53 protein-coding genes and 1 tRNA gene (1 of these 54 running past the window's edge) are annotated in these 57,671 nt (G+C 39.9%); 21 read left to right on the top strand and 33 right to left on the bottom strand.

Going from position 1 to position 57,671, the window contains the following annotated elements:
• The first annotated feature begins 417 nt into the window (after window positions 1-417).
• Window positions 418-1,344: an aspartate carbamoyltransferase gene (gene pyrB / locus HZC31_02110; GenBank protein ID MBI5002153.1), complete on the top strand. Its 927-nt coding sequence runs from the start codon at window positions 418-420 to the stop codon at window positions 1,342-1,344.
• Window position 1,345: 1 nt separating this feature from the next.
• Complete coding sequence (locus HZC31_02115; GenBank protein MBI5002154.1) at window positions 1,346-1,801, top strand: aspartate carbamoyltransferase regulatory subunit; 456 nt, start codon at window positions 1,346-1,348, stop codon at window positions 1,799-1,801.
• Between the two features lie 9 nt (window positions 1,802-1,810).
• Here HZC31_02115 and HZC31_02120 read toward each other — a convergent pair whose 3' ends face one another.
• Window positions 1,811-2,821 (bottom strand): hypothetical protein, encoded by a 1,011-nt coding sequence (locus HZC31_02120; GenBank protein MBI5002155.1) that lies wholly within the window; start codon window positions 2,819-2,821, stop codon window positions 1,811-1,813.
• A gap of 35 nt (window positions 2,822-2,856) precedes the next feature.
• Complete coding sequence (gene coaE, locus HZC31_02125) at window positions 2,857-3,426, bottom strand: dephospho-CoA kinase (GenBank protein ID MBI5002156.1); 570 nt, start codon at window positions 3,424-3,426, stop codon at window positions 2,857-2,859.
• A gap of 58 nt (window positions 3,427-3,484) precedes the next feature.
• Between coaE and HZC31_02130 the strand changes: the two genes are divergently transcribed.
• A complete protein-coding gene (locus tag HZC31_02130; protein MBI5002157.1) occupies window positions 3,485-7,204 on the top strand; it encodes a S8 family serine peptidase in 3,720 nt (1,239 codons plus the stop codon).
• Window positions 7,205-7,209: 5 nt separating this feature from the next.
• A complete protein-coding gene (locus tag HZC31_02135) occupies window positions 7,210-7,665 on the top strand; it encodes a metal-dependent hydrolase (protein ID MBI5002158.1) in 456 nt (151 codons plus the stop codon).
• On the opposite strand, the gene HZC31_02140 is transcribed toward HZC31_02135, so the two are convergent.
• The 22 genes from HZC31_02140 to HZC31_02245 form a co-directional block, all read right to left on the bottom strand.
• Window positions 7,649-8,488, bottom strand: coding sequence for a hypothetical protein (locus HZC31_02140; GenBank protein ID MBI5002159.1), 840 nt, complete (start codon window positions 8,486-8,488; stop codon window positions 7,649-7,651). The genes HZC31_02135 and HZC31_02140 overlap by 17 nt on opposite strands.
• Before the next feature lie 44 nt (window positions 8,489-8,532).
• Window positions 8,533-9,093 carry a hypothetical protein gene (locus HZC31_02145; GenBank protein MBI5002160.1) on the bottom strand — a complete coding sequence of 187 codons (561 nt, stop codon included), beginning with the start codon at window positions 9,091-9,093 and terminating at the stop codon, window positions 8,533-8,535.
• 23 nt (window positions 9,094-9,116) lie between these two features.
• On the bottom strand, window positions 9,117-11,585 hold the full coding sequence (locus tag HZC31_02150; protein MBI5002161.1) for a lamin tail domain-containing protein: 2,469 nt from the start codon (window positions 11,583-11,585) through the stop codon (window positions 9,117-9,119).
• A 144-nt stretch (window positions 11,586-11,729) separates the two neighbouring features.
• Window positions 11,730-12,290 carry a C39 family peptidase gene (locus tag HZC31_02155; protein MBI5002162.1) on the bottom strand — a complete coding sequence of 187 codons (561 nt, stop codon included), beginning with the start codon at window positions 12,288-12,290 and terminating at the stop codon, window positions 11,730-11,732.
• A gap of 172 nt (window positions 12,291-12,462) precedes the next feature.
• Complete coding sequence (locus tag HZC31_02160) at window positions 12,463-13,140, bottom strand: hypothetical protein (GenBank protein ID MBI5002163.1); 678 nt, start codon at window positions 13,138-13,140, stop codon at window positions 12,463-12,465.
• A gap of 355 nt (window positions 13,141-13,495) precedes the next feature.
• Window positions 13,496-14,083 (bottom strand): hypothetical protein, encoded by a 588-nt coding sequence (locus HZC31_02165; protein MBI5002164.1) that lies wholly within the window; start codon window positions 14,081-14,083, stop codon window positions 13,496-13,498.
• 46 nt (window positions 14,084-14,129) lie between these two features.
• Window positions 14,130-15,050, bottom strand: coding sequence for a hypothetical protein (locus tag HZC31_02170; protein ID MBI5002165.1), 921 nt, complete (start codon window positions 15,048-15,050; stop codon window positions 14,130-14,132).
• A 42-nt stretch (window positions 15,051-15,092) separates the two neighbouring features.
• Entirely contained in the window at window positions 15,093-16,880 is a 1,788-nt protein-coding gene (locus tag HZC31_02175) for a M23 family metallopeptidase (protein ID MBI5002166.1), read from the bottom strand.
• A 1-nt stretch (window position 16,881) separates the two neighbouring features.
• On the bottom strand, window positions 16,882-17,388 hold the full coding sequence (locus HZC31_02180) for a hypothetical protein (GenBank protein MBI5002167.1): 507 nt from the start codon (window positions 17,386-17,388) through the stop codon (window positions 16,882-16,884).
• A gap of 31 nt (window positions 17,389-17,419) precedes the next feature.
• Window positions 17,420-17,965 carry a hypothetical protein gene (locus HZC31_02185; protein ID MBI5002168.1) on the bottom strand — a complete coding sequence of 182 codons (546 nt, stop codon included), beginning with the start codon at window positions 17,963-17,965 and terminating at the stop codon, window positions 17,420-17,422.
• Complete coding sequence (locus HZC31_02190) at window positions 17,958-18,839, bottom strand: hypothetical protein (GenBank protein ID MBI5002169.1); 882 nt, start codon at window positions 18,837-18,839, stop codon at window positions 17,958-17,960. The genes HZC31_02185 and HZC31_02190 overlap by 8 nt, the downstream gene beginning before the upstream one ends.
• A 56-nt stretch (window positions 18,840-18,895) precedes the next feature.
• Window positions 18,896-20,596 (bottom strand): SGNH/GDSL hydrolase family protein, encoded by a 1,701-nt coding sequence (locus HZC31_02195; protein ID MBI5002170.1) that lies wholly within the window; start codon window positions 20,594-20,596, stop codon window positions 18,896-18,898.
• A gap of 380 nt (window positions 20,597-20,976) precedes the next feature.
• Window positions 20,977-21,225 carry a hypothetical protein gene (locus HZC31_02200; GenBank protein MBI5002171.1) on the bottom strand — a complete coding sequence of 83 codons (249 nt, stop codon included), beginning with the start codon at window positions 21,223-21,225 and terminating at the stop codon, window positions 20,977-20,979.
• Window positions 21,226-21,233: 8 nt separating this feature from the next.
• The gene (locus tag HZC31_02205) at window positions 21,234-21,587 is read right to left on the bottom strand and encodes a hypothetical protein (GenBank protein MBI5002172.1); all 354 of its coding nucleotides are present in this window, start codon (window positions 21,585-21,587) and stop codon (window positions 21,234-21,236) included.
• 2 nt (window positions 21,588-21,589) lie between these two features.
• On the bottom strand, window positions 21,590-22,300 hold the full coding sequence (locus HZC31_02210) for a hypothetical protein (GenBank protein MBI5002173.1): 711 nt from the start codon (window positions 22,298-22,300) through the stop codon (window positions 21,590-21,592).
• On the bottom strand, window positions 22,297-22,458 hold the full coding sequence (locus tag HZC31_02215) for a hypothetical protein (GenBank protein ID MBI5002174.1): 162 nt from the start codon (window positions 22,456-22,458) through the stop codon (window positions 22,297-22,299). Before HZC31_02215 ends, HZC31_02210 begins: the two co-directional genes overlap by 4 nt.
• Window positions 22,459-22,477: 19 nt before the next feature.
• Window positions 22,478-23,329 carry a hypothetical protein gene (locus HZC31_02220; protein MBI5002175.1) on the bottom strand — a complete coding sequence of 284 codons (852 nt, stop codon included), beginning with the start codon at window positions 23,327-23,329 and terminating at the stop codon, window positions 22,478-22,480.
• A 13-nt stretch (window positions 23,330-23,342) separates the two neighbouring features.
• Complete coding sequence (locus HZC31_02225; GenBank protein MBI5002176.1) at window positions 23,343-24,164, bottom strand: hypothetical protein; 822 nt, start codon at window positions 24,162-24,164, stop codon at window positions 23,343-23,345.
• 521 nt (window positions 24,165-24,685) lie between these two features.
• Entirely contained in the window at window positions 24,686-24,958 is a 273-nt protein-coding gene (locus HZC31_02230; protein MBI5002177.1) for a hypothetical protein, read from the bottom strand.
• A 67-nt stretch (window positions 24,959-25,025) separates the two neighbouring features.
• Window positions 25,026-25,562 (bottom strand): hypothetical protein, encoded by a 537-nt coding sequence (locus tag HZC31_02235; protein ID MBI5002178.1) that lies wholly within the window; start codon window positions 25,560-25,562, stop codon window positions 25,026-25,028.
• Window positions 25,559-26,041 carry a hypothetical protein gene (locus tag HZC31_02240; GenBank protein ID MBI5002179.1) on the bottom strand — a complete coding sequence of 161 codons (483 nt, stop codon included), beginning with the start codon at window positions 26,039-26,041 and terminating at the stop codon, window positions 25,559-25,561. Before HZC31_02240 ends, HZC31_02235 begins: the two co-directional genes overlap by 4 nt.
• Window position 26,042: 1 nt before the next feature.
• The gene (locus HZC31_02245; protein MBI5002180.1) at window positions 26,043-27,104 is read right to left on the bottom strand and encodes a hypothetical protein; all 1,062 of its coding nucleotides are present in this window, start codon (window positions 27,102-27,104) and stop codon (window positions 26,043-26,045) included.
• A 433-nt stretch (window positions 27,105-27,537) separates the two neighbouring features.
• Between HZC31_02245 and HZC31_02250 the strand changes: the two genes are divergently transcribed.
• The 6 genes from HZC31_02250 to HZC31_02275 all read left to right on the top strand — a co-directional run bounded on the left by HZC31_02250 (window position 27,538) and on the right by HZC31_02275 (window position 36,142).
• Window positions 27,538-33,606: a hypothetical protein gene (locus tag HZC31_02250; protein ID MBI5002181.1), complete on the top strand. Its 6,069-nt coding sequence runs from the start codon at window positions 27,538-27,540 to the stop codon at window positions 33,604-33,606.
• 3 nt (window positions 33,607-33,609) lie between these two features.
• Window positions 33,610-34,143: a hypothetical protein gene (locus HZC31_02255; GenBank protein ID MBI5002182.1), complete on the top strand. Its 534-nt coding sequence runs from the start codon at window positions 33,610-33,612 to the stop codon at window positions 34,141-34,143.
• Window positions 34,144-34,302: 159 nt separating this feature from the next.
• Window positions 34,303-35,202, top strand: a complete 900-nt coding sequence (locus HZC31_02260; GenBank protein MBI5002183.1) for a hypothetical protein — start codon at window positions 34,303-34,305, stop codon at window positions 35,200-35,202.
• Between the two features lie 14 nt (window positions 35,203-35,216).
• Window positions 35,217-35,444 (top strand): hypothetical protein, encoded by a 228-nt coding sequence (locus tag HZC31_02265; GenBank protein ID MBI5002184.1) that lies wholly within the window; start codon window positions 35,217-35,219, stop codon window positions 35,442-35,444.
• A 30-nt stretch (window positions 35,445-35,474) separates the two neighbouring features.
• Window positions 35,475-35,825 (top strand): hypothetical protein, encoded by a 351-nt coding sequence (locus HZC31_02270; protein MBI5002185.1) that lies wholly within the window; start codon window positions 35,475-35,477, stop codon window positions 35,823-35,825.
• Between the two features lie 233 nt (window positions 35,826-36,058).
• Window positions 36,059-36,142, top strand: a tRNA-Leu gene (locus HZC31_02275).
• A gap of 21 nt (window positions 36,143-36,163) precedes the next feature.
• On the opposite strand, the gene HZC31_02280 is transcribed toward HZC31_02275, so the two are convergent.
• Window positions 36,164-36,898 (bottom strand): hypothetical protein, encoded by a 735-nt coding sequence (locus HZC31_02280; protein ID MBI5002186.1) that lies wholly within the window; start codon window positions 36,896-36,898, stop codon window positions 36,164-36,166.
• A gap of 88 nt (window positions 36,899-36,986) precedes the next feature.
• Between HZC31_02280 and HZC31_02285 the strand changes: the two genes are divergently transcribed.
• The 8 genes from HZC31_02285 to HZC31_02320 all read left to right on the top strand — a co-directional run bounded on the left by HZC31_02285 (window position 36,987) and on the right by HZC31_02320 (window position 44,731).
• A complete protein-coding gene (locus HZC31_02285) occupies window positions 36,987-38,297 on the top strand; it encodes an MBL fold metallo-hydrolase (protein ID MBI5002187.1) in 1,311 nt (436 codons plus the stop codon).
• A 73-nt stretch (window positions 38,298-38,370) separates the two neighbouring features.
• Window positions 38,371-39,114, top strand: a complete 744-nt coding sequence (pcn, locus tag HZC31_02290) for a proliferating cell nuclear antigen (pcna) (protein MBI5002188.1) — start codon at window positions 38,371-38,373, stop codon at window positions 39,112-39,114.
• Window positions 39,107-40,312 (top strand): hypothetical protein, encoded by a 1,206-nt coding sequence (locus HZC31_02295; GenBank protein ID MBI5002189.1) that lies wholly within the window; start codon window positions 39,107-39,109, stop codon window positions 40,310-40,312. The genes pcn and HZC31_02295 overlap by 8 nt, the downstream gene beginning before the upstream one ends.
• 70 nt (window positions 40,313-40,382) lie before the next feature.
• Window positions 40,383-42,257 (top strand): hypothetical protein, encoded by a 1,875-nt coding sequence (locus tag HZC31_02300; protein ID MBI5002190.1) that lies wholly within the window; start codon window positions 40,383-40,385, stop codon window positions 42,255-42,257.
• Window positions 42,258-42,281: 24 nt separating this feature from the next.
• Window positions 42,282-43,403: a hypothetical protein gene (locus HZC31_02305; GenBank protein ID MBI5002191.1), complete on the top strand. Its 1,122-nt coding sequence runs from the start codon at window positions 42,282-42,284 to the stop codon at window positions 43,401-43,403.
• 12 nt (window positions 43,404-43,415) lie between these two features.
• Window positions 43,416-43,577, top strand: a complete 162-nt coding sequence (locus HZC31_02310; GenBank protein MBI5002192.1) for a hypothetical protein — start codon at window positions 43,416-43,418, stop codon at window positions 43,575-43,577.
• Between the two features lies 1 nt (window position 43,578).
• Window positions 43,579-44,445: a YegS/Rv2252/BmrU family lipid kinase gene (locus HZC31_02315; protein MBI5002193.1), complete on the top strand. Its 867-nt coding sequence runs from the start codon at window positions 43,579-43,581 to the stop codon at window positions 44,443-44,445.
• A 13-nt stretch (window positions 44,446-44,458) separates the two neighbouring features.
• Window positions 44,459-44,731 (top strand): hypothetical protein, encoded by a 273-nt coding sequence (locus tag HZC31_02320; protein ID MBI5002194.1) that lies wholly within the window; start codon window positions 44,459-44,461, stop codon window positions 44,729-44,731.
• On the opposite strand, the gene gyrA is transcribed toward HZC31_02320, so the two are convergent.
• Window positions 44,728-47,262, bottom strand: coding sequence for a DNA gyrase subunit A (gene gyrA, locus HZC31_02325; protein ID MBI5002195.1), 2,535 nt, complete (start codon window positions 47,260-47,262; stop codon window positions 44,728-44,730). The two genes, HZC31_02320 and gyrA, sit on opposite strands and share 4 nt — an antisense overlap.
• 201 nt (window positions 47,263-47,463) lie before the next feature.
• Here gyrA and HZC31_02330 point away from each other — a divergent pair, with 201 nt between their 5' ends.
• Window positions 47,464-47,850, top strand: coding sequence for a hypothetical protein (locus HZC31_02330; protein ID MBI5002196.1), 387 nt, complete (start codon window positions 47,464-47,466; stop codon window positions 47,848-47,850).
• On the opposite strand, the gene HZC31_02335 is transcribed toward HZC31_02330, so the two are convergent.
• Window positions 47,839-48,951 carry an acetate kinase gene (locus HZC31_02335; protein ID MBI5002197.1) on the bottom strand — a complete coding sequence of 371 codons (1,113 nt, stop codon included), beginning with the start codon at window positions 48,949-48,951 and terminating at the stop codon, window positions 47,839-47,841. The two genes, HZC31_02330 and HZC31_02335, sit on opposite strands and share 12 nt — an antisense overlap.
• Before the next feature lie 117 nt (window positions 48,952-49,068).
• On the opposite strand from HZC31_02335, the gene HZC31_02340 reads away from it, so the two are divergent.
• The gene (locus tag HZC31_02340) at window positions 49,069-51,150 is read left to right on the top strand and encodes a V-type H(+)-translocating pyrophosphatase (GenBank protein MBI5002198.1); all 2,082 of its coding nucleotides are present in this window, start codon (window positions 49,069-49,071) and stop codon (window positions 51,148-51,150) included.
• Between the two features lie 14 nt (window positions 51,151-51,164).
• Here the strand turns inward: HZC31_02340 and HZC31_02345 are convergent, their stop codons facing one another.
• From HZC31_02345 to HZC31_02370, 6 genes are all read right to left on the bottom strand, one after another.
• A complete protein-coding gene (locus tag HZC31_02345) occupies window positions 51,165-52,016 on the bottom strand; it encodes a Bro-N domain-containing protein (protein MBI5002199.1) in 852 nt (283 codons plus the stop codon).
• A 214-nt stretch (window positions 52,017-52,230) separates the two neighbouring features.
• Entirely contained in the window at window positions 52,231-52,797 is a 567-nt protein-coding gene (locus HZC31_02350) for an MFS transporter (GenBank protein MBI5002200.1), read from the bottom strand.
• A 78-nt stretch (window positions 52,798-52,875) separates the two neighbouring features.
• Window positions 52,876-53,868, bottom strand: coding sequence for a phosphate acetyltransferase (gene pta / locus HZC31_02355; protein ID MBI5002201.1), 993 nt, complete (start codon window positions 53,866-53,868; stop codon window positions 52,876-52,878).
• Between the two features lie 40 nt (window positions 53,869-53,908).
• A complete protein-coding gene (locus tag HZC31_02360; protein MBI5002202.1) occupies window positions 53,909-54,958 on the bottom strand; it encodes a hypothetical protein in 1,050 nt (349 codons plus the stop codon).
• Between the two features lie 42 nt (window positions 54,959-55,000).
• Window positions 55,001-55,705 (bottom strand): hypothetical protein, encoded by a 705-nt coding sequence (locus HZC31_02365; GenBank protein ID MBI5002203.1) that lies wholly within the window; start codon window positions 55,703-55,705, stop codon window positions 55,001-55,003.
• Window positions 55,706-55,727: 22 nt separating this feature from the next.
• Window positions 55,728-56,717, bottom strand: coding sequence for an Lrp/AsnC family transcriptional regulator (locus HZC31_02370; protein ID MBI5002204.1), 990 nt, complete (start codon window positions 56,715-56,717; stop codon window positions 55,728-55,730).
• Between the two features lie 515 nt (window positions 56,718-57,232).
• Between HZC31_02370 and HZC31_02375 the strand changes: the two genes are divergently transcribed.
• On the top strand, window positions 57,233-57,671 hold the 5' portion of the coding sequence (locus HZC31_02375; protein ID MBI5002205.1) for a hypothetical protein. It continues 77 nt past the right edge of the window; the window shows 439 of its 516 coding nt (coding positions 1-439); the start codon lies at window positions 57,233-57,235; its stop codon lies beyond the right edge, outside the window.

Consider the following 57,671-nt stretch of genomic DNA (forward strand, 5'->3'; position numbering starts at 1 on the left):
GTTCATCCGGAATTCTCCAACCATCATCTCTAACAACTAATCCCATCGGGTCACCTCTTCTCATTCTCACGTGACCCATTCCCTAATATCTATTCAATGAGAAAGCTACTATTTATTCCTTTCGGGATAGGCTCTTAATACTCAATAAATGATTGCGTAGACATATAAGGACTTGCTGAGCGACAATTCTTTCGCCAATTGGAAGCGAGATCAGGTACAACACTCACTGCGTTCGGTTGTACGCTCAATAACCGCCTTGTAGTGCTTTTGAATCCCCAGGTATTTTTGAGTTATTAATGTAATAAAAGAGACTGTCTACTAAAGCAATCGAGAGGTAAGAAAATAAAAAACCCAATCTTCATCCCAAAACAGTAATGAACAAACTATAAAAGGGATGAAACAAACTCTATTTTTTTAATGAAGCAATGGAAAGGAAGACCAATTATTTCTATCAACGACTTTTCTCGAGATGAAATTATTCATGTGCTGGAAACAGCAAAAAAATTAGAAAAAATCCAGAGAGAAGAGCGAGCAGCGCTTCTAAAAAATAATGTGGTCGCAACATTATTCTTTGAACCATCAACAAGAACGCGATTAAGTTTTGAAAGCGCGGCAGCCCAACTAGGCGCAAAAGTAATTGGCTTTGCGGATGCAAAAAGCAGCTCTACAATAAAAGGAGAAACACTGCATGACACCATAAAAATGGTCGAGCAGTATGCGGATATTATTGTCATGCGTCATCCGCAGGAGGGTGCTGCCCGTCTTGCAGCAGACATCACAAAAAAAATAGTGATTAATGCAGGGGATGGTGCAAATCAGCATCCTACACAAACATTTCTTGATCTCTATACAATAAAAAAAACACAAGGGAAGCTTACTGGATTAACAGTCGCCTTGGTTGGTGACCTTAAGTATGGAAGAACAGTGCATTCACTCGCGATTGCCCTTGCGCACTTTGGCTGTATATTATATTTCATTTCACCAGAAACACTGCGCATGCCTGCGTCAATTTGTGAACAGCTGCAGAAAAAAAATATACAATATGCGCACTATGAGAGAATAGAAGAAGTACTTCCAAATGTCGACATTCTCTACATGACAAGAATTCAAAAAGAGCGATTTGGTGATCCAATGGAGTATTTGCGAGTGAAAGACGCGTACATTTTACAACCCCACACACTCAGTAATGCAAAAAAGAATCTAAAAATTCTTCATCCGTTGCCGAGAGTAAACGAGGTTGCGCAAGAAATTGACGCATTGCCATATGCAGGCTATTTTGAGCAGGCAGGGAATGGAGTGCTTGTTCGTCAGGCGCTACTTGCGCTTGTGACAGGAAGGATATAATATGAAAGCAAAAAAAGTGTTGGAAGTTGCGGCAATTGAAAATGGCACGGTCTTAGATCATCTTCCCAGTGAAAAAGTGCTGAAGATTGTGGAAATTCTCGCGTTGCATCAAGAAAGTAGAATCACGTTAGGGATGAATCTCGAGAGTAAAAAGCAAGGGAAAAAAGGAATCATCAAGATAGAAGGTCGTGATTTAACAGAAGAAGAAATGAACAAGATTGCGATCCTTGCGCCAGAAGTGACAGTAAATCAAATAAAAAACTATGGGGTCATAAAAAAGAAAAAAATTGTCTTGCGTGAGATTGAGCCAAACACGCTTCGTTGCAATAATCCCAACTGTATTACAAACGCGGAGTCAGTAGCAACAAAATTTCATATTCTTGACAAAAAACCATTAAAGATGCGCTGTTATTTCTGCGAACGTTCCATTGAAAAAGAAGAAATGATTTTTCTGTAAAAGAAGAGTTTAAACCTGCGCTTTCTCTAATTCCTGCTGCAATCGAGAAATTTCTTCTTCAGGATTAATGTTAGTCTCCACTTTGTTTGCGATAAATTCAAGACGAGCAAACATCAGGTTTTTGGTTACTCGTCCTGTAGTTTTGAGCATTTCTCCAAGAAGATCTGTTTTCAATTTCTCAAATGTTTCAGGAGCAGTTCGGTAAACTTGAATGTCTTCGTCTGTTTTCTTGAGCAGCTGCTGAAGTTGTGTTCCAAAGAGGACAACACGAATATTGCCGCTACCATCGTCAAGATAGACATTCATTACATAAGAAAATTCTGGTTTTACAACACCGTGATCAGGACATTGAAAGCCAACACCTTGCTCTTTGATTCGTTTCTTGCATGCAGGGCAGCGTTCAAAGAATTTCATGTCATAGACTTGGACGATCGTGCCAAGAAGTTCAACATTATTTTGATTCTCTTCAAGAGCTTTTATTTGTTTGCGAAGGGCAGCTGCAGTGGGTTGTGCTGCAACCACAGCAACAGTTTTTCCTTCAGGGTTTCGAACCAACTTCGTTCTTTCATTCAAATGAATTTCAAGCGCCCCTCTATTTTCCCGAACAGTACCATCAATAACAGCAACAATATCATTTTCAACAATGGGTTCCATTTCTTTCGTTTGATCATTCCAGCAGGTGATGCGAACAGAGCCTGTTTCATCGGCAAGAATAAAGGAGCCCACTTTACCACTTCGCTCTCCAGATTGAAATGCACGAATGTCAAATTTACGAGTCATTCGTCCAAGAACTTCCCCTGTGCGAAGTCCTGCGTAAAGATCGCGGATTTTAAGTTTCACATCTGTTTGTGCAAGTTTAATGCCGAGTTCGTTTGCGAGAATATGCGCGGCGCCTTCTTTGGAAATGAGGCCAGAAAGTTGTTCCATCTTAATCTTTATTTGTTCGTCAATCTGTTCAGCAGTAAGATTCTTCTCTGTTTTTATTTTTTCAATAAGCTGTTCATAGGGGATTTTGATCATAAAAAAAGAGAAGGACTAAAGATATAAAAAGGTGATCATTGTCGTCGAGCATGTTCCAGATGAGTGACAATTTTCATAACTGCTTTTTTAAGATCATTTTTCGATGCTGTATTTGCAATCATAAAATCCGGGTTCTGAAAAGCTTTCTGTACTTGTATCCGCTCAGTAATCTCTTTTCTACTCCATCGCTTTGCGCGTGTTGCGCAGACGAGAGGAGGTGCAGTAATGAGAATAGTGCAATCAATAAAAGTGCCTAAACCAAGTTCTTGAACTAAGGCGCAGTCAAGGACAGCATTTCTCCTCTCTTTTTTCATTTTTTTTATTTCCTGAAGAATCTTTTTCCGTAATGGAGGATGCATGATGACATTGAGCTTTTTCAATGTCTTCTTATTGAAAAATGCACGTTTTGCAAGCAAAGCCCGATCTATCTTCCCATGAGTAATAATCGCATTTCCAAACGCAGCAGTAAGGCGTTTGACAATGCTAGGATCTTCCAAAAGCGCGTGTCCAAGACTATCAACAGAAATCCGTTTCCAAGAGTGCGGAAAGAAGCTCGCCGCAGTAGTTTTTCCAGAACCCATAAACCCAGTAATTGCAATAATCATAATGTCATTATATTTAGAAAAGTATATAAATCTTCTTTCTGAAAAAAGAAGCAGTGCAATGAAGCGACAAAAAAAGAAGCTGCACAGTGTTTTCTTGAGTCTTTTGCTAGTTCTCCTGCTCATAATAATGCTTCTTCCAACAAGCAGCGCAGCAGAGATTGATCCGGAAGTTGCTGCGGCAATAGAAAGCCAAGGCTCTGCAGAGGTTATTGTGTTTGTCGATGCGCCACTCAGCGAAGAAACACAAGTACTTTTGAATCAGCAAGAATATATTTCTGGACAAGATATGCAGGTACTCAAAAAAGCGCTTAAAGAGAAAAAGAAGAACATCCAAAAGCAGCAGCAGAATGTCTTGCGGCAGATGAATGTGGTAGAGTCGACAAGTACTGAAGTAAGTCCTACTACACTGGAATCTGAAGATATAGATCTAGTTCTCGAAGAGAAATATTCCTACATCAATGCATTCTCGGGGACACTCACAAGAGAAGGATATGAAAAATTGGTGCGTGATGAACAGGTAACAGGCATCTACAAAAATGAAGAAGTCAAATTGTTGTTGGATACAGCAACAGGGTTTGTCACTGCGCCATTTGCACAAACAATTTCCCTCAATGGATCAACGATTAATGGATCAGGAATAGGGATATGTGTCATTGATACAGGTGTTGATACCACGCATCCGAGTTTGCAAGGAACAATTGTTGATCAATATTGTTATTGTTCACAAGGTACAGGCTGTTGTCCTAACGGAAAAACAGAAGATACAAGTGCAGCAGATGATAACGGCCATGGCACTGCGGTGATTGGAACAATCGCGTCGCAAGATCCGAGTTATCCTGGCGTTGCCCCAGGAGCACAAGTAATGGTCGTAAAAGCGTTTAGCAGTACAGGAAGCGCGACAACAGGAGATGTCCTTTCGGGAATTGTAAAATGTTTGGAAAAAGCGTCCACACATAACATAAAAGTGTTCAGCTTCAGTTTTGGCGGCACAACGTATTCCTCCACATGTGATGTGGATCCACTTGCTTCTGTCGCGAATGAGTTAGTTGATCTTGGTTTCTTTGTGAGCGCTGCATCTGGAAATAGTGGGGAGAGCGCAAAAATAAGTAGCCCTGCATGTGGAACAAATGTGACTGCAGTGGGCGCAGTGTATGACAATGGCAGTACAGTTCCAGATACTGTTCCGAGTTTTAGTAATGCGAATGGTGCGTTAGACTTGCTTGCGCCAGGAGTAGGAATTTGTACAACATCAATAAATGGAAAAAGTTCATCGTCCTGTGCAAGTAAGAAGAGTGGTGTTTCAGAAGAAACAGCAGGAAAGAATTTTGGGCAATATTCAGGAACAAGTTTCTCTGCGCCGATGGTTGCGGGTGCGGCAGCGCTTGTTGCGCAGTACAAACAAGAAGAAGCAAATACAGTTCTGAGTCCTTTAACAATTAACGATGTGTTGACACAGTATGGAACAAGCGTTTTAGACAGCAGAAATGGAAAATATTTTCCACGTCTGAATATAGAGAATACATTGCGCAATATTGACGCAGCAGCGCCAGAAATTATCTTTGCAGCAGAAACTCCTGTGGATGGCGCAACAATAGAGAAAGGAGCAACAGTAAATATTTCAATAAACGCATCTGATGCAGTAAACAATGTGAGCAACTGCATTATTAATTATAATGGTTCAAACACATCAATGGCTATGGTTTCTTCAGGAAGAACTGCGCAATGTAGTGCGCAGATCATTGCAGCAGCATCAAGCGACTATACCATCTATGCAGAAGATGCGAATGGAAACAGCGAAACAGTAACGCGATCATTTGTCGTCTCCAGCAATCCGCCAGTTATTGACAGCTACAACCCAGAAAGTACCGCGCTTGCACTTATTATTCCAGAAACGCAACTATTCATGATCACCGCAACAGATAGTGATAATGATGCACTAACATATACGTGGAAAGTTGATGGCACAGAAGTAGGAACAAGCACAGAATACGAGTTCGATTCAGAAGAATATGAGGTCGGAACACACACAATCATCGCGCAAGTACACGATGATGTTTCTACAACAGAACAGATATGGAATGTTTCTGTAACAGAACGACATGCACCAACAGTAACAAACGTAACGATCACTCCACAAGAAGCGTATAGGAACGCATCATTAGTATGTGCATACGAATACAGTGATGCAGATAATGATCCAGAAAATGGAACAAGTGTTGTGTGGTACAAAAATAATGAGCTCCAGAACATTTCCAATACTACCATTCCCGTAGAACTTCTTGTTGTTGATGATTTCTGGAATTGTAGCGTCACTCCTTCTGATGGAGTCTTAGAAGGAGAAGTAGCAATATCTTCTGCAAGAGTAATTCAAAATGGAGTTCCTGCACTGAGTATTACAGGGACAACAACTGTATATGAAACAGAGAACATCGTGCTCACAATAGAAGCAGAAGACAGTGATGGAGACTCTATTACAGTTGCATTGAACGATTCTCAGTTCACGCAAAATGGAACAAATTATACTCTGCAAACAACGCTGAGTTCTGCGGGAATATATACGCTTTCAGTGACAGCAGCAGATGCGTATGATACAACAACAGAACAATTCTCCTACACAGTCACTAACGCAGAAGATACTGATGGGGATGGGATTCCTGATTTCAAAGATGACGATGATGACAATGATGGTATTCTTGACACTGAGGATAAGATCCAAGGAACTCCAACGCTGATGAATTATGCAAACTTCACCATTGAAATAAATGGATCAATAAACACAACAGGCAATTTCACAGAGGTTCTTCCAGTTTCTTTACTCTTAGACGAAACAACAAACATGACGTTCTTCCATAATTTTTCAGAAAGCAATCTCATTCTCAGCGCAGTAGTCTTTGAAAATGCAAATACAAGCGAAGGAAATATTCTGATTCACAATTTGACTACAGTAAATAAAACAATAATCATTCCTGATAGAAATGCAAGTACAACGGCGGTTTGTGTGTATGATGTAGTAGATCCAACAATGCAGGCAATAACAAGTGCGTGTAATGGAACTGCGCAGTATCTTGTACCATGCAATGGAACAATAACAAATGGATATAGCTGTACAGACAGCGGCACTACGTATATTATTACAGGGCTTCAGCATTCAGGTGTTCTAGAAATGTGTGTGGATAATGACAGCGATGGCTACGGAACAGGCTGTGTGTTAGGAACTGATTGTAATGATAATAATGCAGCAGTTTCTCCTGCGGCAACAGAGATTGCGGATAACGGGATAGATGATAACTGTGATGGAACTGCATATGCAACGCCAGTGCAGCAGCCAGTAGAAGAAGAAGAGCCTGCAGCAGCAGGCGGTGGTGGAGGAGGCGGAGGTCCTGGTCCAACAACAAGTGACGAAGGAACAGAGGCAGCAGGAGAAGCAACAAGTGCAGTAACAGCAGAAACGCAAGCAGAAAATGCAGAAACAAAACAAGAAACAACTGCTGAAGAAACAGCTTCTTTAGATGCACAAGCAGCAGAACAAACAAATGAAGCAGGAGGAACAGAACAAGCAAATTCTGTCTTTGCATTAACCGGTGCTGTAGTGACAGATATACTGAATGGTAATGTTTCGTATGGATTTGTAGGAAGTATAATGATCGGTATTTTTGTATTCGGCGGTCTTATCTTTGGTGCGTCACGAATGTTCAGAAAGAAAAAAACAAAAGCAACTACTGCAGTAAAAGAACAGCTCACTGATATCTATGAAGGAATAAAAGATTTGTTTAGGTAAAGACAATGCGCGCGCCAACGCATCTCCTTTTTGCAGTTGTTTGTTTTCTGATATACAGCAGTTATTATGACATAACATATCCTCTCTTGTTCATCAGCATTGTTCTTTTTATGACCTTGTTTGTAGACATTGATGAACCGGACTCAAAAATAGGAAAGCTCTTTTGGCCTGTTGCGCAGAGTATCAAGTGGGTGCTTGGACATCGAGGACTGCTTCATAGTCTTATTCCTCCATTGTTATTATTTTTGATTTATAGGTTTATGGGGTGGAATGAAATCGCAATTGCGGCATTTATTGGCTATAATGCGCACCTTGTCGCGGATATGCTCACGCCGCATGGTATTTATCCACTATACCCAATTCCATGGAGAATTCGAGGACCAATTCGTGTAGGCTCGTTAGGAGAATATATGTTTGCAGGAATGCTTCTTGTAGTGATTGCAATCAAGCTGCTTCTTTGAACACATCAGCAGGTTCTGCAGGAGATTCTTGCTGCACTTGATACACAAGAGAAGAAACGCTGTGAAGAATTTGGTTTGCGTCTGTATCTGCCTGTTTCCAGTCTGTTTCTAATTCTTCTAATGCGCGTTGAATTGCAGTACTAACAGCAGCAATGTCTTGTTGATGAATCTTGCCAGTGCCAAGCTGGACTTCTTTTTGAAGCGTCGTCATAACGTGTTGTTGTGCGCGGCTGAGTTTGGTTTGGATAATTTGTTTAACTTCCGCGGCAAGCCCTTCACGTATGCCTGCGCCAAGAGCAAAGAGTTGTTGATACGAGCAGGAGTTGTAAAGACTATCAATTTCTTGAAGCTCTTTCTTAATCCCTTCAGTGCTGGAGGTTTGTTCTTGTTTCAAATAATCCGCGTATTCTTTAATAGAATTGTAAACTTGGTTTGCCTGATGTTGTTTAATGAGGACAACAAACGTTGCGAGAGGGATCATATTGAAAAAAAATTCAAATCCTTCGCCAATCCCTGGAATCAAAGAAAGTCCAAAGTTTGCAGCTTCTGCGAGAAACAAAAGCGCCCATCCTGTACCAACTTGTTGTCTATATTTGAGGAACATAAGAACGCCACCAACCCAATCTCCAACATCAAGACCTGTAATACCAATGCCAAGAAGTTCATCCCAAAAAGAGAGGCCAGCGTCAATACCATAATCAAAAAACAAAGAAGTGCCTAATGCTCGAATGTATGAACGCAAGGAATACACAAGTGCGAGAACAAAGAATGCGCAAATCAGCCAGAAGACAGGGTTGCTGATAATATCTCCTAGTGTTGCCATGAGAATATTTCTGTAAAACCACTATATTAATGTTGCTTAAAATACTACAATAAATACTTCCCTTCTTTTTCCTTAATTTTCCCTTCTTTCACGAGAATGTTGACAAACTTCTTAATGTGTTCCTCAGGCATCCCAGCGCGTTTGCTGATTTCAAGCAATGTTTTTGGTCCAGACTCAAGAGTGGCTATAACCACGTTGCGTGCAAGGGTCAATCCATTCTGTTTAACGACCTTGTTCTCTGCAGAAAGATTTTTGATAAGCATATCGAATTTGTGTAATCGTGCTTGAAGATCATTCAAGTAATCAGTAAAATCATTTGCGCTGTATACTAATTCTGTTGGCTCATACACTTCGATCGAGCTTGGCATGTAATCAAAGCAGAAATACGTCATCGTAGGAAGATCATGAAACCCAAGATCCAATTCTGCAAAAACACTAAAGAGGGTATTCACTTCTTTTGGTTCTTCATATTCCACGTTGTATACAGTAATCTTTTTCTCTTCTTTCTTGAGTTTTTCAATGTAGAGACGCAAGGTCTCTTGAATGTGTTCTTTTGGAGCGCCGAGCATTTCAATAACAACTCGTGCTTTGATAATTTCTTTCATGACAAGAAGAAAATAGTGTTGTTTTATATAGGTTGCGATTGATTCTGGAGCGTATTTTTAATCATATCTCGATTCTTTATGATCACATAAAGAATGAGGGAAAAAAGCACACCAAGCAATACTGCGTTGAGGAGCGCAATGGTTTTGTAGAAAGTTGTTTCAAAAGGAGCGGCGTGTTGGTAGACCGCATACCCTGTAATCGAAGCAAGAGAAGATGGGGTCTTCGTTTCTTTATTTTCTCTGTTCTCGATCGCTTCTACATTTTTTGTTGGAGAAATAGTGTCACCAGAAACAGAAAATGAGAGCGCGGCAGTATCAACAAGTGTTGTGTTGTGATAGAGTTGTGCAACAAACACATTCTTCCCTTTCAAAGGAGTAATATTGAGAAAAACAAATCCCTTTTCGTGGAGAGAAATAGGAATATTTTTTTGTTCAAGAGCACTTTCCAGAGAAAGAGTATAATTTCCATTTCCATCCACCTGAACAAACAAAGGAATTTGCTCATCAGAAAAACTGCCGAGCACGCGGAATGCCGTAATTTGCGCATCTTCTAAAACATGCTCTTCAACATGAACTTCATTGCCAACAACAGTGAGTTCTCCGCGAAATTCTTTCAATGTCTTTTGTTGATCTTTTTGAATTTGTATTTTGGCAGAGTATGCTCCGGCTTCCACACCAAGAAGTGTATTTTGAAGCGTCACCGTATATTCTTCGCCAGGATTCAGAGAAAGAGTATTCTGATTTGCGAAATGATCGCCGCTATAGGTCTTTGCTCGCCTATAGATCTTGCTGGAAACAGCATAGGTATGCGGTGCATCATCAGTATTAATAATAATGACTGTGTGCGTTACATTTTCTCCACTAAAACCAAGCGATGCAAGTTCATACGACAGATACTCAGAAGATGCGCTTCCGCACCGTTCTTTGTTGACTCCTTTCACTGGAAATTTCTGTTTTGCAGTATTGCCTGCGCCTTCCACAACTAACGTGTACGTTTCCTCTGTTGTCGGAAATGATGTGCAAGAGTAATCAAGTAGAAAGGGAAGCGTCAGTTCATTTTCCTGAAAGCTTTCGCTTGGAGTAATTTGGGCAATAGGAGAAACAACTGTTCCAATTTCATTTTTGACGTACAGATGAATTGCCTTTTCATCAGAAGAGATGCGGGAGAGATTTCCTGTATAAAAATGAACCTTCGCACGAAGCGTGTCTCCAGTTTTTGCGATGCTGTCAGAACCAAGATAAAGATGTTCAATGGCAACAAATGGTTCTTCATCAAAACGATTGAAGACAAAAAATGTTGCAGTCGCAGTGTTATCTTGCAATGAAACATCAGCACAGTATGGATCAAGAAGCGTTGCGTGAATTCTATAAACACCATATTCTTTTTTTATTTTTGGTGTCCAGTGTTTTATGCTTGTGGTGGTTGTATTTGTTGATTTCTTCACAATCTCTCCAGTAATCTCTTCAATAAAAGTGGATGCGATAAACGGAAACGCGGGGTTTTTTGTTCCGTCAATAAGCAGAGAAAAGTCAATAGGTTTTCCAGAGCGGTAATCTGTCTGATTCATTATAATAGTAATTGTCCTATTACAAGCAATCTCTTCAAGGGAGACAACAGAAAGATTCTGGCAAATACTGTTGTCATCAAAAAGACCATCGTGGGGCAGACTTTCCACGTTCCCGCAAAGGGTATATTCTCCGGGTTCAGGAAAAGTAAAAGAGAGAGTGTCTTTTGTTTTGTATTTACTAATGTTGAAAAAATACTTTGTATTATTAAGAAGAAGAGTATCATTAAAGGAAACTGTATACGTAAGAATTGCATCAATTTTCTCATCGTGATTATTACCTATGCGAAAGCCAGAGGAGAGTGATTGGTTTACATAAAGAAGAGAAGGTAATGAAAAAGAAAGAGAAACAATGTTCGTTGTGTTTGTGGAATCTGCGCTTTCTTCTGAATGCTCTTCTTGTTTCTTTTTTTCCTCATTTTCAGAACTATTTGTTTCATTATCTGTCATTTCTGAAAAAAAAGAAAAACCAGGAGTCCCATTCTGTAAAGTACTCAACCCCCATATTCCATCCCTTTTTTCAAAACTATATCCTTCAACTGCAGCAGTGTACTGTGTACTATCAAGCAATATTTTTTCATGAGTATAAAGAAAAATACTGTCTTGCGTATTCCCTAAATTATTTCCGATTGTTGCTCCTGCATTATAAATCGATGCAGAGTTATTAAGCGATTGCCATGCGAATCCTTCTTCAACAACAAGCGCATATGTTCCATTGCCATAGAAAAGACCAACAAGCGTATCATTATTCGCTTCATCACCAAGAACATATCCACTCAAATTTACACCAGTTGGATTATAAATCTCAATAAACTCTTTGTTGTTATCATCTCCAATCGGGTTAGGAAAGACTTCTGTAATCTCGAGCGCGAGAGTTATTTCTGTAAAAAACAGCAGTGCGAAGGCCATGAACACTAATTTTTTCATGAAGCACAATGGTCGTTGATCCTTTTTAAAACCAGCAGAAAAGATGTTTACAAAATGTATAGTTTTTAGCGATGAGATGAAGTTTTTATGAAAAAAGTTTGTTTAATGGGTGTTTTGTTCAATTCAAAACCCTGTTTTTGAATGTCATTTCTTCATTACAGGCATGTACAAAAAACTCTTAGTTCTAAAATAGAATGTTCCTTTCCAATCTCTTAAAACTTGCTTATAAGTTCTCTTTACATTACCAACGAGAATTTTATCATAACTTTTCTTATCAACATATGAATCATAAATAAAGAATATTTTTTCTTTGTCATTGTATCCCCAAACACTTATCCAGTGACTTATACAATTCATTCTTAATGCAGAGTACTTTCCTGTTGAAGAATAACCATTGCCAATCAATAATATCACTGGTCTATTTTTATCTAATTCTTTCTTTATTGATTGTATCTTTCTATCATCTGATAATTTATTCGCTCTCTTTATTGGAGCATCAAATCCATATTTTTTGAGAGTTTCTTGGATTAGTTTTGGCGTAGTAAATCCTAAACTCTTGACTTTTGGTAGTAAATACTTTTTTGGATGTCTCCCATCATCAAGATTGTAAGCACTAAGTATTGCTTTTATAGTATAGCCACCACAATGCCTCATTCCTTGTTGTAGATATTCCTTTGGTTTGTGATTTACTACTTTCTTAATCATGTAATATAAAATAAATCATATCTTCTTTAATGTTTCGGCAGGCTTTGTTTTGGGATGCCTCAATTTTGTGAGCAATCAAAAATCACTTCTTTTTATTATACATTAATTCCAATCAAGAAAAAGTGAAAGTTGAGAATAAATAAGAAAAAAAATCAAAAAAGAAATAAAAAATTTAAAGTTTCTTTTTCCACTGTTTAACAATCTGTGCTGCTTCTTCTTTTGCGCCAAGACCAAAGCCAATGCCGATTGCTAAGGATAATGCGAGTACAACGCCGTATAGGATGGCTAAATAAGTCTGTTCTGCAAGAGGCAAGTAAACTCCTATTTGTTGCAATGCAATAACTGCGACAAACACAATAATGATGATACGAGTCACATTGTTCAAATGTTTAATTGCAACGCCTTTTGCTTTGCTCATTTTGTCTGCGACAAAGTCAGCAAGGATTAAACCAAACATCATGATTGCAATGCCAACAATGAGGTGTGGTAACCAAAATACAATCATTGATAACATATTGCTGAGTATTCCAAGTTTCAAAAAACCAAGTGCTTGAACGACGAATAAGAGGAAGATATACCATTTCAATAAAGTAGCACCAAGTTCAGAAACGCTTGCATAGCCAATAGATTTATCCAAATGATTTTTCTGAAGCCATTTGTCTAGTTTTGAACGATCCAATGCCCACTTAGTAACCCAGTGGATACCCCATGAAATTAAATACCCAACACCAATAATAATTGCTGCAAGGATAAGGTTAACGAGAATATAAATAAGAGTATTCCCCAAATAACTTATCGGTGTATATAGTTGCTCTTGCCCAAACTGTATAACATTTTCAAATCCGTACATCGTAAACCACCCCTCGAGTATCACAGTTTCTATGACTCGAAACAATAATGCGTCATTTAGAATAAAAGCAGTATATAAATCTTTTGGAAATTTCGTCTAAAAGCAGTGACGAAAAGGAGGTTGTCTCAGGAGTGTCACAAATAGTTCACATGAAATTATCATGCTTCTTAAGAAAATACAATAAAATAGATTAGGGATTCAAAAGCAGTAAGGCGATTACCAAGGAGCAGCTATTTTAGAAAATATTCGCTCAGCAAAGTCCTACAACACAATTCATCCTTTATTAAAATGTAAATCATAATAATCAATGAAAAATATCAAGAAGAAAGTAAAAAATAATAATAAAAGAAGAAAACTACTCAGTCACATTTTCTGCAACAGTTTCATTCGCTTCTTCATAACCTTGAATCTTCAATTCAATAATCTTACCGTGCGTTTTCAAAAACTCTTTGAGTTGTTCAGGAGCTTCTTCAGTCTCACTACACGTAATTGCATTGCCAGATTCCGTCACGCCAATATCATATTCAAGCATTCTGTTGACATAATATGATGCGCCTTTGTTGATTGCGCGAACATACGTCCAGCCATCGCCGTCTGCTTGTAAATTAAACATGCCGTAAAGCACTGCGATGTATGGTCGTCCGCGGTCATCTTCATAATACAACATGTTGTCCATAATGTAATGATCCTGTCCATTAAAAGAACAGACGTTGTACGAGCAAACCCCAGTGTGTGCAACCCCTACATCTCGTAAGCTTGAAAAGCAGCTGTTCTGATAGGTGAGTCCATCATCCCCGCAAATAGGAATGTAATCAAGACTGCATCCTGTTTCAGTATCAGTCGTTGTGGTATTTTGTTCAGTGTCAGTTTCGTCATCAGTTCCACATCCTGCAAGAAAAAGGAAAAGAAGAGATACTATTGCTATAAAAAGGAGTTTTTTCATGGATTTCAGAAGTATTCGGCGCTTTAAAAAACTTATGGAAGTGAAATCATTCTAGGGGAAAATCAACAGCAAACAAATACACCGCGGGCTGTTGAATGGTCTTCTTTTCATCTCTGTCATAAACAGGAATTGCGGTAGAAGATTGTTTGCAGAATTTGTAGGTTGGCTCTTCAGAAATAGTGCATGCGTCCCGTGTTCCTTCATACAAAGTAAATGTGCTTTCACTTTCGACAGAAAGTGTCGTTCCTTGTTTATACAAATAAATAGTGGAAGAAGGTTCTAATGCAGAAAAGCTTCCTGAAACAGTGTCAGAAATAGCAAGAGTCATTGTATCTGCTACAAGCGGCGTTCCCTCGATAGCGAGAGAAGTAGAAGGAAGAACAACAGTCATGTCATCAAGAGAAAAGTGTGTTCCATCATCTTCTTGGCTGACAAGAATAGCATATTCTCCTTCAGTATACAATCCAGACAACTGTCCAACGCAAGTGCAATCAGTATCTCCGCTTGCGCCACACGCTCTAAACACTTCGGTGACATCATAAAACAATGTTTCTTCAGGAGTTTCGCAATCTTCTCCAAGAAGCCACGATGAATACAAATCATCTTCAAGTGTTTCCTGAATGCAACTCTCTAATTTCTCTCGTTCATCACTTCCAGAAACACACGTTTGAATAGCATCGTAAAACTGGCGAATATCTTTTTGCAGCGCGTCATATTCTCCAACAATATTATAGTCTTCAAGAACGGAAAATGAAGGAGTAACTTTGTAGATACCAATTTGGGCTCCAGAACTATCAACAGCAATTTCTTCATCAGCAGTTGCTGCGCCAGTAATACTCGTTTCAGATTCGCGGTTATTATCAAATGCAACATAGCTTCCAAAAGTAAAAAGACCGAGTGTAACAAGAACAAGAAAAGTAGCTGCAAGATGCAAAGATTCTCGTTGTTGTGCTCGTGGTGCTTCCATTGCTTTTTTCCTCATATTTGTTTTTATAAGTTTTACTATCTGCTATTTTGTTTTTCCTTCTTCTAATGACGCATACGCGTAATAATAACTCAGAACGCGGTTTGCGTAAGCGCGAACTTCTTTGACTTTTTTGTTTCTTTTTTCTGTTGTGCCGAAACTTTCTTCATACACGCTGGATGAAAATGCGTCGCTGTACACTTCTGCGATAAGATCTTCAGTAATCTGTGCAGAAACCTCATCCCAGGATGGGTCGCTTTTTCCTGTTGCGGCAATTGCTTTTTTGACAAGTCCAGCGCCGCCGTTATATGCGGCGAGGGAAAATGCAACTTGATCTTTATAGCCATTAAAGCTCTTCATGTTATCCTGAAGTAGCTGAACTCCTGCGGGAATTGCGCGCGAAGCGTCTGTTCGATAGTCAGTGCCAGTACATTTCTTATTGCTGCAAAGATCATACTGATATGCAGTGCCTTTACAAAATTGCATAAGACCAGTACATCCAGTCGAAGACGCAGCGTTCGTATTGCCGCCAGATTCTGTCATGATAAGCGCGATCACTAACGCTTTTGGAACAGAAGTTCCAGAAACAGAAGTTTCTATTACCTTTCCATAATTCGCGTCAATCTGTCGTAGCTTCTCTTTTGTCGATGCAGAAGGAGTGTAACTAATCCCACTAGTAGTCATAGTTGGACTAACTCCTGTTTGCGTTCTATAAAGGTTACAGAACTTGTAGATTCCTCCTTGCGATCGACACGCGAGATTATTATTGTAATCATAACTGACAGAAGACGCAAAATAGCAAAGCGGGTTCACGCTTTTTTTTGTCCAGCTGCTGGAGAGTGTTGCTTTTTCTCCTTGCGCATTAGTAAGATCAGAAGGAACAGACGTGTCAATGATTTCAAAATGTAAGTGTGGATCATAAGCAGATGCGCTGTTTTTTCCACGACCTCCAGTGGTCCCAAGAACTTCTCCTTGCGCAACAATATCACCGACAGAAACAGAAATAGTGTCCATGTGCAAGTAAAGAGTATAAAGTCCATTGCCGTGATCAAGGACAACTCTCCCCCAGCGAACAGGCGAAGTGTCAACAACAGTGCCCGCGGCGGCAGCGAGAACAGGTGTTCCTAATGGTCCGCGAATATCAATTCCTGCGTGATATGTTGTTCCTTTGCTTGTTCCACTCACAACATCTCCTCCACGATACCCAAAGCAAGAATTCACGCGATGTTCATCGTACGCGACAGGCCATTGAGTGAATTGCCCACCAGAAAATGTTCCTGTTGCAGTTCCTTCGTGCGCAGGAACGCTGGTAATGCTCATTATAGGAATTTCAAGAGGTGCAGGAGAAATTCCAGTCAATCTATTCTCATCAAAAGTGAGGAGATACTCAGAGGGAAGAGGAAGAATGTCTTCATATGCTTCAAGATACGGAATAAGGGCGTGATCAAACGAATCGCTGAGTGCATCTCCAAGTTCCTTCTCCAACTCATCGCCATAGAGCATGCAATCGCCACTGCCATAGACAACAGGAACGCCACGGTAAAAAGAGCAGGAAGAAGAATCCAGATAATTCGTTTTTGCAGTTTCCAAAACAGCAGCGCCATATGCTTGTTGTGCGCTCAGATCTAAATACAGCAACGCTTTCTCTCCTTCCGCAGCAGCATTCAAAACAGCAAGTTGTTTCTCTCCAATCTTATTACTCTCTCCTTCTTTGCTTTCAAATTGTTCTGTTTTCGCGGCAAGATCAAAATAGAGCAGAGTAAAGAGAACTAAGACAAAGAATGCAAAGAGAGGCATAAAGTATTGCGCTTTTTTATTTTTCAGTATTCTCATGTTATGAACCTATTTTTGTTTGCACTTGGATGAGTGCGTAATTATCAGGATCATGAAGCGGAATGCGGACAGAGGAAGGGATGCTGTATGCATCGCCTGCGCCGCTTATTGCGACAAGCAGCCATCCTGGACCAGCATACATATCAAAAAATCCATAACTCGGTTCAATAAGAACAGCTGCTTCTTCCTCTCCATCAGTATTTCTAATCACGACAATCGTCACAAGTGCTTCTTCTTGAAGTGCTTCAAAATAATTTTCAGTTAAATCAACATATTCTTCCTGCAATCCATCATCTTCTGCTGCAGCAACAAGAAATTGTCCAAACGTCATTGTGCCCAAAGAAGTTTCTATAGGGGTTTGTGCATATAACAATGCAATTCTGTTCGCGTCAAGACCAAGTTCTTCTCCAGTAATTGTGTTCTCGACTTTCGCAGTCTTATAATGCAGAATAAAGAAGAACACAATGACAAGTAAGATAATCGCGATGGTCGCGTAAAAATCAACCATCGTTGTTGCAAATCCCTTTTTTCCAAAGCGCTTAACTATTCGGCATCACCACATGGAATTGTAATACTCCTTGAGAGAGTGCGTCATCTTCTTTGATAAGCACAGTCTTATTGATCAAGTAATCAGTAGTCGAACCTCTTCCTTTCCAGAATGTTTGTGCAAGAACAATCCAGCGTTCATACCATTCACTATTGTACACCACTGTGCCAATCTTATTGTTTTCCGCATCAAAAAGAGTTAATTCAGCTGCGATAATATCATATTCTCCATAATCCATTTGTTCATTGAGTCGTGTTTCAAGTGCAGAGGGATTTTCAAAATCACTTCGAAGAACAATGCCAGGATATGCGCGATGCAGTGTTTCATCATAGTAAGAAACACCTTGTTTCATGTTGAGCATATTGGCCACAAAAAGATCTACTTGTGTTTGCTGCACGTCAATTTCAGTGACAATATACATTTTCACAAGAATGACCATAGCAATCGCAACAAGGCAGACAATCACAAAGCGGTAAAAAAGGAAAATCCATCCTTCGTCAATCTGCGCTTTTTTGTGAAAAGAGAAATACTTAATCATTGTAGTATTCCTCCAATCCATTGGTAATTGCGCTAGTGAGCGCGCTACTCTCAGTAAGTAGATCAGTGCCAATAACAAGATGGACTGCAAGACCAGCAGTATTCTTGTTAAGGTTTTCTTCTGATGAAGCAAGCGGTCCAGTAAGAGAAGCATCCGCAAATTGGGAAAGAATGTTATTCTCAAACAAACAGCCCAGTTTCTCGCTTTGTTCGTCAGCAGTTTGCGAAATGTATGCCGCAACATCACTCCCTTCTTGTGTTGATAAAATAAGAACAAGATTTGTTTGGCTTGTGATTGCAACCTCTTCTTTATGTGTTTTCGCGAATCCTAGCTTTGGATTATTGAGAAGATCGTTTTGTACTTTAGAAAAGACAGTTTCATCACTCAAAACAACAAAACTCAGTTGCGTAGTTTTTGTTGAAGCAACAGAAGGGCAGCGAAGTTCTTTTTTTTCTTCGAGAGTAACGCTCCCGTGTTCTTCCACAGTAAAAGTTCCTTTTTCTTTGTTAATGTAAAACGCGCCAGGATGTTCAAAAACACCAAGTGTTTGGTAAAGACGTGCGTCTAAAAAGAAAGGATACGTGATTGCAGTCACAGAAGAGGTTTGATACACGCGAAGAAGGTTATCACTCAAATCATACGAGTATGCGCCAACGTCAAACGAAGGCTGGCTGTAAAATAAAGTGACGTCTCCTGGGACGCTCTGGCTTGTTTCAAGAAGCAGCGCAATATCTCGCGCGGCGTAGGATTGTTCATATAAAGTATTTTTTTGAACAGTGGTGTGAAAATAAAAGAACACGCCAACAATAAGAACAAGAAGAATAATCTCTATAATCACTTGATTTCCTAAGTTGAGTTGCCCTCTCTTTTGCATGTTGCGTTTTCGAGAGAAATTGGTTTATATACTTTTGCTGGATTCCATCTCACTTCTCAGCTCACAGAAAGGGAAGAAGCAAATTCGCTATACACTCCTTCAGCCCATGTTTCCGCAGCAGCTTTTCCAGCAGTGCCATGATTGTCAAAATGAACATCAGCGTCACAGCCAAAAGATCCTCCGTCAGGACAAAAAGCAAAGTCCGTATATTCTTCCGAATCAATAAATATACAACCAGAATTTTCTACACTTTCTTTTATCGCATCTCTAAATTGTTGATAGGTTTCAATGTCAGGATAATGAGGACCTTGAGGTGGGCCTGCCCAATAACAAGTAGCTCCTTGATTGGTTATTTCTTCTGCAACACTGTTGACGCTGTTCTGTATTGTTTCTTCAGAAGAACCATACCATTCATAGCCATTGCTTGCAAAAGTGACAAACACGAGAGAAGGGGTATGTTTTTCAATAAGATTGCTGAGAAGCGGAGTATTTCCAGAATCAACTTTTTTGCTGGAACCATCATCATACGTGTATTCTGCGTTACAAGCAGAACTAATAATGGATATCCCTTCTGTAAAGTATGATGGCGTTGATCCGCACACTGCATATTTATTTGTGGTGTAACCATCTGTTTTGAATGATGCGTAAAGCGTGTCGCCATACGTTCCCATAGTTTGAGAATCTCCAATAATCAAAACGTTTTGTTCAGAAGTTTCAGCTAATACAGAAGCAGTTGAAGTATCAGAAGAGTCTTCTGTTGAACTCGTATCCGAAAGCTCTTGAAGAAGCGCGAGAAACTCTTCAGGAGTATATACTCCGTATTGTTCACTAGTATATCCCTCTGCTTGAACATAAACAACAGCATAAACAAAGGTATCATCATTGGCTGCTTGTAGTTTTGTTGCTTCAGATCCAGAAAGTTGTTTCTTGATATACGCAACAGCGTCTGAAAGTGTGGTATATGTTGTTATTTCATTCTCGGGTTCACGATATTTCCAAATTGTGCTTTCTTTGAGGGTATATTTTTTTGAAGAGCTATCGTAGGTGAGTTGTTGTGTATAGGAGTTAATACTCATAGCAGGTGTTTTATAATCAAGTGTTATTATTCCTCCAGAAGAAAGAAGAGACACAAGATCGTTACTATCAGTGGTCTCCACCTGTACGTCACATTCTTTCGCACAAATCCGAACAGTGTTTTCAGTTTTTTTGAGGTACACACTTTGGACACTTTCCGCGCCAAGGACAAGCGCGAACGAACAACTTCCTCCCTCAGTATATGTTCCACCAGTAAAAGAATAATCCTTACCAAACGTCTCTACAGTTGCGCATTGTTCAACGTCATCATTTTCTTTACATACTGTTGCAAAATCACTCGTCTTCTTGCAAAGACAGAGGCATCCTTCTGTACCTATCCCACACTGTTCAGGTTTGGTATTAGAATATGGAGAAGTAATAGCATATGCAGTGCATGTTCCTCCAATAGAAGAAACCCCGCTCTGATACCCCACAATCGCATAATCTTCATCAACAAAAAGAGGATAGCTGCTGAACGAAGCACCCTCCTCCATGTTTGTAATGCTTGCGACAAGTTGTTCAAAATTCCGTTTTGTTGCTTCTTCTGTATCAGGTACAAAGACATCCCATATTTTGAAGATGAAAATAGTGAGAAGAAGAATTGCTCCAACGCTGAGGACAACACGAATAACAGTGTCACTGGAAAGATCAAGTCCTCCTTGCGCTTTTTTACCTTTTATCATAGTTTTCACATTTCAGTGAGAAGAGTTATATAAATTTTCGCAAAGAGGGTGCCATCCGATCTTTCGAGTGATGCAATACTTTTTTTCTCCCATATGAAATGAAGGTAAACCCTTTTTCTAAAAAATAACCCCATTCACCGAATTTCTCTTGCAATTTTTTTCTATTTCGTTTGATACTTCGGTTCATGGGTCCCCCTGACAGTACAAGGTCTGCTGGTGCGTGTATTTTCTTTGCTGCTGAGAAAATATTCGCTTTGCTCCTCCATGAATCGCCTTATTACCTTTTAGAATCCCTAAGTAATTTTATTTATTGAGATATGAAAAAACCAAATTCTGAAAATGTCGCAGACAATACGGCTATTTTTTAGAAAAAGCTTTACCTATTCCTTTGTGTCTGAAGAAGTGGTACTTTCAGAAGTGCTTTCTTTGTCGCTATCAGTAATCCCTTCAAAAATATCTTTAACATCTCCCTGTTTCTTTACTTCTTCTTGAACGCCGCCAGTGGTCTCTCCCCATTTTTGAAAGACGCTATTCATGACAAAGAAAACAATGACCATGAAGATGAGTGCGATAACGAGGGTCACAAGCCAAAAGTTCATATCTCCTTTTTTTCTTTTGAGTATTTCCATAATCTCACCTATTTACAGCAGACTTCTGAAGATTCTTCGCATGCAGCAAAATAAAGTTGTTCCCCTATGCATTTTGTTGCACAACTACCGCCTTTCCCTATACAGGTATTAAGTCTGCATTCTTGATTTTCAGGACAAGTAAAGTCTGCTTTTGTTCCATAAGAGGAAGAAGTTCCCTGATCAACGCACTCTCCTCCTTTATTTTCGCAGGCACCAAGTTCCCCACTAAATAATGCAAATTTTCCGCCCATAATATAGACAACGACAATAAAAAAAATCAGTGCAAGTGCTGCTAACACAACAACTTGAATAGTCATGTCTGCTTTCTTTTCAGTAATAACCAGTTCTATTTTTCTCATCATGCTTATTCCTCAGTTGCTTGAGTATATAAATCTGCAAGTATTATTTTTGAAAGGTCTTCAATAGTAATGCATTCTCCATCATATTCTTTGTTATTGTTTGCATCTGTTAAAGGTTCTCCTTGATCCCAGCAGCCATTGTTGTTGGTGTCAGTAAAATCTTCTCCATCATATATTTCGTCATTATCAGTATCTTTAAACCATTGGTAGTCATGCTGTTGTGGAATATGAATATAGTTCTTTCCATCAATAATTATTTTTCCACGTAATCCTTGTTCTCCTCGCAATTCTTGCAGAGTAAGGATCTCAGTTAAGTTTTTATTTGATGCATAAGGTGCATATGATTCTTTTATAGCAGCGCATTCTTCATCAGACTGCCACCATCCGCATAACTTTTTATTTTCTTCAGAAAACGTTTCATGAAAAGCAGATTCAAGATTCCATCCTTCTCCGTATGCTTGTTTAATAATGACAAGATAGCCACTTTTACCATCTTGCGCTACTTTTTCTATTGGAATATCTTTATCTGCGTCAATCCTCTCCTCATCAATGACTTGATCAGGAACAGTCTGTTCTTGAAATTCAAATCCAAGTCCTTCAAAAAATTCTTTTGCGTTGTCGATAGTGTTTGGGACGAAAACAAATGCAGCGAAAACAAGAAAGAATCCTGCAAGAATAAATAAAATAAGTTGGAAATTCAGTTCTGCTTTTTTCATCCTAACCAGTCCAGGAATTCAAAGAGTTTTCCTCCTTGAAGTTTGATAATAAAAAGGATGACAACAAGTCCAATCAAAAGCCAGATCAGCATGACAAGCCACGTCGGCATATCTCCTTTTTTGTTGAATTGACGCATAGTCATTGTTCTTGATCTCATTCTTTATTAATAATTCGTTTTAAGAAGCTCTATCTTGTTTCACAGGCAACACTTCGCAGTTCAATTGGTTCAGCGCATCTGTGGTATATGGATAAAGCAAAATCCCGCTGTCCCAGTCCGCGGTTTTCTCAGCGCCAAGCGCATAGCCACCAGCAGTTCCTGCGACAGTGCTTCCAGCGATCAATAAACCAGCAGGCAATCCAACGCCGCTGAACACAAGCACAGCGCCAGTTGCTAATCCAACGCCAGCGCCAGTTCCTGTGCTCCATATTTTATTCATGTATCCTTTTTTTCCATACAAAAACAACACTGCGTAATCATCTTTTGTAGTAACAGAATCTTCGGTCTCTTTATCATAAAGTAATTGCAGCGCGTCATCAGATTGAAATCCTTGGAGATAATCAGTGTAAGACATCGGTTCGTGCGTATACAACAACGGTGCAGGATTATCGTCGAGATAATCTAAAACTCCAGAAATTTCTTGTGGTGTGCTGTCAAATTCCAAAACACTGCAGAGCACGCAGTATTGAGTAGAGCCAAATTGTGTTTCAAACACTTCATATTGTCCTTCACCCATTTTATACCAGCAGCGGGCAAGCGCGTCAGCAGCTTCTTCTTTAATCTTCTCAGGATCAACACTTTCCACAGAAACATATTCTATGGGGCATTGCACTTCGTCATAGAGTTCCATGCCGCCAATGTTGCCGATTGCGTTAATCTCAATGCTTTTTCTGCAGGTGTCAGGAATGTTCTGCGCAGTTCCCACTGCTGCGGTTTTCTGATAAAAGATCAGCAGCACCACGAGAACAAGACCTAAGATAATGAGTCCTAACAAAAATTCCATTTGCATTGCTTTTTTGTTGGTTTTCATGGTTCGGGATATGTTAGGAATAAATATAATCGCAAGTTTCCGTGCCAGTAAGTGTTTCAGTAGAGTAAACTGCAATTGCATGGCTTGGATCTTTCCAAAAATCTTTGTTAGGGGGAATAAAACTGACAAAAAAGATAGTATAATCTTTTGATGTTGTTAGTGGTTTAGTGTTGAGGTCATCTCCCACCTGAATCCACACATTTGTTGTTACTGGCGTGCCTGACGAAATACCGAAAAACCGAAGTATTTCATTTTGATCAGTAAATGCATATTTCATCTCTTTGTAAAAATAATCATAATAAGTTATTGGTTCTTGTGTCTGTAGAGAGAGAGGTATTTTCGTCTCCTGAAGATAATCATATAGATTCCCAACATCTTTTTTTGGTGAATTTTCAAAATGGATCTGGCTGCAAACCACACAAACACTATCAAAGGTGAAGGATGAAGAAGCGAAAGGATCAACCTCTCCTTCGCCCATTTTATACCAGCATTCGCGCATCTCCTCAGCAAAAACCTGTTTCACGTTGGCAGAATAATCTTCTTCATTCTCAGAAGCATAATCTCTCTCACTGTCATCAACAGTGTAGGATTCAGCAGAAAGAACAATATTTTTTCGAGGGCATTCAAGATCAAGAGTACTAATGCCCAAGCTAACATCCGAAATTTTGCCAGAAGCAACAACACTAAGTCTGCAGCTTTCGACATCTCCTTTGCTTGTTGTCCAGTCAAAAACACGAGCAGAAAAAAACGCAAGAACTAAAACAATGACAACAAGAATAAGAAGACCCATAGTCACTTTCTGCGCTTCCACTTCTCCTTTTTTTCCTTGTATCATAATTATTCACATCACAATCCAAAGATCATACTCAATTTATCTTTTACACCAACAACGAGAATAATAAGAAGGACAATAAACAGAATAAGGACAATCATTTGTGTTTCCGTCATTGCTTTTTTATCAACCATACATATTTTCTGTGAAGAGACGTATATAAATTTTCGTATATAGTTGAGGACGCATTTATTCAAATCTTATTAATGTCCTCAACTATTCAGCCAAAGACTTTTTTGTTCGATTATTTATGTCTTTGGCTATAAAGAGCTCCACAATTGTGTTGCAGACATTTTCTCTCATTTTAACAAATAACACTTCAAAAAAGATTGGGGATTCAAAAGCACTGCAAGGCGATTCAAGCAACAGTAAAGCGAATAGTTGCCAAACAACAAGCAAATACACGCACCAGCAAAAGTAAAAAATGTCAGGGGGACCCATTGCGTGAGCAATGGGGTATTATTGAACTATAAAACCAAGCAGAAAATAAGAATATAAAAATGAAAAGAAAATAAAAAAATCAATCAACCAATAACAGGAATGCAACAAACTTGACTGCTATCAACTTCGCCATCATCGTCTAAGCAACTTCGAGAATTATCTTGCACGTAACCAGACGAGCAGCTGTAATCGCAGACATTGCCGCTAATGGATTCGCAGTTCGCAGTAGTAGTCGCAAATTGTCCGATCTTTCCAGTGAAGATAAACGCCAACACAACAAGCACTAATAATGCAAGTACTGCAATAATAATAACGTTGATAGACATGCCTTGTCCTTTTTTCATAAATTGTTTCATAAAAACACCTCTTTTCTTATCTCATGCAGTTCAGGATATTTAAATCTTATTGACAAACATAACATTTTCAGCTAAACCCGCATCCTCCAATACAAAGATACACGTTCAAATCCTGTTGGCTTGGATACAATCGTAATGCAAAAGGTTCTGTTGTTCCGCCCATGGACGCGGACAAATTGCCACTGGAATAATAAATAATTTGTTGGTTGGGGGGTGCAATCGCAACAAATTCATATCCTGTATCCGCGTATCCCCATTGATCAAGAGTCTGCGACAAAATTGTTGCGATCGTCGCATTTGCGTAAGGACAAGAATTTTGCCCATCCCCGCAAGTAATACTCCCTCCAGAAAATGGATTCTTCGCGCAATCGATAAGGAGATCTTGAATGGTGGTGTCATCAGTGCATCCAGAGGACGTTTGAAACAATGTATTGACAAAAGACTCCACGAGTTTGCTCGTTTCATAACTCTGCGTCGTATCAGTCTTCTCTGAAGTAAACACCACTTTCACCACAAAAAGCAATGCAAGAGAAAGAATAACGACAATAATCATAAGCCCCATCATTTCAATTTGTCCTCTCCTCAATAAGCTATTCCGAGTCATGAATACACCTCAATAGTAATGTAGCCAAAACTATAACTGTCGGTTACTGGATCATAGAGCGTGACAGGTGTCCGAAACGGTTGAGCGCCACTGCTTTCTGCAGCGTAAGGATATTCATAGAGTACAACTTCTTCAGAAGTAGGATAGACAGAAGTCACCACAACACCAGAGTTTTTGAAAACAATGGAACTATAATACAATGAATTGTCTGCAATAGTTTCTTGCAGTGCTTCAATTTTCGAAAGATCATAACAATCGAAGACGACAGTTGCGTCGACAGTGCAGGGAATTTCCGCAAGATGCCGGACTCGTTGTTCGACAGCGATTGCGTCAAGCTCTTGCGCTTCCTGTAAATCTTGTTTGCCAGTAAACAGCTGAATCTTCGCGTAAAAAACCATTCCTCCTGCGAGAAGAATAAAGAAAATGATGAGCACAATAATGGTCTCTCCAGTTTTTAGTTGTGCTTTTTTCTGCGTCATCTCAATACACCCGTGGGCATCCTTTGATTTGCGCGTATTTATTATTGTCTTCAAGAGTCGTCACCGCGTCCCGAACTGCGATAATATCTGTGTTCTCAGGATCAAGCGCTTCAGGAATTGCTTCTATTGCGTCTTGAATAGACTCTTCAAAATAATACGTGCAGTATGAAAGTTCAGGATCAGCTTCAAATGCAGAATAAAGCTGTGCAGTTCGTGCGCTATACACTGCGCCAACAAATTCCGCTTGATACAACGCTTTCTGGACATTGCAGGTGTAGAAATCTTTGTTCGCGGAAAAAAGTGCGCCAACAAGCAAAGGTAATCCCACATATTCAGTAGTACCATCATAAAAAGTAATCTCTCCAGAGTCTTCGTCTCCATCAACATACACAATGTCCCATGTTCCATCGCTTTGTGCGCCGAGTGTATCTTCTATTGTGGAAGTAGACAACGAATTTGCATCGAGAAATGCAATAATACGCACATAAGCATCATTTTTGTTGGTAATACTAAACGCAGATGCGCTATCGACTTTCACTGTCTCTTTAGTGATATAACTATTTTCTGCGAGGAGTGTATTCACAGTATACGCAACACTGCTGTGGCTATCATCATACACAATAACATAACGCGCAGCGTCAGTAGTCAAGTAAAGAAAGTTTGCGATTTTGTAGGGCAGCGCCCACTCAAGCGACCATGTAATTAAGTTTGTTCCTTCAAGTTCTCCGAGCGAAAAGAGCACTTGTGTTTCTGTGGATCGTGCGATGCCGCCGCCAGAAAACTCTGAAGGACAGCCAAACGTGCTGCAATCATATGGTGAACAAGTAAAAGAAAGGGTGATGTCAGGGATTGTGGTGGTCATTGCAGTTTTTGGGCTTTCTTGCGCGGTTTTCATAAGGGACTCAAGTTGCAATACTATTTCGCCAGTAATTTTTTGTTCTTGTGTTCCTTTGTACCACATTGCGACGCCGACAAAGAAGCTGAGAATGAGTGCGCCGATAAGAAGAACAAAGATCCAGTTGAATTGCACATCAATTTGTCCGCGTTTGTTTTTTCTGAGCATTGTATTTTATGATGAGTATTTCTTTAAATCTATTCTTATAATTATGTCTTATTATTACTTGTGTTTTGGATAACATAAATCATGTTTTTTAAGGAATGAAATTCAAAAGACGCTCGACTAACGCTCGCGTCTGAGCACACAGGCTCTCGCAGGAACGCTCGAGCCTGTGTGCCAGAGAATGTCAAACAAAAACAACAACATGGCCAGACGGAACAAAATTTGTTTCACAAATTTTGTGGAGTAGGACAAGCTTTTTGGCGTAACGATGGAGAAGAAAGCCAAAAAGTTGGCCGTCTGTGCCATCGTTGTTGTTGTTTTTGTTTAATAAAGAAACATAATCATAAAGAAAAAAACAGAGAATAAACAATCTGCTCCCTTAAAAAAGAAACATATAAATACTCTCAATACAAAAAACAGTCTAAAAAAGGGGTCAATGCCAGTGCGAAAAAGAGTACTCTATACTTTTATATCTATATTTATTCTTTTCATCCTCTCTTCTCTCTCTGTTTTTGCGGGATATTGCGCAAACCCAGGAGAATCCACATATTGTAGTGGCACAGTAGACAGTGAAGACTGCTGTCCCTCAAGCGCAGACTATTATGGAGAGTATGGCGCGCCAGAAGATCAAAGCGATTGCGAAGATAATTTCTATTCCAGCACGAGTAGTAGTGTTGGTGGATTCTGTAGTGATGCGGGTTGTTGTTATATCGACAGTGAACAAACATGTAGTGATTCATCTCTTCAAGGAACTTGTGAATATGATGGTGGTTCGTGGGTTACTGACGGCTGTAGCGCAATCACGCAATGTACAGAAGGATGCTGTATCTATAACGATGGTGCGACATTCACCTCAGTAATCAGTTCATCAGGTTTCTGTAGTATAAGCGTCGAAGGAACATTTGACAGTAGCATCACCTCAGACAGCGAATGTTCAGACCTCGCAGCAACATACACAGAAGCAGATATCGAATGCGCGGATGGCGTAGACAATGATGGCGATGGACTTGAAGATTATCCATTGGACACAGGATGTAGCAGCGCGACAGACAGCAGTGAAAAAACAACACTCTACGCATGTGATGATGATGAAGATAATGATGGAGATGGCGATACAGATTATCCTGATGATGCAGGTTGTTACGCTGCAGACACCGCAAGCGAAGAACTTGGTGATCTTGACGCATGTAGCGAGGGAGAAGTCAGCACTGCGTGTAATTGTTATGTCACGAGCGAAGAAGACGGAACATATTGTGAAGAAGGAAATTACTGCATAGATGGCGTTTGTCAAAGCAGCAGTGATGCAGTCTGTACAGAAGGAGAACGCGAATATTGTGGTGTAGAATCAGGCACAGGGTGTTTGATGTATGAAACATGCGAAAGCGGAGCATGGAGTTCATGCGATGTCACCAGCTCTTGTGGTCTCGAACCAGAAGTATGTGATGATTCCACAGATCAAGATGGCGATGGATTAAATAATTGCGATGATTTGGATTGTTATGAAACCGCGTGTGGTTCTTCGCGAGAAGACAGCAGTTGCTTAAGTGAAGATGGCGCAAGTAAAGGATTCTCTTATGGCGGCACGTATGTTTGTTGTAGCACGACTAATGTAAATGACTGCGAAGGAGATGGGACGTATGAAACCTGCGGTAGTTGTGCGTGTGAAACAACACCTATTGATCCAGAAATTGATGCGATCGAATATACATTAGGAGAAGCACAATTAACAATCAGTTGGTCGCTTTCCTGTTCTGTAGAATTTAATCTCAGGCGTTGCACAGGAGAAAGTTGCACAACAGATATCACGGATTTAACAGATGCGGAAATTGAAACAGCATATCCAGATATTGTTGGCGCAAACATTGAAGATGCGTGGGAATATACAGACACGACAGTTGGAGTAAATCAATATTATTGTTATGTCGTCGAAGCAGTCTATCCTGATGGTACAAGCACATATTCAGAACCTTCTTGCATAGAAGACAGTGGCGATGCGTGGTGTCAGCAGATGACCACCAGCGAGTTTTGCATTGACGCGTATGATGGCATGAGTGAAGAATTGATTTATCGTGTGGGTTGTACATCAGAAAATAAAGTAAGTTATATTGAAAATTGTCACGTGGAATATGGTTCTGATTATATGTGCATTGGTCCGTATAGTGATGGCACGACAAGTTGTGAATATCAGAGTGATTGTGCAACTTGCGGTGATCCATTAGGAATCTATGCAATTCTTGATACAACATATCTCTATAACGATGACGATGCGTATGATGGCTATCTCTGCAGCGCAATTCCAATGTGTTATTATGATTATACATTAACAACAACGGATTCATTCCAAGAATGCGCAGATGTCAGCAGTTGTTATGATTATGGAAGTCAAAGCGCGTGCGCAGAACAATATAATGCAGAAGGCTACAATAACAAATGCCTCCAAAGAGATTGCGATTGGATTGAGTTCAGCAGTGGCGATGGAATTTCCAACGGCATTTGCAAAGAAAAAACAGCAGACTATGCGCGCTGTGATGCGTGCAATGACGCGGTGAAGAATGGCATCTTTGACGCGTGCACAGCAACACGATGTGAAGAGTTTGGCGTCGAAGATGCGACGTGTTATCTCAGTGGCTTAACAAATCAGTGTACAGATATTGGAGATTTTACCTGTACTGCGTACGAAGATTCCGCAAGTTGTAGTGGAGATTATAATGTAGAGATTGATGAAGACACCAATGAAATTATTGTTGAAAGTCAAGACACGTTAGGGCTCGGTCTCTGCTACTGGAATGGCGAAGAATGTTACAAAGACGCAAATGGCGATGGTGCACAAGATGATGGACAAGAAGACATGACTCCTCCATCAACAATCGTTCTCACTGCGGACAAAATGAGCGCAATCAATATCACACTTCTTGCCACAGATTATGATGATGATGGCACAGCAGGATCTGGGGTCAAAGCATTGTATTATTGCCTCAGCGATGATGGAAGTTCATGTTATCCAGATACGGCAGCAGAACTATCCAGCGAAGGACTTGCAAGTATAGAACTTGGCGATGGCAGTGGGACATACGCGTTGTATTATTATGCAGAAGATTATTCAGAGAACCTTGAAGTCGTCCAAGAGTATTCATTTGAAGTGGACAAGCAGGCGCCAACAATCATCATTGATTATTATGTTTCTGTGGACACAAGCGAGCCATACGACGAATCTGCATTAACATTCGATGTCAGTGTGGATGAAGAAGCGTATTGTACAGACTCTTTTGAAACAGGAGAAAGCGGATTTGAAGAAGAATATAATGATCACTTTGTGTCAAAATTCGAAGACCTCAGCGATGGATATTATTTGTACACAGTCACGTGCACAGATAGTTTAGGAAATACAGGCGATGCGTTTGTCCTCGCGAGAGTAGATGCAGACACCTCAATCTTTGATAGCAGCCCAGAATATTACGTCGATGATGCGACAGTAACATTGGAAGTCAAAACATTGCAAAGCGCAGATTGTGGCTTTAGTGAAAATGTCGAAGAAGAATCTTTTGAAGACATGGAAGAAGGATTTGAAGCAGAAAGTGCAGACGGGTATTACCTGCACACAAGAGACTGGACATTGACAGATAATGGATTATATTTCTTTGATGTAAAATGTGAGTTAGATGATGGCACAGAAGCAGATGATGAAATTTCGTTTGTCTATGATGACACTGCGCCAACAACAACAGTAGTAGACAGCTTTGGAAATGAGTTTGACTTTGCAGCATTTTACACAGGAGAAGAACTCGACATGTACCTTTCCTGCGCAGATGATCCGGAATATGGATTTGGTTGTGAAGAAACATATTATTGCCTCGACACTGAAGAATGTGATCCAACAGACGAATATGATCCAACAGATTCCATTGAGTACAACCTCAGTGATGTGAGCAGATTAAATCTCTGCTATTACAGCACAGAAGCAACCTATTTAGAGATGGGTGGTCTTGAAGAAGATGTTTCCTGCACAGAAATAAAAGTGGATAGTTATGACCCAGAACTTATCATCTCTAGTCCAAGCGATGGAGAAAGTGTGTTTGTGCCCTATGTCACAGTCACTGGAACAGTCGAAGACAGTGATGCAACAGAAGGCACTGCGATAAACACAGTGACAATAACAGTGAAACAAACAGATGGAACAGAAGTCACCTACACAGACGACGCGAGCGACGGATTTAGCACAACAGTGGATCTTTCCTTAGAAGCAAACGAAAGCACATACAATTATATCACGGTGTATGGAACAGATCGCTCAGGGGCGACAACAGATGAAGAAACAGTTCGTGTAAGATACACCACAGAATTAGGCGAAGCGGCAATCTGGATTGAAGAGCCGGCGAATGGTGTTTCTGAGGAAACAGACTTTGACTTTGTCATTGGAACCTATCTTGAAGCAGAAATATGTGGCTACAGTAAAAATAATGCAAGTCTGAACAAATCGATTGCACTCAATCAAGTCGCAAGCGACACAAGTGGAGAATATCTCTACAGCGCGCCATATTCTATTGATGAATCAAAAGACGGCATTGAAGAATATGTGTATGTGAAATGTCTTTTAGTAAACGGCGTCGAATATGCGGAACGATTAATCCTGGAATACGACAGTACAAAACCAGTAATTAAAGATATTGAAATCATTAATAGCGATGGCAAAGATCCACCGAGTGTTGTGGAGTCTCCATTAAATGTGCAACTCCTCGTCACGACAGATGATCGCACAAAATGCAAATATAGTTTCGACAGCGGCGACGGATTTAGTACAGGAATGGATAAATTTACAGGCTATGATGACGCAGCGTACGCAACAGAAAATAGTGATACCATTGAAGATGTGGATGATCTCACGTCATACACATTGTATGTCGCGTGCCAGAATGGCGCGTATATGACGTCAGAAACAGAAAGTCTTGCGTTCAGCATTGACAGCAGTGCAGCGTCAGGCATCTATCTCATTTCGCCAGAAGCAAGCGGCAATAGAACATTTACGATAAACATTGGCACCACACGAAGCGCAAGCAGTTGTACGTATGGAACAAGCGAAGATGCAACAACGAGTGCAATGACTGCAGTAAGCGAAAAACAATACAAAACAGGAAGCATAACAGTCAGTGCGGATGGTAATTACACATATTATTTCACGTGCTGGTTTGTCGATGGAGAAAAAACAGATTACTTTACGTTCCCAGTGGATACAACAGCGCCAGTGATTGATTTCATTGAAGATGGTGATGTCAGTTATTCTAATACATCACTTTCAGCAACGTGGAGCGCAAGCGACAGCTTAACAGAAATTGTAGAATATGTCTATTCCATTGGCACGAAAGCAACGTACAATGATACAGTGACGTGGACGTATACAGATAATGAAACCGCGCTTGTCGATGCGTTAGATCTCAAGAATCAATCCACGTATTATTGGAATGTCAAAGCGCAAAATGAAGTAGGATTATGGAGCAGCACAAGCTCTAGCGATGGGGTCTTTATTGACGCGAGTGGTTCTGGCACAGATGATGATCTCAACGCGTCAACAGTGGGAGAAATTGATTATCATGCGTGCGCGAATGGCGTGCAAGATGATGATGAGACAGACGTCGATTGTGGTGGCAGTTGTGATGCGTGTAAAGCAGGAAGTATGTGTGAAGTAAGCACAGACTGTGTCAGCGTCAATTGTGAAAATGGCATTTGCGCAGAAGCAACATGCACAGACAGCATTATCAACCAAGGAGAAAGTGATATCGATTGTGGTGGCAATTACTGTGAAGCGTGCAGTGAAGGAATGAGTTGTGTCTATCACAGAGATTGCGCGTCAGGATATTGTACCTCCAAGATTTGTACTGCTTCGAGTTGTGATGATGGCGTGAAGAATGGAGACGAAACAGGCACAGATTGTGGCGGAAGCTGTGATACATGTGAAGATGTAACCTTGCAAACCAGTCCTGCAGCATCGAAAGAAAGCGCAGATGAAGAAGGATGGAGTATCTGGACATGGGTCCTAATTATTCTTTTAATTATCGGCACAGGTGCTGGCGGATATTATGGATATATTTACTATATGAAGAAAAAAGGAAAATTACCTCCTTCATTTAACGCGTTTGGCAGTCTTGGAAAAGGATTACCTTCGCTAAGTACCTTGAAAAAATTACCACAACGAATACAAATGCCGTCAGTGCAAAAACCATCGCTGCAAAAAATATTGCAGCAGAAGCAACAAACACGCGATAAAATCTTTGGCGCGTTTGAAGAAAAACCAAAAGGAGCTCTTGGTGAAAAACTCCAAGAGAAAAAACCTGCTGAAAAAGCAGCGCCTGCAAAAGCTGTTGCAGAAAAAGAAACAAAGGAAAAAGCGACAAAAAAAAAAGAAGCGCCAAAGAAATTGGGTGAAGGACTTGTAATCAAAAAGCCAGCGAAAAAAGAGCCTTCAAAATCATTTACTGCATTAGAGAGATTAATCAAGGAAAGAAAGAAATAAAACATGGGCAAGAACAAAAAAGCGCAAACTTCAGAAATCTTTTTCTTTATTCTTGCGATAGTTATTATTGGTCTACTCCTTTTGTTTGGCGTTAAATATATTATGGAACTGGGGAGTAAAGTCAACCAGATCGAGCTTGTCCAGTTTAAGACAGATCTTGAAAATAGTGCAGATGAATATAGACCTGTGTATGGAAAATGGAAGAAGTTAACCTTCTCTGTTCCAGTAGGAATACTAAAAGTCTGTTTTGTGCAGCATGAAACATTTACTGCCGCATCAATCTATTATCAAGAAGAAGGACTTTGTAAAAATGATCATGAAGATTATAATCTATTCATGTGCAATGCCTGGCAAGATGACACAAGCAGAAATGTTTATACAGATCCGTTCGATGAGCTTGAAGTAGGCATTGATCTTGGTGCAATAGAAGTGGGAACAGCAGATCAAAATTATTTGTGTATAGACACAACAGATCATATTTTACAAGTGAAGATGACAGGAAAAGGAGACCGCGCGCTGATTGAAGAATGGAGCTAAGTACTCCTTTCCAATAGTGCAAAAGCTTTTAATATAGTAAACAACAAAGTTCGACATAAGAAGAAAATGTTGTTTACTATTCCAGTAACGGACATAAAAATAGTCATTCCGTTACTCATACTGCAGGAGTTGTAAAAAGAGCACGAAAGGGGTGTTTTTGTGGGATTATTTGATGCGTTTAAGAAGAAGAAAGCAGCAAAACCAGTCCAAGACTTAGAAACACCGCCGATGCCAGAGGCAGTGCAAGGTCCAATGCAGCCAGCGCCAGGATTTGAAGAGTATACTCCTGCACCACAACAATCGCAAGGATCTTCTCCACAATATCCGCAATTCCCTCCTGCACAACAATTTTCTCAACAACCAATGAATTTTCCAATGTCTCAGCAGCGCGCAGTGCCACAGTTTCAGCCAAGTGCGCCGTCCTTTGCGCCAGGGGCACAAATTCCTCCAATCGGAATGCCTCCTGGAGCAGACATGAATGCGCAATACGGAGAAGTGCCTGAAGAAATGCCGATGCCAACGCCGCCAGAAGAGATGGCAACACCGCAAGGGCAAGGACAACAGCAAAGTGTTTCAGAAATGCCTCAAGTAACGCTCTTTGGTGGCGCACAAGAACCACAACAACCACAATTCAAATTTTATTATGGTCCTGAAAGAGCAGGGCAAAGCAGCGAGAGCACAGAGCATGGAGAAATTCCTTTTGACGTGACACAGGAATTATTACATCTGCCCCAGATGCATCAAGAAGAGCATCCAGAACTTCATCCAGAAGAAGAAGAAGAAAAGCCATACCAATTTATGTCGCAAGAGCGTGCAATTCCTCAGCTAAAAAAAGAAAGTTCGCATATTTCCAAGCAATTCATTACTGTCGCTACGTTGTATGAAGTAGGCGAGCAGCTCGTGAATATGGGTGAAGATCTTGCGTTGGCGAAAGATACTGCGTTCCGTTTGACAGATCTGAATGAGCAGGAAATCGAGCAAATGGTCAAGTGGCAGGCGTTTCAGCAATCAATGGAAATGCGCATTGCGGAAATTGATAAATTATTATTCAAAGCATAATCAGGTGAAAATCTATGGCACAAAAACCAGTGTATGTAAAACTTGAAGAGTACAAGAATATCCTTGCGTTAGTGGATACGTTAAAAGCGCAATTAATGAGCGCGAAAGACACGTTGAATGAAATTAGAAAATTAAAGCAGGAAGAAGATGTAGAGTTAGAAATCTGGCAAACAGTAGTCGCAGAAATAGAAAATAGAATTCATTTTATTGATAATACAATAACAGAACCAGAAGAGATGTAATGTAGAAACATAAATCCTCGAGAGAAAACCATGGCAAAAAAACAAGCAATGAGTGAAGAATTATTTTTCATCAATGTTCCTGAGCCAAAGGACGTGCGAAAGAATTTGTTAGAGGCGTCGCAGCAGATTTTGGAAGGAATGAAGAGTTATGAAAAATACAAGAAGCTCAAAGCAGAAAAGTTGCGCAAAATTGAGCAGTTAAAAACAACGACTGTTCAGATTCGCGAGTTGGCAGGAAAGCTTCGTGCATGTTTGCCGACAGTGAAAGGCATTCCAGAAAGAGCAAAAGCATCTCCTTTGGCGCATGTGACGCAGATTGAGTTAGAACAATTAAATTCTGAAATTAAAAAGTTGGAAGAAGAATTACGCGTGTTGAAGTAGGTTTTGAGGATTAAATTTTAATCGTTTTCTTTTATAGTGTAATCTTCTTCTCTTAATCGCCCTACTGCTTTTTTGAATCCTCATGTCTTTTTTTATATAAATAAAAAATGGATGGATTCTGATGGAAGTCTTTGCTGAGCGAATATTTTTCTGCGGTTTGTGGAGTAATCTATTCAAAGAAAATGAGAGAATACTTTTATAAATTAGTAATTTGTTCTCAATGATTAGATATTGCGGATGTGCCGGAGTGGTCAAACGGGACAGTCTCAAGAACTGTTAGCTTAGTGCTTACGCAGGTTCGAGTCCTGTCATCCGCATTTTATATTTTTTTCAAGAAATTATCTTCTAATTTTAGTATCCTCAAACGCAACAAACAATGCTCCTTGGTCACCAGTCACGTATGCGTGCCAGGGATAATGAATAACTCCTTTTTCAACAGTAGAAAAAAGTGGATGTGCATGACCAATCTTCATTGGAATCCTTTCGTATTCGGTTCCTTCATTTTGTGAATGATATTTCACCATCCAGCCATTGCCGCGAAGTTGCGTGTGCCACTCAACAAATTGTACGTTTGAATCTCCAATATTATGTCCTTGATTTTCAGCATGATTGTGAATACCTCCATTTTTGTTTGGTACAAGATACCATAAATTAATGCGAATCCCGTCAACTTCAATCTTTGGATCTGTTCGATGACAGCCAGGTGCTGGTTCGATCCATTTCATCTCAAGGCCAGAAAGAGGCTCATACACTTCGCCAGAACTACGTTCATAACAGAGAAATGCAAGACTCTCTTCTTCTGCATGAAGAGCAGTGGAAGAATGGTACTGCGCAATATCATATCTTTTTTCAGGAACAGCAGCAAGCATTTGCGCACCAATAGAAATGCTTCCGCGAAGCATGTTGACAATCACAGAAAATCCTTTCTCTGTATGATATGTTTTCCCTCGAGCAAGAGCAAGAATCCGCATGTCATAACCAGAAGTAATAAAGCCAGGTTTCGAAAACAAAACCCCTGCTTCAGGTGTTTTCCAGTGCATATTATTTGATCCAGTAAGTGGAGGTATTTTCATAAAGGGAGTAGAGCTTTTCCCTTTTAAAATTTTAACACCCAAATCCCCCACAACCCTTAAAAACCAACCTGCGTTTTACTCTCTAAATATGATCAAGATACATACGATTGGCGGTTATGAAGAAGTAGGCAGAAACATGACTGCGATAGAAGCGGAAGATGAGATTATTATTCTCGATATGGGTCTTCATTTAGAGCCCTACATCAAGCTGCAGGACAAAGAAGGAAAAAACCCCTTGAGTAAAGAAATGCTCATGCAAGTCGGCGCAGTCCCTGATGACAGCAAGTTAGATAAAAGTAAAGTAGTGGCGATCATCCCATCACACGCGCATCTCGATCATATGGGTGCAATTCCTTATTTAGAAAATAAATACAACGCCACAATTCTTTGCACCCCTTTCGCAAAAGAAGTGCTGCAAAAAATTACACAGGATCACTACATGAAGATCCAGAACAAAATAAAAACATTGGAAACAGGAAAAATCCACAAAACAAAAAATTTTGAAATAGAACTCATCCCCGTTACCCATTCTGTCATTCAGACAGTGATCGTCGCAATCACCACAAAACAAGGAACTATCCTCTACGCAAATGATTTTAAAATTGACAAAACTCCCACCTTTGGAGAAAAAACAGATATAGTAAAGCTCCAAAAATATAAACCAATTGCGTTAATTTGTGATTGCATTAAAGCAGATCAGGAAGAACCAACACCATCAGAAGCAAAAGCAAAAGAAATGCTGGAAACAGTGTTTGAAGAAAACGATTTTGAAAATAAAGTAGTAGTCATCTCTACATTCTCTTCACACATTGCACGTTTACAAACAATCCTCGCGTGCGCAAAAAAAATTAATAGAAAAACAGTCTTCATAGGTCGTTCGTTGGCAAAATATGTGGAAGCCGCTGCGATTGCAGAAGGCATGACTGATTTTCAAGACGTTGAAATTATAAAGTACGGAGATCAAATCAAAAAAGGATTGAACAAAATTATGGAAAATAAGTATAACTATCTTATCGTCGCGACAGGACATCAGGGCGAGCCGAACGCGGTATTAACAAAGCTTGCCATGAATCAACTGCCACTGAGGCTGCTGCCTAACGATGTGGTTATTTTCTCATCAACTGTTATTCCAAATGAAGAAAATATTAAGAATAGGTATGTTCTTGAGGAAGAGTTAGAAAGAAAAAAAGTCACTGTTTTCAGAGACATTCACGTCTCTGGTCATGCAACAAGAAACGATCTCAAAGAATTTATTGGCGCGCTCCATCCAAAGCATCTTATTCCTGCGCATGGACCTTTCGAAATGCAAAAAAATTTGCTCAGCATCGGAAAAGAACTCAGCTATAGTGATGAATTCCTCCATTATTCGAAAAATGGGACGATGCATGAAATTTCTTAAACAAAAATCTTTATAAAGTACCAGAGATTCACTTTTTCAGTAGTACTGAGAATAATATAGAAGAGGGACGACCATGAAATTAACATTAGCAGAACCAAAATATCTCAAGGAAAGTATTTCTATTATCAGCGAATTAGTCACAGAAGCGCGTTTCAAAATCACAAAAACAGGAATTGAACTTGTCGCGATGGATCCCGCGAATGTTGCGATGGTCATCTTTAGGCTTCTCGCAAGTAGCTTCGTGGAATATGAAGTAGAAAAAGATGTTCGTCTTTCTTTGAATCTCAATAATCTCAAACAAGTGCTCAGGCGTGCGAAACCTAATGATATGATTACATTGGAAGTTGTGGACAACAAGCTTGATGTCACACTGAAGAGCAAAACAAAGAGAACGTTTTCTCTTCCTATTATTGATGCAGATGAGCGCGAACAAAAAATCCCTGATTTAAATTTCCCATTAACAATTACCACAAATGCAGAGCAGCTTGTGGAAGCGATTGAAGACGTGGACATTGTTGGTGAAAGCGTTTCCTTTATTGGAGAAAGCGAGAAGTTTACTGTTTCTGCAGAAGGAGATATGTCTAAAGCGCATATAGAAATTCCTGCAGATGAAACAACGGTAATTCAGACAACAAAAGCAGAAAGAGTCAAGGCGAAATATTCTGTTGAATATTTGAAGAAAATGATTGCGGCAGGAAAGCTTGTGCCAAGTGTCTCCATTCAATTCAACAAAGATTACCCTTTGAAGTTGGAGTACAAATTAGTGGATAAACTGATGCTCAGTTTTATTCTTGCGCCTCGTGTAGAAAATGAATAAAGATATTGTACAACATTTTTTTTCAGTGATTGTGGTTCTTGTTTTAGTAGTTGTAGCGCTGACGTTTGTTTCTGCGCAGGAGAATCAATCCAGTAATGAAACAACGAGCGAAACAGAGTATAATTTTACTATTTCTGAAAATGAAACAAACACAACAGAAGGAAATCAATCCGATATTTTTGAAGAACCTAATCTGGCTGAAGAGAGTACAAATACAACAGAAAGCACAAACACAACAATAGAAGAGAGTATCGAAACAAACACAACTGAAATAAATCAAACTCAAGAAAACGCAACAACTGTTCTTGTTTGTTCAGCGCTCCAGTGTGATGTGGGCTGTACAATCTGTAGTGATGGAAGTTGCTATGCGCCTGAAGAAGAATGTACGACAACACTTGTTGTGGAAAAAGTAACGCCAAGTACAATAAAGACAGGAGAACAGCAGCTTAACATCCTTGTAAAAAATACAGGAACAGTTGCACTCTTTAATGTGGAAGCAGAAGTCAGCGGATATGGTATAACTACTTTGGAAACATTATCGATAGAAGCATTACCTTCTGGAGAAAAGGATTATACATTTACGAAAGTGCTTGCGGGAAATGCAGGGGTCAATGACATTATTGTAAAAGTATACGCAAATAAAACGCTTGTAACACAAGAAATAGTTTCAATAACAGTAACAGAAGAAGAACAAGAGGAAGAAGAAATTGTTTTGTTTAATCAGACTGCCGCGCTTGCTGCGTTGAACGAAACAAGGGTAAGGTATAATGCGCTTGAGCTGTTGTATTATGAAAAAGAAAAACAAGAGTATCTTGTCTTCGGCATTGACAAAGATTTGCTAGAAATAAAAGAGTATTTACGACAGGCGCAGGTTGCGGTCATTGAGCAGGATGAAAAAGAATTTCAGAAAAACCTTGCTGCGGCGCAGGCAACGATAGAAAATGTTGCGGCAGAGCTCGAAAGTGCGCAAAAAGAAGATAAAACATTCATCGAAATTCTATCGGAAAATCTTGCGTTAATTGGTTCTTTATTTGGCGTTTTGATTAGTGGAGTGACGGTGTGGTCCCTGACAAAAGTGCATTTGAAACGGGCGAAAATAGTGAACATTATCAAAGGAAAACAAATAGTTAATGTAGATAGAAATACAGATGTGGAAAATATTGTAGAATCCGACGAAGACAAAACAAAAGATTTATAAAGTAATTTTTCTAGAATTTAAATAATCTCTACCATCAACTAATAGTTGGAGAAAGAGGAAGGGGCGTTATATGAAAAAGAGGTCTGCACTCATAATTCTCGCTCTATTGGTAGTGCTGTCTTCTTTGGTAGTTCGCGCAGCAGAAGAGCATTTATTGCCGCTGCAGGGAACTGCGCGAATTAATGGTGGACTTCTTTCTGTGGGAAATTTAGATATTTTGATTTATGATGCGGCGAGTGGAGGAAACCTTGTCTACAATTCCTCAACTGATTTTCATGGAGTTATTAGAAATGGTCGGTATGATATTCTGATTGGGAATGGATCGCAGCCACTTTCTCTTCGCTTTGGTACAAAATATTATATGGATATAACAATGAATAGTACAGATCTTGATTTTAATGGAAGTGAGCGTCAAGTCTTTATGAGTACAGTGGGAAATATCTCGTTAACAACACCACTCTCTACATCAAGTAATGATACCGATGACGCCTTAAACATAAGTAATGGTGGTTCTTTCTTTGGCGGAAATATTTCAATTAATGGAACGGTGAATATAACTGCTGCAACAGGAGATATAAGAACTGCGGGAAGGATAACGAGTCTCAATACAGATACAGATGACGCGGTGAATTTGACAGCTGGTGGTTTGGTCGCGAAAGGGCAGATCAGTGTGGAAAATTATACTTCTGCTCCAGCATTCACGGTGAATAATGGTTTCAACATCAGTGGAGCTACGAGCAATCTTGAGACAAATGGATCAGTAATAATTAAGGGTCTCGCACCTTTTGTATTTAACATAAACAACGGCTTTAACGTCAGTGGCTCCAATGAAGCGTTAACAACAAATGGAAGTATCAGTATCCAGAATCCTTCTCTTAGTCCTGCGTTTACTCTTAACAATGGTTTCAATATAAGCGGAACAGATGAATCTTTGCGGACAAATGGAACGATCCGTGTAGAACATACAAGCACTAATGCCGCAATCAACGTGACAGGAGGCATGGCGGTTATTGGTACTGGTCAGATCTCGTCACAATTTAGTGTAGGAAATAGGGGGTTTACAATAAGTGATTCAGGAACAATAGTAACGCAAGCAGTCATTAATGCAGGAGGAGAAATAATTATGAGGAGTAGCGAATCTGTTGCATTCGGTATAAATAGTGGTTTTAACATCAGCGGTACGAATAGCGCATTACGAACAAATGGAACAATGACTATTCTGAATGCCGATACAGATGACGCGTTGAATATATCTGGTGGTTTAATTATGGGGCAAGGCAGTCCAGGATCTCAGTTTAAGATTGCTAATTTGGTGATTAGTGATCTTAACATTATTACCACACAGCCCACTATTACGCAAAATGGTCACATCATAATAAACAGTCTTAATGGACCAGCATTGTCTGTTAATTCAGGATTCAACGTGAGTGGAACAACAGGAAATCTCAAAACAAATGGAACAATGACTATCTTAAATACTGATGTTGATGATGCATTAAATATTTCAGGTGGTTATTCTGCAAACGTTGGTCAAAACGATTTCATGCAGTTTATCCCCGGAGATGCTAATGCCATCTTTACAGTAAAGAAAGTTTTCAACATTACTCCTGTTGGAGATATGCGAATAGGTAGTGGTGCTTCTGGAACACTCACTGTTTTAAGCACAGACACAGACGACGCATTAAACGTTTCAAGTGGGAAGGGTTTCTTTGGAGCAAACGTGACTATTGGAGCAACAGGGAATGCAGATCAACACCATTTAGATATTAATGCGCCTGCAGGAGCTGCAGCAGCAAATCGATGTGCGTACATCGCCTTAGGAAATGAGACAGGGCAGTTGAATTATTTGTTTATTACAAATACATCATTGAGGATAGCAAGTCTCCCTCCAATAAATTGTGATAATTCAGAAGGCATATTAGTGGGCTCACAGACAGGAACATAAAATCGGCTTAGTCAAAAATGAAACATGAAAAAAACATCTTTATTAGGAATCATTTTTCTTTTTCTTCTAGCTTTTTCTCCAAATGTTTTTGCAATAATTTTTAATGGAACCACCAACACTGATGAGAGGCATGTTTTCAGTAGTGACAGTGCGTTTGGAAACATTGTGGAAAGGGAAGTGAATTATACTCCTGTAGGAGATGAACCAAGCTGGAGTGCCGTTCTTTTTAGTTGGGGTGGTCCGCTTGCAAATGCAACAGGGGTGATAGATGTTGCGACAGCAGGATTTGGAGTGAGTGCGGTGGGTGATATTCTTGTTCTGACAATGGGGCCAGAGTTAGAAGATGAAGAACCAACAGTAGAAGAAGAAGAAGAAGAGGTTGAAGAAGAAGGAGGAGGTGTTCCTTCATCAGGTGGTGGAGGTGGAGGTTCTTCATCGAGAGATACATATGCGCTGATTGTAGGAGACAAACTTACGGTCATCATCAATGGAGAGCCGCACACAATCGAGATTACAGAGGTAAGTGATACATCTGCGGTGCTCACAATAGAGTCAACAACAATAGTAGTAGAAATAGAAGAAGGAGAAACAGAAGAGATAGATCTTGATGGAGATGGAGTTGCCGATATGGCAATTACCCTTGACAATGTTTCAGAGTTAAGAAAAATAACAATTACTGTAGAAGATCTTACATTACGAGAAGAAGAAACAAGAGAAGAAGCTGAAGAAGAAGAATCCTTCCTTGCAGAACCACTGGAGAGAATTACGGGCGCAGTCACAGGAATAAATATTGATGCGGAAAAAATAAAAGAAATAAAACAAGAAGTCGAGCAGACAACAAATACATTCATAAAATATATCCTTCTCATAAATCTTGTAGTTGGTGCGATTCTTGGCACAGTTATCGCGGCACGGGAAATGCATAGACGAAGAATCTACAAGTTTTTCCACCAAAAATCAAAAGAAGACATTGTGCGGGATCAGCTTAAAGAGTTAGAAACATATGTGTACAAGGCATACCAGGAAGGACTTTCATTTGATGAAATCAAAGAAGCACTTTTGGAAGCAGGGTGGTTAGAGTACGAGATTGATGAAGTCGTGACCAATGTCATGTTTAAGAAAGAGAGCAGTCTTGTAATAAAATAAAAGGTAAGTATTATGGATGATCTATTCAAAAAATTACGAAAAAAAATTAGGGAAGAGTATGAAAATATTTTTGAAGTAGATGAGAAATCAGATCTTCCAATCCATGAGCGGTATACGAAAGAAGAAGATATCCAGCAAATGCGTTCGGAGAAAAAGAAAAAGAGAATGAAATAACATGCAGGCAAAGACACTGCTTATTATCAATCCTGCTTCAGGAAAAGCAGCAGCGAGTGTAGTGCATCTTATTGAAAGAACGCTTGCAGTATTTCCAGCAATTAGTGTGATGAAGACAGCGAAGAAAGGAGATGCCGCGTTGTTTGCGAAAAAAACAGGTGCAGAGAGAATTCTTATTGCGGGGGGCGATGGCACAATTAACGAAGTCCTTAATGGACTGATGAAGAATCCACGGCAGAAGAAGCAAACAATAGGAATAATTCCATTGGGAACCTCAAATATGGTTGGCCGATCCTTTGGCATTCCTGGAGATATAGACAAGGCGCTTAACATCATAAAGAAGGGGAAAAGACAGCATATTGATGTAGGAAAAGCAAATCACAGGTATTTCCTTATTGGTGCAGGTGTTGGGGTAGATGCAGCAATGTATAGGAATGTTGAACCGCTTCTGAAAAAAATATTTGGAGAGATTGCATACCCTGTTGCCTTGGTAAAAACAATTTTGACGCATGATCCGCAGGAGCTCACATTGCATTTTTCAGGAAAAAAAGTTTCTTGTTATTATGCGCTAGTCTGTAATATAGGCAAATTCTCGGGAATCTTAGAAATAGTGCCAAACTCTCGGCCAGATGATGGAAGTCTTGATGTCATTGTTTTCCAAAACAAAGACGTTATGAATCAATTTAAATATTGTCTTGGTCTTGCAACAAAGAAACATGCATCATTCTCCGATGTTAAGATATTTAAAGTTAAGAAAGTAAAGATTACAGGAAAAGATGCGATGGTGCATTGCGATGCAGAGCTGATAGGAAAAACACCAGTAAAAATAACGTGTGTTCCTCGAGCAATAGCAATTTTTGTTCCATAAAGAAGGTGAGAAAATGTTACGCGCAACAATTCAGTTGTTAGAAGAGTTTGAAGAAGAGATGGGTTCTGATAAAATTGGAAACACAGATGAGCTTCGTGCGAGTGCGGAAAGAATTAAAAAACGCGTAGACTCCATTGCAAAGCTGCTCGATGTTCTTGAAAAGCATGGCTGGACATGGACAACAGGAGCAAGAGATATTATTCTCTTGAAAAACACTACAAAAGAAGAGGCGAAAAAAGAATGGAAAACATTAAAAATCCCAGAAGGAATTATATCATTTGATTAAGGACTTCCTTGTGTGGTATTGTTGTTATTCGTTTGTATTTCAACAACGCCTTCTTCTCGCGCGATTTTAGCACAGGCAACAACATTGTCTCCTCCTTCAAGTTTCATGAGTCGAACTCCTTGCGTGTTCCTTCCAATAACAGAAACTGTTTTAGTGGGCATTCTAATAGTGATGCCGGATTTTGAAATAAGGACAATATCATCTTCTTCTGTAATAGATGCGACCGCAACAACAGGACCATTTCGCTCGCTGCATTGGATGTTAATGACGCCAATTCCTCCTCTGTTAATAAGTCGATATTCTTCAAGCGCGGTTCTCTTCCCGTAACCATTTTCAGTGATAGTAAGAACAGTTTTTTGTGGATCTGCGTCAATCATCGTGATCACTTCATCATCGCCTTTAAGCGTGATGCCACAAACTCCTTTTCCACTGCGTCCAATAGGTCTTGCTTGAGATTCATGGAATCGTACAGCAAGGCCATTGCGCGTTGCGAGCATGATTTCTCGCGTTCCATCAGTGAGGAGAACATTGACCAGTTTATCTCCGGAATCAAGAGTGATTGCGATGATCCCTCCTGCGCGAGGTTTGGAGTACGCGATAAGGCTGGTTTTTTTTATAGTTCCGTTCTTCGTTGCCATGAGGAGATAATTATTTTCTTTAAACACTTTAACAGGAATGCTTGCGGCAATATGTTCGTTTGGTTCAAGGTTGAGAAGATTGATAATTGCTTTTCCTTTTGCTTGTCGTGTTCCTTCTGGAATTTGATACACTTTAAGCCAATGGACAATTCCGTGATCAGTAAAGAAAAGAATAGTGTCAAGATTATCTGCAACAAAAATGTCTTCAACAATATCTTCTTCTTTCGTGGTCGTGCCAATAACGCCTTTCCCTCCTCTGTTCTGTTGTTTGTATGTATCAACAGGAAGGCGTTTGATGTAGCCTGCTTGAGTGATCGTAACAATCATTTTGGTGTTTTCAATAAGCGCTTCATCGTCGATATTTTCTTCATCAATGTCAAGAATTTCAGTTCGTCGTTTGTCGCCATATTGTTCATTAAGTTCCTGCATTTCATTGCTGATAAGGTCAAGAATACGTTGTGGTGTTGCAAGGATTTCTTTGTATTCTTTCACAAGTTGAAGAAGGCCGTCATGTTCTTCGCGGATCTTGTTTTGTTCAAGAGAAGTTAATTTCTGAAGTTTCATGTCGAGAATTGCTTGTGATTGGATTTCGGAAAGCGCGTAATGGCCCATAAGTGCAGTTCGTGCCTTTTCTGCGGAAGTGCTTTCTTTGATGAGTGCGATTGCGCGGTCTATGTCATTAAGTGCGACAATAAGTCCTGCAAGGATATGTGCTTTTTCTTCCGCTTTGAGAAGATCATATTGTGTTCGTTTGGTCACCACATCTTTTCGATGTTCGATAAACACGAGAAGCGATTCGCGAAGCGAAAGCACGCGTGGTTCATTATTGACTAATGCGAGCATGTTGATCGCAAAGGTGGTTTGCATGCGCGTATGTTTGAACAGTTGATTGAGAACAATGTCTGACTGCGCATCTTTTTTAAGATCGATCGAGACACGCATTCCATCTTTGTCGCTTTCATCACGAAGGTCTGCGATACCAATAATGACTTTATTTTTGATATATTCTGCAATCTCTTCAAGAAGCATTGATTTGTTGACCATATACGGAATCTCATCAACAATAATTTTCTGCCTGCCTGCTTTTTCTTCAATATGGACTTTTGCTTTAACTTTAACCTTTCCATAACCATTTGCAAATGCAGAAAGAATACCACTTTTGCCAGCAATAATGCCTCCTGTTGGAAAGTCAGGACCTTTGACAACATTCATGAGTGTGCGAACATCTGCGTCAGGATTTTCAAGTAAAAGACGAACAGCTGCGGTAATCTCGCTAAGGTTGTGCGGTGGCACGTTTGTTGCCATCCCAACAGCAATTCCATTCGCGCCATTGATAAGAAGATTTGGAACTTTTCCAGGAAGCACAGAAGGTTCTTTAAGGCTGCCGTCAAAATTATCCACAAAAGACACAGTTTCTTTATCCAAATCTTGTAATAATTCTTCTGCGATCTTTTTTAGGCGCGCTTCCGTATAACGCATACTTGCTGCGTTATCCCCATCAAGACTACCAAAGTTTCCTTGCCCATCAATAAGAGGATAACGAAGAGAAAAATCCTGTGCCATACGAACAAGGGATTCATAAACAGCAGAATCGCCGTGCGGATGATATTTTCCCAAAGTTTCTCCCACGATTCGCGCGCATTTTTTAGTAGGCTTGTTATGGACCATGTTGAGGTCATACATTGCGTACAAAATCCTCCGGTGCACTGGCTTTAATCCATCTCGTGCGTCAGGGAGTGCACGGCCAATAATGACGCTCATTGCGTAATCAAGATAAGACTGTCGCATTTCTTCTTCAATGGGTTTGAGAATTAAGTGCCCTGCTGGTGCTTCAGGAGTAATAGTTTTATCCTCTGGCGCAGGTACTTGTGGATTTTGATCTTTTTCGTCCATATTTTTCACAGTAGTTTTTTTACAAATTTACCGTCGAGAAATAACGATAAATTATAAGGAAAAAAAGAGCGTTTCTCTTTATATATGTTGCGCTTTGAAAGAAGCTTCTTTTGTCGTCGAAAAAGTCTTTTTTTGGAAAGAAAAAATGAATGACTCCTAAATCCGACAACTTTAAATACCACTTTTCCCTAAAAAAGTGTTATGGATGAAAAAGTTGTGCAAAAATACCTTCTTTTGATAGTGGTGGCAGTCGCATCTCTTGCAGTCGTCACGTTGCTTTCCTCTGTGTTGACAGGATCGACAGATATGACAGGTGCAGTAGTCAAAGGGCGGATTGCAACTTTGTGTAAAGACAATGACGCAAGCAATGCAGAGAACAAAGGTATTGTCAGCATCTTTTATGGTTCACAATTCCCAGACCAGTGTTATACAGATAAAGCAGCGTCAGAAGATCCCGTAAATACAGGAAGATATTTGCGCGAAATGATTTGCGATGTTAATGATGTGTCCTACAAAGTCTACGACTGCGGCACAAATAAATGTCAGTATGGCGCGTGTGTGGGAAGTACATATTCTTTAGTGAAATAATCTCATCACTTCCCTCGCAATCATTTTCTCTTCATCAGTAGGAAGCACATAAACCTTAACTTTTCCTTTACTAATTATTCTTTGATTCAATTTATTTTTATAAACATCAAGAACAATCCCTAAATGCTGCAAGTGCGTACAAACCTTTTCCCGAACATACCATGCATTCTCGCCAACACCAGCAGTAAAAACAACTGCGTCAATTCCACCAAGAGCAGCAGTATAGGCGCCAATGTATTTTTGTATTTTATAACAATACATCTCTAAAGCAAGAAGAGCAGTCTTCTCTTTTTTCTGCGCTTGTTTCCAAATCTCGCGCATATCATTTGTTCCAGTAATTCCTTTCAATCCACTTTCAAAATTAAGTATATAATTCATGTCTCGACATTCATTTCGCATCGCAGCAATATGAAAAACAGCGCCAACATCAATGTCTCCAGATCGTGTCCCCATCATGAGCCCTTCCATAGGAGTAAAGCCCATCGACGTATCAACACTTTTTCCATCCTTGATCGCAGAGACACTTGCGCCATTACCGAGATGACAAACAAGCAGACGAGAAGGAAGCTTTCCCAATTCTCGTTTCAATTCCTCGCAAATGTATTGATAGCTTATTCCATGAAAACCATATCTTTTAATTTTATATTTCCTGGATAAAGAAAGTGGAATCCCATAGGTTGCAGCATGCGAAGGAATTGTGCTATGAAACGAAGTATCAAAAACAGCAATATTTGGAACAGAAGGTAAGAGTTTTTTGATCGCGCGAATCCCTTCAATATTATGCGGATTATGTAATGGCGCAAGCACAGCGGCATTTTCTATATCCTTCATTATTTTCTTGTCCACAAGAACACTTTTCGTTAATCCATTGCCATGCACGACGCGATGTCCAACAGCAGAAATATCTTGAAATGTTGTTATATAATTCTTTTTCACAAGAGTGCTTAAAATAAAAGAAATTGCAATCTTATGATTTTTTATCTTTGTCCCAATCTCTTCAACAATCCCCCGAGTTATTTTTTTCTCAGAACTATCGTAAAGCGCATATTTCACAGAACTGCTGCCGCAGTTGAGGACAAGGATGTATTTCTGTTTATTCATAAGCTTCTTTCTCATTTCCTTGTATTTAATGCTTTCTCGAAGCAGGGCACCATCACCTTTAAAAATCCCAGCAAACTAACGACAAGTTACTAACTATAACTAATCCGGGGTGGGATGATGGAGTTTGTGTGGTTTATTGTAATAGTGGGTTTGTTATCGCTTCTGGCTGCAAAATTTATTGCGGATACGGTGCAGAAAGCAGAAACAGGAAATGCGAAAATGCAGGAGATTGCAGCCGCGATTCATGAAGGCGCGATGGCATTTTTGACAAGAGAATACAAAGTATTAGGATGGTTCATTCTCGCTATGGCTGTTGTGATCTTCTTCTTCTTAGATCATCCAAAAACAGCGGACATTAATGAAGGTCCATGGACAGCGTTAGCGTTTATTGTTGGTTCACTTGCCTCAATTCTTTCAGGGTATGTGGGCATGAAGATTGCGACAAAAGCAAACGTGCGAACAGCAAACGCAGCGCAGTCCAGTATTGAAAAAGCGTTTGACATTGCGTTCAAATCAGGTGCGGTATTAGGATTCGCACTTGTCGGCTTCGCAGTTGTTGGCCTTGCAGGATTTTATATTATGCTCACAAAAATGGGTATTCCAACAGAATCCGCAATGGAAATTTTAACAGGATTCGCGTTAGGCGGTTCATCAATCGCGTTATTCGCAAGAGTAGGCGGCGGAATTTATACAAAAGCAGCAGATATTGGCGCAGATCTTGTGGGAAAACTTGAAGCAGGAATTCCAGAAGATGATCCACGAAATCCGGCAGTCATTGCAGACAATGTCGGAGACAATGTCGGTGACGTCGCAGGGATGGGCGCGGATTTGTTTGGCAGTTGCGCAGAATCAACGTGCGCGGCAATGGTTATTGGCGCGTTGGCGTTTGGTGCGCAGGGATTACAAACAGCATTATTATATCCGCTTGCAGTTTCAGCAGTAGGAATTTTAGCAGCGTTAGTAACTGTAAAGTTTGTGAGCTTAAAAGGACAGAATGTTGAAGGAGCATTAAAGATGGCATTAACAGTTGCGTCAGGCATTGTGCTTGTCGCGATGTTCTTTTTAACAAAATTGTGGCTTCCAGCAACATTCGTGCTCAATGGAATAACATACACTGCAATGGGTGTTTATATTGCGCTCGCAGTAGGATTAATTGCAGGACTTTTAATTGGCTACACAACAGAATATTTTACATCGCACGCGTATGATCCTGTACGAAATGTCGCGAAAGCATCAGAAACAGGAGCAGCGACAAACATTATTCAAGGACTTGCGTTAGGGTATGAAAGTTCTGTGATTCCAATTGTGTTAATTGCAATTACCGTGCTTGTTTCCTTTAAATTTGCAGGATTGTATGGAATTTCCATTGCAGCATTAGGAATGCTCGCGACATTGGTTATCGCACTCGCAATTGATGCGTATGGTCCAGTAGCAGATAATGCAGGTGGTATTGCGGAAATGGCTGGTTTGCCAAGCGATGTTAGAAAAAAAACAGACGTCTTAGATGCAGCAGGAAACACCACAGCGGCAATTGGAAAAGGATTTGCGATTGGCTCTGCTGCGTTGACAGCATTAGCGTTGTTCAGTGCGTTTATTGCAGCATCAGGACTTTCCGCAGTAAATCTTCTCGACAGTATGGTGATTGCGGGATTGTTCATTGGCGGTATGCTTCCGTTTTTGTTTTCCGCAATGACGATGAAATCTGTTGCAAAAGCAGCGCAGGATATGATTGTTGAAGTGCGAAGACAGTTTAAGACAATCAAAGGATTAATGGAAGGAAAAGCAAAGCCAGATTACAAAACATGCGTTGACATTTCAACAAAAGCAGCGCTCAGAGAAATGATTGCGCCAGGAATGCTTGTTGTTCTTACGCCAATCGTTGTTGGACTTTTGTTTGGTGTTGAAGCGTTGGCAGGCGTGCTTGCGGGTATTCTTGCGTCAGGCGTTGTGCTTGCGATTGCGAAAGCAAATGCAGGCGGTGCATGGGACAATGCAAAAAAATACATCGAAGCGGGAGCGCATGGGGGAAAAGGCAGTGCATGTCATAAAGCAGCAGTGGTCGGAGACACTGTAGGAGATCCATGCAAAGATACTTCAGGTCCAAGCTTGAATATCTTGTTGAAACTCACCGCAATTATTAGTCTTGTCTTCGTGCCATTGTTCATGAAGTACGGCGGTATATTGTTGAAGTTTATGTAAGAATTTTTTTGTTTTTACTTCTTTTCTATTTTCTTTTGTTCTTTTCCTTCAAGATGAAGAAAGGTATTTCCGCTCACGACTTTCTTTCCAGTCTTTTTCTCAAGTGCAACTCTTGCGTCTCGTGCAATAGTTCCACCTTCTTTGGAAGAAGTGAGGCACTCATCATATCCTTGGCTATCTTTCGCTTTGGTGATTTCAGTGGTTGCTTTTTCTCCAAGCATAGTAAATATTAGCTCCAGGTCGGTCATATGGTCTCGCAGATTCTGATTTTGAAATTGTGGTTCTAAGCCTTTTATTTGTTTGTGTTCTTTTATCGAAACTCCAAATGTTGCTTTTGCAATTTCATTAGTAAGAATCGAGTATGCAATTGCATCTCCAACATCTCTGTTTTTCCACTCGTCTGTCAATTCTTGTCTAATCGCAATGCCACGGAGTCTTTTTTCAATCCAGTCTTTTGGATATCCTTTGAGTTCATAATATTCTTTTGCGCGTTGTTGGGCGAGTTCAGGGTTTTCAATTTCTTGTACTCTTTCATAGCCTACTTTTGCGAGCCATTGTTTGAATGGTTCTGCTTTTTTAGAAGGAACGGATTGGATTATTCTGAACATGTTCTTAGTGTTAGCGCAGTCTGTTTCTCTTAGTTTACCATCTTCTGCAGGTAGTTTCAACTGTACGATTTTATCGTACGGTTCAAATCCTTCTTCTACAAGTTTCGCTTTTAGGTCAGACCAATACCGTTTTGGTAATGCGCTTGCTTCTAGAGCTTCCACAACATCGACCACAGAAAAATACCATTCTTCATTATGGAGTACTCGACGTATTTTTTTATCTTGAAAAACAATTAGATGCTTATTCTCATCTGCCATGAAATTGGAATGTCTTTGTCCTTTATATATCTCACGCGCACCTGTCCAGTGCTGTGTACATGGTTGTCTTGTGGATGAGATTTTTAGAAATAATACAAATCTCTAATAAATAAGCAAAGAAAAAGAGCAAAAGCAGAAACAAATTTGTCCAGTGCTATTTCCCCCAAGAGATAAAGGCTTTCAAGATGGAACGAATATGGAGTTTGTAAAGTAATTATTTTTTCTTTTTTATTTTCTTCTTCCCAATAATCTTCAAGCTAAACAAGAAAGCAACAACCTGCACGAATGCCATTAAGAAGAACAACATTCTAAATCCATACCAATTAACCAAAAATCCACCAAGCACAGCTGCGATAGAAATTAAAATCATATCTCCACCATCAACAAGAGCCCATTCTTGCGCCTGTTTTCCAATGTCTTCATCGTTTGCGTACAATGTTTTCCATGCTGGATTAAATATGCCAAACGCAATTGCGTTCAAAACCTGGACAACATAGATATGCCAAAGTTCTGTGATAAACAAGTAAGACGATGCGCCAATAGCGACAAAAAAATAGCCAAGACAAAGCATTTTTCGCTTATCGAGAATTTTATCCTCCAGTTTGCCAAAAATAAATGTGACAAGGCCAGCGGTTAACGTGTAGGTTCCAAAACTTGCGCCTGCGTGAAACACATTGCCCCCCATTGATTGAACAAAAATTGCGTAAAGGGGAATAAATAGTCCAGAACCAAAAAAATTAAGATAGTTGCTGAGTAAAAGTAATCTAAGTTCAAGTTTCATGAACAATTCATTATTGTAAGGTTATAAATATCTATGTTTTTCAATACCAAACAAACAAAAGAAAGCACCAAGAAAAATCTACCTATACCTCAACTTCCCCTGCGCCTGCATCACGGTCACAGCAGTCACTTCAACGATGTCTGCAATACTGCACCCTCTAGACAAATCATTCACCGGCTTGTTCAATCCCTGAATAATCGGACCAATGGCGTTTGCCTTCGCTAATCGTTCAACAAGTTTGTACGCGATATTCCCCGCATCTAAATTAGGAAAAATCAACACATTCGCGTCTCCTTGTACTTTTGACTTCGGGCATTTCTGGCTAGCAATAGCAGGAACAAGCGCGGCGTCAACCTGCATTTCTCCACCAACGCAAAGTTTTGGTTTCTTTGCCTGCACAATCGCGGTTGCCTCGCGAACTTTATCAACATAATGATGTTGGCCGCTTCCATAGGTCGAGAAAGAAAGCATCGCGACTTTAGGGGTAATCCCAAGCATTGTTGCGGTCGTTGCAGTATCAATCGCAATCTCTGCAAGATCTTTTGCGTCAGGAGCGACATTGACGCTGCAGTCCGCGAAAAGAAGTAATTTGTTGTTCAAGACCATAAAGAATACCGCGCTTGCTTTGTGAAATTTTTCATGCGTTTTAATAATCTGGAATGCAGGTCGCAGCGTATGCGCGGTAGGATGAATCGCGCCAGAGATAACACCATCAGCGTTTCCCATATGGAGCATCATTGTTGCGAAGTACATAGGTTCTTCAAGTAATTTGCGCGCCTCTTTTTCTTGCAGTCCATGCTCTTTTCTAATGGAAAGAAGTTCTTTCAAATAGCGTGAGAAATTTGCGTCATTTGTTGGGTCTCGAATAGTCACCGCGTCAGCAGAAAGATGATGTTTTTTGAGCGCGGCAGCAATCTCTTTTTGATTCCCTATTAAAATAGGTTTTGCGATTTTTTTATTCAGAATAATTTTCACTGCTTCAATGGTTCGCGGCTCTGTTGCTTCAGGATAGCAAATGCGTTTGGGATTCTTTTGCGCTTCGCGAATAATTTTGGAGATAAACTGTTTCATACATTATTTCGAGAGAAAGGTGAATATATACATTTCGGTATTATAGAAGCTCCTTCTTCAACCGTTCCAAGAACACGTTGAAATCATCAACATTCACGCAAATCCCGCACGCGTGATCATGTCCGCCACCATAGCCTGTTAATCCTTCAAGCGACTTCTTAATTGCAGGAGGTAAAATCTTGTTACTATCGCGAATACTGCATTTCATCTCCAATCCTTTCTGTCTGCAAATTAAAATCGTCTTCTTTGGATATTTATACAACAACTCGTTAGACAAATCAGAAGTAAACGACATCTTGTCTTCAGTATACGTAAAGAGGAGTATATCATCGTCACTATCAGTCACGCTTTTTTTGAGTTCTTCATAATCACCATTAACCTCAGAAAACCATTTCCAGAGATATTTCCCTTGGTTTGTTTTTTGTTCAAGAAAATCATCAGGTCCAGCAACTCTGGTGAGTATCTTAATGCAGTTCATAGATTTTTTTGTCGGACCTTTTTGAATAAAAGAAAGCACACGAGTTATTTTTCCAATTTTTGTCTCATACAGTGCTTCTTGTACGGTTGCGACAGGTTCTTTCATGAGTTTAGGATATTTAGCGCAAAATGCTGCGGTAAAGTCTGGTAAAAACCAATCGCCAATACACCCCGCCATTGCGATCCACATGTCTTTTGGGTTGTGTTCTTTGACAACCAGCCAGCACCAATAGTTAGTTGGCCGATTATCGCTGTCTTCCGCGACGCGCGGATTATAATACAAAACACCAGTATTCTTTTGTGGTGGATGATGATCAATCCAGATAATAGTAGGCGCGCAGATTTCTTGCATTTTATCGATAAAACTCTGGCTCATCATTGGCTTATCCAAAACAACAACAACATCCGGTCGACATTCTTCAACTTTTGAAATATATTTCTCATCAAGCTGTGGACTGCTTTTGACCACAATGCCGGTCCCTTTCTTGACCCATCGATAAAGAAGTAAAAAAGAACTTAAGCCATCAGGATCATCATCGAAGAAGAAAAGAGGTTTTTCGCTTTTTTGAAGAATTTCTTGAATTTCTTGGATTTGTTGTTCTGTGATAGGCATAAAACAAAGAAGAAAGAGGTTGTTTATATGCGTTTAGAAAGATTATGATTTTGTTTTAGGGTATTGAACTTTGTAAAATCTCTTGTAGCTAAGAGTGCTATAAAAAAGAATAAGAAGAGGGGTTTCAAAAGCAACTGCCAATGCAGGTTCAAGAGCAGCATAGCGGTCTCCTTTTGATAAGTAATAAAGAGCTCCAAGGGCAGTTGTTGGATATTGAAGAGCGAATAAAAGAGGAGTAAACCCGAGCAATTGAATATAATCACAGAAGGGATGTGCGACAAGGGATTGCTGTTTGGGAAGAACATCTTCACTATAATCTCTATCTTGAAATTGTCTTCTAATTCCTGCAGAAACAGCTGGGGAGAGATGAGTGAGTTCAGTATCAAGAATTTTTTCAAGAACAGCAGTGGAAGATTCTCGTTGAGCTCGCCAGTGATCTGCGGAAAAACGACCATATTCAAGTTCAGCGGCAATAACCCCGTCATCATAAAAGCGAACATGAATTTCATCCATGCCGTCTTGTGGCGGATCTATTTTGCGAATAAGTCCAGCAGTTTGTCCAGGAAAAATAAGTTGGAATGGTGTTCTTTGAAATCCATGAGAGAGCAGTTCTTCAAAAAATGCTCTTTGGTATGTCCCATTTTCATCATCAGTAAAGTATCCACGTGCAACGCGAGGTCGCGTAATCCCAGAAGGATAGAGAAGTGCAGCATGAGCAGTGTCTAATATAAACTCGAGAAGCTTCATGCACGAAGAGAAGAAACTTATTTTATATGCTTTTCGTGAGTCCTTCGGGAAACAAGTGAAACTTCCCTTGTTCTGTAATAAGGTGTGTTTGAATATCAAGAATGTGGCTGAAAAAGTGTTGTTTCAATTCCTGAATAATCGCGTCAAGCTCACTAACATGCTGTACTGCAAGAAGAAATAGTACTTCTAGTTGTGACGCGCCGCGAAACGCGTATTTGATATGGCTATGTTGAAGAATAAATTGTTTAAGAGATTGTGCTTTTTCTGGAGTAAGATGTCGTAATTGGAGATGGCAGAAATATTCTGTATAGCCAATCTTTTCCAGTGCAACAAAAGGAATATAATGAAGAATGACACCCTCTGCGTAAAGTTTTTTCATGCGATAGTGCACGACATCGAGCGTTGTCTCGCACTGTTGTGCAAGCACATGGAGGGGCGCAACAGCATCGTTGCCAAGTGCGTAAAGAAGTTTTCGATCAATGATGTTGAGAGCAATATGTTCTTTCCACACTCTGCTTGGTGTTTCTAAAGGAGCAATTTTTGCGCTCTGCACAAATTGTTTGGGAAGGTGCTCCACTTTGTAAATTTCAAGAGCAATATGTGTTCGATAATCTTCAAGAGCAGATCCCAACTCCTCGACCATCTGCATAAGAATCTGATTAAAATGAGTAAAATCCTGTGCAACAATTTCAACGTGAAAATCCCACATTCCTAAAAATTTGCATACCCACGTCGTAAAGGGGTGCATGTCAAAGTAGTAGAAAATCTTCTTTTCCTGTTCTTTTGATGCGTGCAGTTTGAAAAAAACATTGTACGTGGTGTATCCAACAGCAGAAAGATTCACGACAGTCATGAATCGTCGAATAATCCCTGCCTCACGAAGTCGTTTAATTCTATAAGGGACAGCACTTTTGCTGATGCCGACTGCTTTCCCGAGTTGATGATGAGACGCCCTGCTGTTCTGACTGAGCGCAACGAGTAATTTCTTGTCTTTGAGGTCTAAATCAACCATAATTATGCTCTTTTTGTATTTCTATATATAAGTTTCCAAAAAAGAACAAAAATAAGTACAAAAGCTAGTTATAGTTGTATGTCTCTATGGAGCAGTAACAAAAAGTAAAAAGAGGATGAAACAATGAGCAACACAACATTGTATGTCGAGTATATGAAAACAGTGAAGACAGCGCCAACAATCAGCAACGCAACGCTTGCAGTAGGGATTGCAGTTGTGGTTGTTTTGATAGCAGTCTTGTAGAAACAGAAAAAGAGGAGAGAAAAATGCCAGCGGACCAAGGATATCATCTATTTGACCACAATGTCTATCGAGGAACTGCTGTTCCAGAATGGAGCAAGTGGTTGTTTTGGACAGTGATAATCATTGCAATAATCATGTGGTGATACAAATGCCTGCGGACGAAGGAACATCGACCTATTACGCGCATTATTGCCAGAGAAAAATTCCAGAATGGTTGAAAATCTTGTTTTGGATACTAGTAGTGATAACAATATGGAAGTGGTGAGGAAAAAATGACAGACAGAGACGACCCAGCACAATATAAAAATAATTGGATGAAACACGCAACTCCTGAAGAGATTGATGCATATTTTAAACAAATTGATGCGCGTGAAGAAGAGATTAGGGCGTCGCGGCAGTTTGGAGTCGCAATGGATTTGACAGCGCAAGTGCTCCATGATCAAGGAAAAAGCAGAAGTGATCTAACAAGCGAGTTAGGGTATTTTGGTTCTACAAGATTAGGTTATGAATATTATCATGCATGTCGTGTTATTTATCGTCTAGGAGTAGAAGCAGAGGAAATGTGGAGGAAAGTTCAAGGAAGAAAAAACCCAACAGAAGATCTTCTTGGAAGGTTAAAAGATTCAGAATATAAAAAAGAGTCTGAAAGCAAAGATGAAATCATTTTCAACCGACTCAAAAGAGCAGTAGACGAAGAAGTTGCGGATCGTC

It is taken from the genome of Candidatus Woesearchaeota archaeon, from assembly GCA_016214075.1.
Classification (GTDB): Archaea; Nanobdellota; Nanobdellia; order Woesearchaeales; family DSVV01; genus JACRPI01.

What these genes read in the sequence shown, in the direction of transcription:
- pyrB (MBI5002153.1), top strand. Translation starts at nt 418, where the DNA reads ATGAAGCAATGGAAAGGAAGACCAATTATTTCTATCAACGACTTTTCT.
- HZC31_02115 (MBI5002154.1), top strand. Translation starts at nt 1,346, where the DNA reads ATGAAAGCAAAAAAAGTGTTGGAAGTTGCGGCAATTGAAAATGGCACG.
- HZC31_02120 (MBI5002155.1), bottom strand. Translation starts at nt 2,821, where the DNA reads ATGATCAAAATCCCCTATGAACAGCTTATTGAAAAAATAAAAACAGAG.
- coaE (MBI5002156.1), bottom strand. Translation starts at nt 3,426, where the DNA reads ATGATTATTGCAATTACTGGGTTTATGGGTTCTGGAAAAACTACTGCG.
- HZC31_02130 (MBI5002157.1), top strand. Translation starts at nt 3,485, where the DNA reads ATGAAGCGACAAAAAAAGAAGCTGCACAGTGTTTTCTTGAGTCTTTTG.
- HZC31_02135 (MBI5002158.1), top strand. Translation starts at nt 7,210, where the DNA reads ATGCGCGCGCCAACGCATCTCCTTTTTGCAGTTGTTTGTTTTCTGATA.
- HZC31_02140 (MBI5002159.1), bottom strand. Translation starts at nt 8,488, where the DNA reads ATGGCAACACTAGGAGATATTATCAGCAACCCTGTCTTCTGGCTGATT.
- HZC31_02145 (MBI5002160.1), bottom strand. Translation starts at nt 9,093, where the DNA reads ATGAAAGAAATTATCAAAGCACGAGTTGTTATTGAAATGCTCGGCGCT.
- HZC31_02150 (MBI5002161.1), bottom strand. Translation starts at nt 11,585, where the DNA reads ATGAAAAAATTAGTGTTCATGGCCTTCGCACTGCTGTTTTTTACAGAA.
- HZC31_02155 (MBI5002162.1), bottom strand. Translation starts at nt 12,290, where the DNA reads ATGATTAAGAAAGTAGTAAATCACAAACCAAAGGAATATCTACAACAA.
- HZC31_02160 (MBI5002163.1), bottom strand. Translation starts at nt 13,140, where the DNA reads ATGTACGGATTTGAAAATGTTATACAGTTTGGGCAAGAGCAACTATAT.
- HZC31_02165 (MBI5002164.1), bottom strand. Translation starts at nt 14,083, where the DNA reads ATGAAAAAACTCCTTTTTATAGCAATAGTATCTCTTCTTTTCCTTTTT.
- HZC31_02170 (MBI5002165.1), bottom strand. Translation starts at nt 15,050, where the DNA reads ATGGAAGCACCACGAGCACAACAACGAGAATCTTTGCATCTTGCAGCT.
- HZC31_02175 (MBI5002166.1), bottom strand. Translation starts at nt 16,880, where the DNA reads ATGAGAATACTGAAAAATAAAAAAGCGCAATACTTTATGCCTCTCTTT.
- HZC31_02180 (MBI5002167.1), bottom strand. Translation starts at nt 17,388, where the DNA reads ATGGTTGATTTTTACGCGACCATCGCGATTATCTTACTTGTCATTGTG.
- HZC31_02185 (MBI5002168.1), bottom strand. Translation starts at nt 17,965, where the DNA reads ATGATTAAGTATTTCTCTTTTCACAAAAAAGCGCAGATTGACGAAGGA.
- HZC31_02190 (MBI5002169.1), bottom strand. Translation starts at nt 18,839, where the DNA reads ATGCAAAAGAGAGGGCAACTCAACTTAGGAAATCAAGTGATTATAGAG.
- HZC31_02195 (MBI5002170.1), bottom strand. Translation starts at nt 20,596, where the DNA reads ATGATAAAAGGTAAAAAAGCGCAAGGAGGACTTGATCTTTCCAGTGAC.
- HZC31_02200 (MBI5002171.1), bottom strand. Translation starts at nt 21,225, where the DNA reads ATGGAAATACTCAAAAGAAAAAAAGGAGATATGAACTTTTGGCTTGTG.
- HZC31_02205 (MBI5002172.1), bottom strand. Translation starts at nt 21,587, where the DNA reads ATGATGAGAAAAATAGAACTGGTTATTACTGAAAAGAAAGCAGACATG.
- HZC31_02210 (MBI5002173.1), bottom strand. Translation starts at nt 22,300, where the DNA reads ATGAAAAAAGCAGAACTGAATTTCCAACTTATTTTATTTATTCTTGCA.
- HZC31_02215 (MBI5002174.1), bottom strand. Translation starts at nt 22,458, where the DNA reads ATGAGATCAAGAACAATGACTATGCGTCAATTCAACAAAAAAGGAGAT.
- HZC31_02220 (MBI5002175.1), bottom strand. Translation starts at nt 23,329, where the DNA reads ATGAAAACCAACAAAAAAGCAATGCAAATGGAATTTTTGTTAGGACTC.
- HZC31_02225 (MBI5002176.1), bottom strand. Translation starts at nt 24,164, where the DNA reads ATGATACAAGGAAAAAAAGGAGAAGTGGAAGCGCAGAAAGTGACTATG.
- HZC31_02230 (MBI5002177.1), bottom strand. Translation starts at nt 24,958, where the DNA reads ATGAAACAATTTATGAAAAAAGGACAAGGCATGTCTATCAACGTTATT.
- HZC31_02235 (MBI5002178.1), bottom strand. Translation starts at nt 25,562, where the DNA reads ATGACTCGGAATAGCTTATTGAGGAGAGGACAAATTGAAATGATGGGG.
- HZC31_02240 (MBI5002179.1), bottom strand. Translation starts at nt 26,041, where the DNA reads ATGACGCAGAAAAAAGCACAACTAAAAACTGGAGAGACCATTATTGTG.
- HZC31_02245 (MBI5002180.1), bottom strand. Translation starts at nt 27,104, where the DNA reads ATGCTCAGAAAAAACAAACGCGGACAAATTGATGTGCAATTCAACTGG.
- HZC31_02250 (MBI5002181.1), top strand. Translation starts at nt 27,538, where the DNA reads ATGCCAGTGCGAAAAAGAGTACTCTATACTTTTATATCTATATTTATT.
- HZC31_02255 (MBI5002182.1), top strand. Translation starts at nt 33,610, where the DNA reads ATGGGCAAGAACAAAAAAGCGCAAACTTCAGAAATCTTTTTCTTTATT.
- HZC31_02265 (MBI5002184.1), top strand. Translation starts at nt 35,217, where the DNA reads ATGGCACAAAAACCAGTGTATGTAAAACTTGAAGAGTACAAGAATATC.
- HZC31_02270 (MBI5002185.1), top strand. Translation starts at nt 35,475, where the DNA reads ATGGCAAAAAAACAAGCAATGAGTGAAGAATTATTTTTCATCAATGTT.
- HZC31_02280 (MBI5002186.1), bottom strand. Translation starts at nt 36,898, where the DNA reads ATGAAAATACCTCCACTTACTGGATCAAATAATATGCACTGGAAAACA.
- HZC31_02285 (MBI5002187.1), top strand. Translation starts at nt 36,987, where the DNA reads ATGATCAAGATACATACGATTGGCGGTTATGAAGAAGTAGGCAGAAAC.
- pcn (MBI5002188.1), top strand. Translation starts at nt 38,371, where the DNA reads ATGAAATTAACATTAGCAGAACCAAAATATCTCAAGGAAAGTATTTCT.
- HZC31_02295 (MBI5002189.1), top strand. Translation starts at nt 39,107, where the DNA reads ATGAATAAAGATATTGTACAACATTTTTTTTCAGTGATTGTGGTTCTT.
- HZC31_02300 (MBI5002190.1), top strand. Translation starts at nt 40,383, where the DNA reads ATGAAAAAGAGGTCTGCACTCATAATTCTCGCTCTATTGGTAGTGCTG.
- HZC31_02305 (MBI5002191.1), top strand. Translation starts at nt 42,282, where the DNA reads ATGAAAAAAACATCTTTATTAGGAATCATTTTTCTTTTTCTTCTAGCT.
- HZC31_02310 (MBI5002192.1), top strand. Translation starts at nt 43,416, where the DNA reads ATGGATGATCTATTCAAAAAATTACGAAAAAAAATTAGGGAAGAGTAT.
- HZC31_02315 (MBI5002193.1), top strand. Translation starts at nt 43,579, where the DNA reads ATGCAGGCAAAGACACTGCTTATTATCAATCCTGCTTCAGGAAAAGCA.
- HZC31_02320 (MBI5002194.1), top strand. Translation starts at nt 44,459, where the DNA reads ATGTTACGCGCAACAATTCAGTTGTTAGAAGAGTTTGAAGAAGAGATG.
- gyrA (MBI5002195.1), bottom strand. Translation starts at nt 47,262, where the DNA reads ATGGACGAAAAAGATCAAAATCCACAAGTACCTGCGCCAGAGGATAAA.
- HZC31_02330 (MBI5002196.1), top strand. Translation starts at nt 47,464, where the DNA reads ATGGATGAAAAAGTTGTGCAAAAATACCTTCTTTTGATAGTGGTGGCA.
- HZC31_02335 (MBI5002197.1), bottom strand. Translation starts at nt 48,951, where the DNA reads ATGAATAAACAGAAATACATCCTTGTCCTCAACTGCGGCAGCAGTTCT.
- HZC31_02340 (MBI5002198.1), top strand. Translation starts at nt 49,069, where the DNA reads ATGGAGTTTGTGTGGTTTATTGTAATAGTGGGTTTGTTATCGCTTCTG.
- HZC31_02345 (MBI5002199.1), bottom strand. Translation starts at nt 52,016, where the DNA reads ATGGCAGATGAGAATAAGCATCTAATTGTTTTTCAAGATAAAAAAATA.
- HZC31_02350 (MBI5002200.1), bottom strand. Translation starts at nt 52,797, where the DNA reads ATGAAACTTGAACTTAGATTACTTTTACTCAGCAACTATCTTAATTTT.
- pta (MBI5002201.1), bottom strand. Translation starts at nt 53,868, where the DNA reads ATGAAACAGTTTATCTCCAAAATTATTCGCGAAGCGCAAAAGAATCCC.
- HZC31_02360 (MBI5002202.1), bottom strand. Translation starts at nt 54,958, where the DNA reads ATGCCTATCACAGAACAACAAATCCAAGAAATTCAAGAAATTCTTCAA.
- HZC31_02365 (MBI5002203.1), bottom strand. Translation starts at nt 55,705, where the DNA reads ATGAAGCTTCTCGAGTTTATATTAGACACTGCTCATGCTGCACTTCTC.
- HZC31_02370 (MBI5002204.1), bottom strand. Translation starts at nt 56,717, where the DNA reads ATGGTTGATTTAGACCTCAAAGACAAGAAATTACTCGTTGCGCTCAGT.